The organism is Acetobacter syzygii (genome assembly GCF_000964225.1).
In the GTDB taxonomy this organism is placed as follows: Bacteria; Pseudomonadota; Alphaproteobacteria; order Acetobacterales; family Acetobacteraceae; genus Acetobacter; species Acetobacter syzygii.
On record NZ_BAMZ01000024.1, the window covers coordinates 1 to 56406 of the forward strand.

The following is a 56406-nucleotide window of genomic DNA, read 5'->3' on the forward strand; positions in this document are numbered from 1 at the left end:
GCAGTGTCCTAGGCCTCTAGACGAACGGGACAAGAGGCGTTGTTGAGGTGGTGTTTAGAGGGGAAATTAAGCACCGTCAAGCAGCTAAATCTAAATTATCAATTTTTTTGGTAATCATCTTCTTAGCCTGTGTACCTGCGTAGTTGGTGGCATCTGCCATCAGCCGTTTATAGTCCAAGCAGGGTGAGTTCTTTTTGCAAGGATGGCGGAAGTTGGTCATGTCCCTGGCTTCCGGTCAAATCGGGTGGTGCATCTGCCGGGCGGAGGTAGCGCCAGCCTTGAAAAGGGCGCAGTGCACGCGCTTCCACCCGGATGATTTTGGGGTCAATAAAGAGCAGAGTACCCTGTGTTCCATCGGGCCGGGCTTCAGGTAAAATGTCCACCAACTGCTGGCGGCATAGAATAAGCCCGGCAATCACCCGGTAAAGAGACCCCCCCTGTAACAGCATATCAGCCTGTTTGGGAAAAGCGCGTGTATGCACGATGGGGAGCATTCGGCCACTTTTGGGGTGCAGGCGCAGGGTTGTTGGCAGTTTCTGGCGTTCAGCCAGCTCCTCCAGCGAAGTAACGCCAACAACAAGCTTGATCAGGTTTATCATGTCAGTCACATGGGGGTGGCGGAAAGAAGAGGCAAGTCGCTGCGTTAGAGAACCAGAGCAGCCAGCAGGGCCTCCAGCCTCAGGCGGCCCTCTGCCGTAGCGCGGAGGGTGTCTGTGGTGCGGGTTAGGTAGCCTTCGTCCAGAGCTTGCGCCAGAACGTTCTGGTCCACGGCATTGTCCAGTGGCAGCCCTGTGCGGGTGTAAAAGCGGTGCAGGTTTATGCCTTCCTGCACACGTAGGCCCATTAACAGCATTTCCTGCGCGCGTTCGTGGGGTGCCAGTTCTTCAGCCGATGTTTGGCCTGTTCCGGTTTTTTCCACACGTTCTGCCCATGGTTCAGGGGCACGGTGGCGGCGGGTGGCGGTTAACGTGTTGCCCAAACTCAGGCGTCCATGTGCACCGGGGCCAATGCCCAGATAATCCGCATACCGCCAGTAGGTCAGGTTATGTTGGCTCTCGCTGCCTGGGCGAGCGTAATTGGAAACCTCATAGGCGTTCATGCCATGGGCTTGTGTGAGTTCTGCTGTGGTATCGTACAGAGCCGCCGCTGTATCGTTATCGGGTAAGGTAAAAGATCCCTTGCGATATAAGGCTTCAAACCGTGTTCCCGGCTCAATCGTAAGTTGATAGAGCGAGAGGTGGTCATCTGCGAGTTGCAGGGCGGTGGTGAGTTCTTCCCGCCATGCGGTTATGGTCTGCTCCGGGCGGGCATAGATCAGGTCAAATGTCAGGCGGGGGAACAGGCTTCGGGCTGTTTCCAGCGCTGTGCGGGCCTGTGCGGCAGAATGTTCGCGCCCAAGGAACGAGAGCGCGCGGTCATTGAGGGCCTGAATGCCAAGGGAAACCCGGTTTACGCCAGCCTGCCGGAACTGGTGGAGCCGTTCTGCTTCCACGCTGGTCGGGTTGGCCTCCAGCGTGATCTCCAGATTGGGTGCGGGGTCAAATAGGGTCGTGGCATCTTCTATCAGGGCGGCCACGGTTTCAGGAGCCATAAGCGAGGGTGTACCACCACCAAAAAAGATGGAGGTCAGCTTTCTGCGGCCAAGGCGCGCGGCATCATGTGCCAGTTCGGCCCGGAGTGCCTTTGCAAACCGGGCCTGTGGAATGCTGTCCCGCACGTGTGAATTAAAATCACAGTAGGGGCACTTGGCCAGACAGAATGGCCAGTGGATGTAAAGGGCAAGAGGTTCGTTCTGCACGCGCTCAGATCGCGACCTTCACGCCCAGTTCTACCACGCGGTCAGGCGGAATGCGGAAAAACTCCATGCTTGAGGTCGAGTTGCGGAGCATGAACAGGAAGATGGACATGCGCCACCGCGACATACGCGGCACAGAGGAGCGTGTGACCAGTTCGCGCGATGTGAAATACGAGGCCTGAAGAGCATCAAAATCCACACCATTGGCTTTGAGTTCTTCCAGTGCCCGCGGAATGTTGGGCATTTCCATAAAGCCATAGCGCAGAATAACGCGGTACACATCCGGGGCCAGTTCTTCCACCGTTACGCGGTGCCCGCGTTCGGCTTCCGGCTGGTCAAGGTTCTGCACGGTTACAAACAGAACATGGTCGTGCAGGATCTTGTTGTGGCGCATGTTATGCAACAGGCAGGGCGGCACAAAGTCTGGTGTGCTGGTCATAAATACGGCCATGCCCGGTACGCGCACAATGGTGCGGGACTGGGGCAGGCGTGCAATAAACGACCCCATGGGCAGGCTGTCCTGCCGCTGACGGGCAATAATAAGGCCACGCCCCTTTTTCCATGTTGTCATCATCAGGGTCAGCACGCAGCCAAGCATGACGGGAACCCAGCCCCCATCGGGGATCTTGAGGGCATTGGCGGTAAAGAAGGTGCCGTCCAGTAGCAAAAAGCCACCAAATACCAGCCCCACCTGCCAGGCAGGCCAGTTAAAGTGCTTGCGAAAGACTGCAATGGCCAGCACGGAAGTGCAGATAAACGTGCCTGTAACCGCAATGCCGTAAGCGGAGGCCAGAGCATCCGAACTACGGAAGGCCAGCACCAGCAGCACTGCCCCCACAGCCAGAAAACGGTTGAAGTCAGGCAGGTAGATCTGGCCTTCTTCTTCCGCATTGGTGTGGGTAATGCGCAGCCGTGGCATATAGCCAAGCTGAATAAGCTGGCGGCAGAGCGAAAACCCGCCCGAAATGCCAGCCTGACTGGCAATAACCGTTGCCAGAGTGGAGAGCAGGACCATAGGACCCTGCATCCAGTTCGGGCAAAGCAGGAAGAACGGGTTGGCCAGTGCCTTTGGGTCGGCAATAACCAGTGCGGCCTGCCCAAAGTAGTTGAGCACAAGCATTGGCAGTACAAAAAAGAGCCACGCATAGCGGATGGGTGCGCGGCCAAAGTGCCCCATGTCGGCATACAGGGCCTCGGCCCCGGTTACGCACAGCACAACTGCCCCCAGCGCAAGGAAGGAGAGTTTACCGTGGTAAAAGACGAACTCCAGCGCATAGGTAGGGGATAACGCCAGCATAATGGTGGGGTGGTGCAGAATCTGGAGCAGCCCCAGCACCCCTAGCGTGCCAAACCAGAGCAGCATGATCGGCCCGAATATGGTGCCAACGCGGCCTGTGCCCACCCATTGCACACTAAACAGGCTGATAATGACCAGTATGGCAACTGGAATAACCACCTCGTGCGCTGCGGGGATACTGACTTCCACCCCCTCAATGGCAGATAGAACGGAAATGGCAGGGGTAATAATACCATCCCCAAAAAACAGACAGGTGCCAATAATCCCGACCATACCCAGGACCAGTCGCGTTCGCGCGCTGGTTGTTACGCGCTGGGCGAGGGACATGATCGCCAGAATACCGCCTTCGCCATTATGGTCTGCCCGCATGATGAGCAGTACATATTTAACGGTAACGATCAGAATAAGGGTCCAGAAGATAAGGCTGGCAACGCCCATGATCTCCCATGGTGCAACCTTGTGGTGGTCGGAAATGACTTCCACCGTGGACCGGAACGCATAAAGCGGGCTTGTGCCAATATCACCGTACACAACGCCCAACACACTCAACAGAGCGGCAAAGCCAACAGGAGCCATGGCATGTTGCGGCTGATCCGCGTCGAATTCAGCAATCCGGCGTGGTTCTGGTGCTCCGTTTGTCTGTTGCGGTCCACCCGGAGCTGGGGCGGAGCCGGTAGGCTTTGTACTGTCGGTGTCTGTCATGGCATTTCTGGCTCCGCGTCAGGGGCAGAAGAAGAAAAAAGAAATTCTAGGCTGCCCTGCATAAGGTGGGGAGAGTGCCAGAGGCAAGGGCATACCCGCTACCATTATTAAGAATAGGCAGTTCAGGCTAGTGTTGGGCGGGGTCCAAATATTGCGCTGCCAACCCGTACCAGAGTGGCCCCCTGTGCAATGGCCTGCTCAAAATCGGCTGACATCCCCATGGAGAGCACAGGCAGGCCGTGGGTGTGCGCCATGCTACGCAGGAGCTGGAAATGGGGTACGGGGTCCTGCTGCGCGGGGGGAATGCACATAAGCCCGCGCAGCGATGCACCAAACCGTTGCACGCACAGGCGGATAAACCCATCGGCCTGCTCACGTGGTACGCCAAACTTCTGGGGTTCGTCACCTGTATTGACCTCGACCAGCAGGTCGGGCAGCCGCCCTTCCGCATCGGCTGCTCTGGCAATGGCGTCCACCAGAGCGGGGCGGTCAAGGCTCTCAATCATATCCGCAATACGGACAGCCTCCCGCGCTTTATTGGTTTGCAGGCCACCAATCAGATGCAGCCGCAGGTTGGGGTGAGCTGCCCGCAGGTTGGGGAATTTGGTGGCGGCTTCCTGCACCCGGTTTTCGCCAAATACGCACTGGTGGGCCGCCAGAGCCTCCTGCACACTGTGCAGGGGATGGAATTTGGACACAGCCACAAGTGTGACCGACGCCGGGTCCCGCCCTGCGGCCTGCGCAGCAGCGGTCATACTGTTGCGCACGCTGGCAAGCCTTTGCGCAATGGTCGTGGAGGGGAAAGACGTATCCATATGGCCCCGGAGTTCCTTAAAAGACGGAGGCAGGGGCAAAGCCCTGCTGATGCTCCATACCTTTTAGGCGCTGGAAACGGCTAATACAATTTTGCCAATATGTTGACCGTCTTCCAGCGCCTTGTGCGCCTGTGCAGCCTGATCAAGGGGGAAAACCGCATGGATCAGGGGCCGTATGGCACCCTTATCGAGCAGGGGCCAGACATGTTCGTGCAGCTCACGTGCAATGCGGGCTTTGTTGCCGCTATCTCTGGGGCGCAGGCTGCTGCCTGTTACGATCAGGCGGCGGGTCATAATCCGGGCCAGATCAGCCTGTTCGGCTTTTGCGCCGCCTTGCAGGGCAATAATGATCAGCCTGCCATCCATGGCCAGAGATTTGAGGTTACGGTTAAAGTAAGCTCCGCCAATCATATCCAGAATAATGTTGACCCCCTTGTCGTGTGTCAGTTCCCGGATACGGGTCAAAAAATCTTCCGTGCGATAGTTAATGGCGGTTGCTCCCAGCTCTTCGCACAGGGCACATTTTTCCGGACTGCCAGCCGTGGCAAAAGCCTGTCCGCCAAAAGCCTTGACCAACTGGATGGCGGTTGTGCCAATACCGCTTGTGCCGCCATGAATGAGCACTCGCGCCCCCTGCGCCGGTGGGGTCGGCATGAACAGGTTGGACCAGACGGTAAAATAGGTCTCTGGCAGGGCGGCGGCCTGCTCGGCAGTAAAGCCTGTGGGCCACGGCAGGCATTGGCCTGCGGGTACAAGGCAATATTGGGCATAACCCCCACCATTGGTTAAGGCACAGACACGGCTGCCCTGTGCGGGCATGGGTGTGCCATCCTGTGGCAGACCACAGGCAACAACTTCCCCTGCTATTTCCAGCCCCAAACGGGGGCATGCGCCCGGTGGGGGGGGGTATAACCCCTTGCGTTGCATAAGGTCGGGCCGGTTAACCCCAGCAGCCATGACCCGTACCAGCACTTCCCCTCTGCCGGGTTGGGGAACCTGGAGTGTTTCAAGGTGCAGAACATCAGGCTCACCGGGGTCGGTAAAGCAGACAGCTTGCATGGAGGTAGGAACAACAGGTGTAACAGACATGGGACACCGCCAGTTCAGGCCAAAAACAGGTAGGCTGAATATGGCGTGTGGGACCGCAGGGTAAAAGGGCCAGTACGATCACGTCCGTGCTATGTTGTGCGGGGTGGAACGGTTGTGGTGGCTATTTGCCGTGTTTTTCCCCTGCCAGTTCGCGGCGGGTTCGTTCCAGTTCCTCGGCGTAGCGGCGCAGAACATAACGTTCGCTCAGAATGCCCAGAATACGGCCATCCTTGTCTGTTACAGCCAAGGCAGGGCGCGCTGTGCGTTCAAAGGCGGCTACAGCATGTCCGATCGAATAGTCGGGGGAGAGAACTTCTCCATCATTGTCTACAATGGCCGCAAGGGGCTGATCTGGCGCTATGGCAATGGATTGGATCAGATTACTTTCCAGTAGTCCGGCGTAATGGTTGTATCCATCGTGCAGAACAATGTAGCGGGGCATACGCCCTGCAAAGATTGTGCGGGCGTTGGCGACTGTTGTGCTGGCATCCAGCAGATCCAGCTGGGTACGCATCATACGGCCCACTGTCAGCGTGCGCATCCACCCGACATCCACGCCGGATCGAATGTTTTCTCCCCGCAGGTGGAAGCGCCATGTTGCAAAGGAATAACCAAAAATACGTTTGACCGTAAAGGAGGCCACCAGTGCGGTCAGGGCCACGGCTGCGGTCAGGTTGGCACTATGGGTTGTCTCGAGTGTGAGCAGGATCATGGTCAGTGGGCCACCAATAATGGCAGTCGCCAGTGCACACATGCCTGCAACGGTGCACAGGGTAAGGGAGATGTCCATAATGGGCGTGACCACACTGGCAAAGGCCGCACCTGTGAGAACGCCCAGATAAAGTGATGCAAAAAACAATCCGCCACGGAACCCCGAACCGATGGACAGGGTGGAAGCCGCCGCTTTAAGTAACAAAAGCCCGATTGCCGCCCAGAACAAAGGCGGGTTCACCAGTCCGGCCCGCATGGCAATATGACCAGAGGACAGGACCGTGGGCGATAGAATGGCCAGCCCGCCAACCAGCAGCCCGCCAACCATCGGGCGGAGCCATACGGGTCTGATGCATGTGGCAAAAACCTGTTCCGCGTAGGCTGCGCTCTTCATCAGGGTAACGCCGATCAGAGCAGAGATACCCCCCAGCACGGCCAGAAGAGGATAGGCCAGTGGCGGCACATCCTGCGGAATGGTCATGGTAATGGCGGGCAGGGTTTCCCCGGTCAGGTGGACAACGGCCAAAGCACAGAGGGAAGCGCAGGCTACAGGGGCGAGTAACGGGAAGGCATAAGACCCAATAATCAGCTCAAAGGCGTAAAAAGCCCCGGCCAAGGGGGCGTCAAAGGCGGACCCGATGGCACCTGCCGCGCCACACCCCACCAGCAGGCGTACATCAGCCCGGTGCATACGCAGATTGCGGCCAATGCGCGAACCAAAAGCACTGCCAATCTGGCTGAACCCAGCCTCCAGCCCAAGGGAAATACCACAACCGTTGGACAGAATGGTCTGCCCCGTAACAATCAGGCTATCGCGGAGCGACATGCGGCCACCGTGCAGGGCATTGGCCTCAATCGGGTCAACCGGGCGGTGGCGGTTGTGGCGTTGCAGGGCATAATGCCACAGGCCCAGTAGCAGGCCGCCGGTAGCAGGTACGAGCAAGGCGCGCCATGGGGCTACATGCTCCAGCCCGGAAAGGCGTTTGTATCCCGGTGCCAGCATGTTGTGGGCCAGCAGAGTGGTAAAGGTAATAAGGCTTACGGCCAGCCCTGCCAGAATGCCGGTTATGGCGGCGAGGACAATAAGCCATAGCGAGTCCGTGCGGACCAGAGCGCGCAATGCGGCCAGCCACCGGGACGGTGTTTTGTGAGTGCGCAGATGGTCCAGCAACGCTGTCATGGTTTACGGCATAACAGCATTGGAGGCAGGGCGTCCAATAAGATGCATGACGGTCATGTTTATTCTGTGGAGCCCTGCTGCCGGGCAAGGGCTTAGGGAGCGGGGGGCTGTGCTGCCAGAATACGCGCAATATCATCATCACTCAGATGATGACGGAAGAAGATGTTATAAAAATTGCGCACGGCTATTTGCATATCCAAATCTGCAAACAGGGCCGGATGGAGTTTTTTTGCTGCCCACTGGAGCTGTAGCAGTTCCTCGCAGCCATAGCGGTCCCATGCAAAAACCCCTTTGGGGTTGGTCCACCATTTTTGCTGCTTGAACGCATTCAGGGTGCGTAAGGGGGAAGACTCCGGCAGGTCCCCGGCCGAAGCATCCACAATCACTACATCGGGGTTCCAGACTGCAATCTGTTCAAAGCTGACTGGCCTGTGGTTGCCAGCAACAGTTGCTGCGTTGGTGCCACCCGCGGCCTGAATCCACGCATCGATCAGGGTTTTGCTGCCATCAATCTGGAGGGGGGATAAGCGGGCAATATGGAGCACCCGCGGGCGTTCTGAAGGATGGAGCTGGGCCGTGCGGAACTTGAGCAGCTCCAGAACACGCTCCATTTCCTGCCGGTAGCGTTTGGCCGTGTTGTGGGCTTCCGTTGTGCCAATGGCTTCGGCACTCATGTCCAGCGAGGTCAGCATGTCCGGCATGGTCATGTATTCGGCCGCAAGGGCATTGATGCCTGATCGGCGGAGTTCTTCTGCCTTGCTCGCAGTGGGGACAAACACAAGCCCGATCCTGTTGGCAAGCAGGTATTCGGCACTGGCCGTATCGGGTTTGATACCGATATGAGCCGTGTACAGAATGGGTGCAATTTTAAAAAGCCAAGGATTATCCGCAGGATTTTCTGCTGTAATGCGAATACGGGGGGCCGCCCCCAGCATGACACTTATCTCGTTATGGGCGAACCATAAATCCGCAATGGGGGCTGCCGAATTCTTGATCTCAACAGTGGCACCACTCATATCAGTCACAAGGCGCGCATGGGCTGGCCATGAAGTGCCGAGCACAAGGCTTGCTGCCAGTGCGGCAACACAACGTAACAGGCCAGCATGTTGAGAGCGGGGGAAGGTCATGCGTTTATCCTAATTTTATATACATTAAAATACGGACAGGGGCCTTGCAAGTCGCATTGGCGGGCATGGTCGGGTAACAGGCAGGAGCCTGCTGCCAGTGTGGGGGGGGCAGAACGTGCGTAAACATAGTGTTATGGTTGGGGACAGGGTTTTGTACCATGCTGCGCAGTTATCGCACGCTCAGCGCTTTGCCCAGGCCCGGCAGGCGGAGGGCATAGCCGCTTATGTTGTGCCAGATCAAACACCTGCACCTGCGCGGAAGGTGCGCATGAATCCGTTAACAGGAAAACCGTACAAAAAGCCCCAGACCGGGCAAAAGGCGCGTTAGACCGTAACGGTACGGTTACGTCGCCAGCTATCTTCCAGCGCATCGGCCGGATCGGTGTGTGGGGCGCTCCATGTGCCCTCCTGACCGGGGGCATGGGTGAGTGCGCGCCATGTGGCATCCCCCGCTACCCGCTCTATAACAACATGCCATGATGGAGGAATACGGCCTAGCAGGCGCTCCATTTTTTGGCCGGATGTAAGCGGTTTGGCGTAGTTATGCCCCATGTTGCTGGTCTTTCAGTGATGTTTGGCTTTGAGCAGACCCATGATCTGGGCAACAACTTCCGCAGGCTGATGTTGGGTGGGGAGTGACCATGCTGGTTCATCAGGTTGTGGAGGTTCGAGTGTATCCAGTTGGTTGGGTAGCTGACTGGCAGGCATAAAATGCCCTGTACGTGTGCTTAAGCGGGTTTGGAGTGTTTTTTCGTCTGCATGAAGGTAGATGAACTGCACATTCAGCCCCTGCGCACATAATCTGTTACGATATGCCCGCTTGAGGGCCGAACAGGCCAGAATACCGCCAGTATGTTGTTCCGCGCAGGAGCTGAGCCACGTATGGCACCGCGCCAGCCATGCTGTGCGGTCCTGATCGGTCAGGGGAATGCCTGCCTGCATTTTGGCAATGTTGTCCGCATCATGCAGGCTATCCGCATCCAGCCAGGGCCAACCCAGTTCGTTGTGCAGACCTTCCGCTATTGTGGTTTTGCCAGAACCGCAAACACCCATGACCACAATAAGACGTTTGGCAATGCCGTGCGCAGCAGGCTGGGCAGGCAGCGCATGATCTGGCGGAAAGTCGGAACTGTTAAAAGGCATTTTTAGCGCTCCTGTGGTGTAAGCACACGAATTCCTTCCGGGCCTGCGGTAATGGTCTGGGTTGCCATATGCAGGAACAGGCCATGCTCCACCACACCAACAATGTTGTAGAGCGCATGGCTGAGTTTTTCTGGTTCCATAATGGCTGGAAAAACGCAGTCCATAATCAGATTTTTTTCATCTGTGAGAAAAAACGAACCGTCGCGCACCCGTCGCGGAGTGACCTGCGCACCAAGTTGGCCCAGTTTGCGGGCGGCGTTTTCCCACCCAAAAGGAATAACTTCAACCGGTAGGGGGCAACGCATCCCCAGATGATCCACGTATTTGCTGGCGTCAGCAACAACCACAAACTGGGAGGCGGCAGAGGCCACAATTTTCTCCCACAGGAGCGCGCCTCCAAGACCTTTGATCAGGTTCAGAGTTTTGGGTTCAATTTCATCCGCGCCATCAATGGCAATATCCAGTTCTGGCTGCTCGCCAAAAGTCGTGAGAGGGATACCTTCCTCCCGCGCCTGTTTTTCGGTCACAACGGATGTGGGTATGGCCTTGATGCGTAACCCTTCCTCGCGGATCCGGCGGCCAAGTTCGGCTACAACAAACTTGGCTGTGGAGCCTGTGCCAAGGCCCACGGCCATGCCGGTCTGCACAAGAGCCGCTGCCTGAATGGCACATTGCTGCTTAAAGGCAGCGGCGGGGTCGAGTGGGGTGGCTGTCATCAGTTTGTCTGTTCCTGTTCCTGTTGGTCCGAAGGGGCCGCTGCCCGGTCTGTAAACCATGCCAGATCACCCTGTGCCGTAATGGCACTGGCGGGGCAAGCTGGGTCCTGTGCACGAATGCGCGCCAGAATATCCCGTTTGGCAGCACCTTCCACCAAAAAAACAATATGCTGGCTGGCGTGTAGGGCAGGGTAGGTCAGCGTCAGGCGGGTATGCGGGGCGGTTGGGGGCGTGCAGGTGGCCACCCATGCCTTGCGGTTATTCAGAACAGGCTGGTTGGGAAAAAGAGATGCCGTATGTCCATCCGTGCCAATGCCAAGTAGCTGCACATCAAAAAACGGCCGGTCAGGGAGCAGGTTTGGAGCACCATACAGTTCCTGTAGCGTGCGTTCGTAAGCTTTGGCGGCATCTTCTGCCGTGCCATGGTCAGGCATGGGGAAAATGTTGGATGCAGGAATGGGCGCTTTGGAAAAAAGCAGGCGTTGCATCATGCCAAAATTACTGTCCGCATGGTCATGCGGTACAAACCGGTCATCCCCAATGAAAAACTGCATGTTTGTCCATGGAAAGCGGTCCACATATGGTGCGCTGGCCATCAGAGCATACAGGTGCTGGGGGGAAGAACCACCGCTGAGCGCAACCCTGAATGGTGTGTGTGCAGGCTTGGCAAGGCTGCGCTCCAGTAACCAGTCCGCCAGACCGGTTATAAGAGCATCCTTGGTGGGAAAAACGTGCAGGGTACCAGTGGCGGTGGTCTGTCCGGGCATGGGTGTGTCTTTCATGATCACGGCGAGGGTGGGGGTATTATAAAAACTGGGTGGAACTGGAGCCGGTGCGGGGAAAAATAAAGTCCGTTATGGCTCTGGCCCAGCCTTCCTGCGTGTTGGCACCCGTTACAAAATGTGCGCAGGCCTGCACATCGGGCGTGGATTGCCCCATGGCAATGGACAGGCCCGCAATGGACAGCATGGGCACATCGTTGTTCATGTCCCCAATACAGGCCACTTCCTCCACGCCAATACCGTAATAGGCGGCCAGTTGGTGCACTGCGTACCCTTTGTTGGCATGGAGCGGTGTAATATCCAAAAACCATTTGCTGGAAAGAGCAACACAGGCGCGCCCTGCAAGTTTGTGGCCGATACCGGCTTTCAGGTCATGCAGGGTGGCGTGGTCTGCTGTGGAGCCTGCGACCTTGCCAATATTGTGGATGCGGGCTTTCAGGTCAGTAATTTGTGTGGGGGTGGTCTGCACTGTTCGGCTTTCTGCCTGCACCAGTGGGTCCTGTGTATTGCGTACAAGCCAGTCATGCCCGCTAAACAGCCATGCCTCCACCTGCGAGGCGGCAAGCATATCCAGCGCATCCAAGACGGTTTGCGGGTCGAGCGACAGGCTGGAGCGAACGCTGCGGTCCGGGTTGAAGAGCGTGCCCCCATTGAGTGCGCCGTAGGGGGTGCGGATCTTCAACTGGTCAAAATACATTTCTATGCCGCCGGGTGGGCGGCTGCTGACAAGGCAGAGTGGAATACCCGCAGCTTGCAAAGCCTGAGCGGCAGACAGGCTTTGCGCTGTAATCTGTTTGTCAGGGGTAAGCAGCGTGCCATCCATGTCCGAGACAACAAGACGTATGCGGTTGGCAGGAGGGCGGTCAGGACCGTGCCTGTTTTGTCCGTTTCCTGCCATTGCGCGCTCCCCTGTGCCCCTGCCAGTAACAGGGCAGGGGAATATGGCTTTAACCTTTGTTTTCTACGTGACCACCAAAGCCAAACCGCATGGCGGACAGCACTTTTTCGGCAAATGTATTGTCACTGCGTGAGCGAAAGCGCGTGAACAGGGCGGCCGTCATAACCGGGACGGGTACAGCCTCTTCAATCGCTGCTTCAATCGTCCAGCGTCCTTCGCCTGAATCGCTGACTTCTCCGCTGAATTTGGAAAGCTCGCTGTTATTGGCAAGAGCTTGCGCCGTAAGGTCCAGCAGCCAGGAGGACACCACGCTCCCCCTCCGCCAGACTTCGGCAATATCCGCCATGTTCAGCGAAAACCGTTCATCTTCGGCCAGCAATGGGGAGTCCTTGCGGTACATAACGTCAAACCCTTCCGCAAAGGCCTGCATCATGCCGTATTCAATGCCGTTATGAACCATTTTAACAAAATGGCCTGATCCAGCAGGTCCACAATACAGGTAGCCCTGTTCTGCACGGGGGTCCAGACCTTCGCGGTCACGGTCGGGGGTACGGGGAATATCCCCCATGCCGGGGGCAAGGGCTGCCAGAATGGGGTCAATATAATCGGCGGCATCCTTGGCGCCACCGTACATCATGCAGTAGCCACGTTCCAGGCCCCATACGCCGCCTGATGTGCCAATATCCAGGTAATCAATACCTTTTTCGGCCAGTATTTTGGCGCGGCGGATATCGTCTTTGTAGTAGGTGTTGCCACCGTCAATCACAATATCGCCCTGCGCCATAAGCCCAGCGAGGGACATAACGGTTTCTTCCGTAATGTCGCCTGCAGGGAGCATGGACCATACAATTTTTTTGGGACCATTCAGCCGTGCCACCACATCGGCCAGACTGGTCGCACCTGTGGCGCGGCCAGCTTCCGCACGCGCTACGGTTTTTTCCACCGCAGCGTTGTCCCGGTCGTAAACAACAACGTCGTGTCCGTGGCGTGTCAGGCGGACGGCAATGTTGCCCCCCATCCTGCCCAGCCCAACAATGCCAATCTGCATGAATGTCTCTCTTGGTTCGGATCTCAATGTTACAGGGCGTCATGCAGGGCTGCGGCCAAGGCTGCAAGCCCTTCCTTGAGCTTGCCGCGGATGTGCACGCGCAGTGCGCGGCGTTTGCGCTCGCTTAGCACATCAAAATCCCCCCGTGCCTGTGCGGCTTCAACCACGCCAAATGTATAGCTGGTGTTTGGTACGGGCAGGTCCCGTGCATTGTCGGCTGTTATTTGCAGGAATACCCCCGTGTTCGGTCCACCTTTGTAGGCCTGACCTGTGGAGTGCAAAAAGCGCGGCCCAAAACCTGTGGATGTTGCAATGGTTTTTGCATCCCGCACATGCAGGCGGATATGCTGGAGCCATTCTGCAGTTTCACGGTTACGTTCAATAAAAGCCAGCAGAGCTACGTAATCGTCGGGTTTAACGCGGTCAAAATGGGCTTTGAGAATACCAGCGGCACTCTCTGCCTTAACCGCCTCCGCATTGTCTGGGTCTGCAAAAAAAGCAAGAGGTCCAAATTCCGCAAAAGGTGTTTGGGCTGGCAGAGCTCCGGTTTTTTCGTACGCTTCAGTCAGCTTGCGGGTTTCAACCTTGGTGGATTCCACATCCGGCTGGTCAAATGGGTCAATGCCCATAAATGCACCGGCAACAGCAGTTGCCATCTCCCACCGGAAGAATTCCTGCGCAATCTGGCGCTTGGTATGTAAGTTGATGGTAATAACCGGCTGGCCTGCGTCAATCAGGGTTGCAATGGCTTCGTCCTGCTCATGCCTGTGTTCGGGTTCAAGGCGCAGGTAAACAAACAGCCGGTCCTTGCCGTAGCGGCTAGGGCCACCCAGTGTTTCGTTATCAACTGGAATAATGCCTTTGCCATGTTTGCCGGTGGATTCCGCTACCAGCTGCTCCAGCCATGCACCAAAATCCGCAATCTGGGGGGTGGCGATAATAGTCAGCTTGTCTCGCCCCAGTGCCGTGGCGGCAACCCCCATAAGGGTACCTAGCTGCACGCCGGGATTAACGGCAGGTGGCACGCTGGCATCGCACAGGCGTACTCCGCGCAGGGCATCTTCCAAAAACAGGCGTACGGGCACACCTGCGGCGGCGGCAGGAACAAGCCCGAAGTTGGAGAGAATGGAGTAGCGGCCACCAATTTTGGGATCGCCAGCAAAAATTTTCCAGAACCCTTCCTGCCTGGCTAGAGCTTCGAGTTTGGATCCGGGGTCCGTAATGGCTACAAAGTGCGCGCCTGCTTTTTCCTTCAGGGCGCGTTTTGCCAGATCCTGAAAATAAGCCAGCATAATGTTCGGCTCAAGCGTGCTGCCAGACTTGGAGGCCACAATAAACAGCGTGTTGTAGGGGTCTATCTTGCGTTCAAACGCAGCGACCTGCTGTGGGTCGGTGCTATCGAGCACATACAGATGACCAAAACCTTCATGCTTGCCAAAAGTCATGGCGAGCACTTCTGGCCCCATGCTGGACCCCCCCATGCCCATAAGCAGAACCTGCTGAAAGCCCCGGGCCTTAACTTCAGCCTGGAATGTTTCCAGTTCAGCGATATGGGCCAGCCGTTCGTCCACTACAGTCAGCCAGTTGACCCAGTCAGATTCGGATTGGCCAGTCCATACGGCGGCATCCTTGCGCCAGAGACGGCGAACAGTCCCCCCTTTGCGCCAGTCTTCCAGACCGGCCTGAACCGCTGTCTCAAGGTCTGCGGGCAGGCTGGTTTTCAGGGATGTGAGCTTGTTGCCCATCAGGGCAATCTGCTTGGTGGCAACAGACCCGAGGAGCGCATCAAACGCATCTTCAAAGGCACGTACGCCTTCATCGAGCAATGTTGTGGTGACGCCGTTAAGATCAAGTCCAAAACGCTCGGTGTCATCCATGACCTGACGGGCTTCGGCAATGCCCTGTGTCAGGGTTTCGCTGACCGTGCCATGGTCACGGAACGCATCCATGGTTGCAGGGGGGAGCGTGTTAACCGTGTGTGGGCCGATCAGCGTGTCCACATACAGCACATCGCTGTAGGTTTTGTCCTTGGTGCCCGTGGAGGCCCAGAGCAGACGTTGGGTTTGCGCACCTGCATCCTCCAGCACTTTCCAGCGTGGGGTCTGCATGATTTCCTGCCAGTAAACATAAGCCATCTTGGCGTTGGCAATGGCAACCTTGCCCCGCAGGTTGCGCAGATTCTGGGCGTGCTGGTCCCCTGCTTCGATCCGGCGGTCAATGGTGGCATCAATCTTGCCATCAATCCGGCTGACGAAAAACGAGGCCACAGAAGCCACGTGGGAGAGGTCGCCCCCGCGGGCCTTCAGGTCTTCCAGCCCGGCTAGCCAAGCTTCAACCACATCCCTGTAGGCTGCGAGCGAGAAAATGAGTGTCACGTTAACGTTAATGCCCGCAGCAATAGTTTTGCGTATGGCCGGAATGCTCTGTGGCGTTGCGGGGATTTTGATCATCAGGTTGGGGGCGTTTACGTCCGCCCACAGCCGTTCTGCTTCCTGCGTTGTACCGGCCTCATCACGGGCCAGATAAGGGGAGACTTCAAGGCTTACAAAGCCGTCCCGTCCTTTGGTCTGTTGGTAAACCGGGGCAAGCACGCGGGCGGCTGCCTGAATGTCGGCTACGGCCAGACGTTCGTAGAGTGCACCGGGGGAAAGAATGTCATGCGCCAGAAGTTCGCGCATCTGCTGGTCATATTCCGTGCCTTCTCCCATCGCTTTCTGGAAGATGGCGGGATTGGAGGTCACGCCACGTATGTCTCCGCTCTGCACCAGTTTGGCCAGTGACCCATCCTCCACAAAGGAACGGCGGATAAAGTCCAGCCATGGAGACTGCTGGACCGTGCTCAGGGCCTGTAGTGGGTTGCTGCCTGTTGGTGCAGAGGCGGTCATACGTGCATATCCTTATCCTGCCCGGCTCTTCTCCTGGTCGGGAAAAGCCGGGCCTCATCCTGTAACCGTTACGCCAGACTGGGCGTCTGGTTCAGCCTGCCTGTTTGCGGGCTGCGTCCACAACGGCTTCCACCGTAAAGCCAAAATGCTTGAGCAACTGGCCTGCCGGACCCGATGCACCAAAACCGTTCATGGCGATAATGGTGCCTGTGGGGCCTGCGTAGCGGTCCCATCCAATGGGGGAACCAGCTTCCACCACCACGCGCCCCGTTACTGCGGAGGGTAGGACGCTTTCGCGGTAAGATTGTGGCTGGGCTTCAAACAGTTCCCAGCTTGGCATGGAGACCACACGGGCAGGGATGCCTTGGGCACTCAGGGTTTCGTAAGCATCAACCGCCAGCGAGAGTTCGCTGCCGGTTGCAATCAGAATGACCTTGGGGGTCTGCTCGCTGCTGGCCAGCACATAAGCCCCTTTTGCCAGACCGGAGGCCGGTGCGTAACGCGTCCGGTCCAGTGTGGGCAGGTTCTGGCGGCTGAGTGCCAGCGCAGCAGGGCCGGAGCGGTTGGCAATCAGGTAGCGCCACGCTTCGGTTACTTCGTTTGCATCTGCCGGGCGTAATGTAACCAGTCCGGGGGTTGCCCGCAGTTGCACCAGCTGTTCAATGGGCTGGTGGGTTGGGCCATCTTCCCCCACACCAATGGAATCGTGGGTAAAGATATAGGTCACTGGCAGCCCCATCAGGGCGGACAGGCGGATGGGTGCCTTCATATAGTCCGAGAAGATCAGGAACCCGGCTCCATAGGGGCGCAGGCCATACAGGGCCATGCCGTTAACAATTGCGCCCATGGCATGTTCGCGCACACCAAAGTGGAAGTTACGACCAGCATAGCTGCCACCCCACTTGACTGGCTGAAAACTGGCTTGCCCCTTGAGCAGTGTTTTGGTGGATGGTGCCAGATCGGCAGAACCCCCAAGCAACCACGGCAGACGGCCAGCCACGGCGTTCAGCACTTCCCCCGAACTTGCGCGGGATGCAATGCCTTTGGCATCGGTGGGGTAGAGTGGGAGATCCGCATCCCATCCTTCTGGCAGGTTGCCGCCAAAAATGGCGTCCAGCTCGGCAGCTTCTGCCGGGTAGGCCGTATGGTATTCGGCAAACAGTTTTTCCCATGCCGTACGTGCGGTTGCCCCGCGTGCGCCAAGTCCTGCCTGCATGTGGGGCAGAACCTCGTCTGGTACGGCAAAGTTGCTGTCTTCTGGCCAGTTGAGGAATTTTTTGGTCTCACGCACTTCTTCCGCACCCAGCGGTTCGCCGTGGGCGGATGCCTTGCCAGCCTTGTGCGGCGCGCCCCAGGCAATAACGGAATGTGCGATAATCAGGGTTGGCTTGTTGCGCTCGGCCTTGGAGCGGTCAATCAGCTCAAGGAATGCGGTCGTGTCATTGGCATCCTTGAGTTCGAGTACCTGCCAACCGTAAGCTGCGAACCGTTCTGCCACATTTTCCGTAAAGGCGACTTCGGTCGATCCTTCGATGGAAATGCGATTGGAATCGTAGATCCACGTCAGGTTGCCCAGTTCAAGATGCGCAGCGAGCGAGGCGGACTCGCTGGACACGCCTTCCATCATGTCGCCGTCACCACAAAGTGTATAAATATTGTGGTCAAACAGCGTAAAGCCGGGCTTGTTGTAGCGCGCAGCCAGCCATTTTTCGGCAATGGCCATGCCTACGGAGTTCCCGCAGCCTGCGCCGAGCGGGCCTGTTGTGGTTTCCACCCCTGTGGTGTGGCCATATTCCGGATGACCGGGAGTTTTGGAGCCAAACTGGCGGAACTGCTTGAGGTCTTCCACGCTGAGTGCGGGGTCTGCCGTGACCTTGCCATTTGTAACCTGGCGGATGCCTGCAACATGGATCAGTGCGTAAAGCAGCATGGAGGCATGACCGATGGACAGCACAAAGCGGTCCCGGTTGGGCCACAGTGGGGCTGCGGGGTCGTAGTTCAGGGTGTTCTGCCACAGGGTATAGGCAATGGGGGCCATGGACATGGCCGCGCCCGGATGCCCGGAATTGGCGTTCTGCACGGCATCCATGACCAGTGTGCGAATGGTGTTGATGCACAGTGTGTCCGGGTTGTTTGATCTACCGGCTTCAGCTCCGGCTGGCGCACGAAGGGGGGTAGAAAAAGAAACGCGCATAGCGGGCCTGTCCTCCAACTGGGCTTTATGTGGCAAAGCCCGCAAAATAGGGTCGGGGCCTGCGCACGAGGCCCCAATAAAAGAAGTTTTTGCACAATTCCACGGTTCTGCATTTTTCGGCAAGAGACGAGCTTGCACCGGGCAGAACCCTTGCGGAGTTATCCAGTTCTACCCATTATATCAAAGGAGTTGTTTTTCTACCATGTTCCCCGGCCTGTCTTTGCTAACGGGGAGGACGGGGAAGAGAGGATGTGGCATAACCGAGAGGTCGGTCAGGCCGCATCGATCAGAAGGCAGGCGGTCTGTCTTCTGGGTTTAACCGTTTTTTCCGGAGGTCAGCCATGACAGAAGAGTCTAGCCGGGTACAGTCCGGGCAGGCCCCCGCCAATCCGGCAGCCGGAGAGGGCGGGCAGGCTTTTACGCGTGAGCAGGTGGAAGCCCTGTTCATCAATGCCGCCAGAGAAGGGGATGCAGACCTGCTGGCCCGGTTCCTTGATGCAGGAATGAGCCCGAACCTGCAGGTGGAAAAAGGCTACACCCCTCTTATTCTGGCATCCTACAATGGTCATAAGGACGCCGTGCGCGTGCTTTTGAGCCGTGGAGCTGATGCCAATCTGCAGGATGAAAAAGGGGCAACGGCTCTGGCAGGTATTGCCTTTAAAGGTGATGCCGTTCTGGCCCGTATGCTGCTTGATGCAGGAGCCGAGGTGGATATTCCCAATGCCGTTGGTCGTACGCCCCTTATGTTTGCAGTCATGTTCGGGCGGGATGATGTGGCGCGCATTCTGCTTCAGGCCGGTGCCAATGTGCTGCTGCGTGATGGGGAGGGGCTGAATGCGCTTGATCTGGCGCAAAGGCAGGGTAATGCAACACTCTTGCAGGATTTGAAAAAAGCGGTAGGCGTTTCTGCCTGACCCTGTGCAAAAAGCCTGACCACAAGGTCGCGCATTGATGTTTTTGCTGAGTTTTTTTTGAGCAACGGTCTGCCAGTGCAGGCCGTTTAACTTGTTTTATGGAATGATCAGAATGAGTCGTTTTTGGAGCCCCCTTGTGCACACCCTTACGCCGTATGTGCCGGGTGAACAGCCAAAGATTGCCAATCTGATCAAGCTGAACACCAATGAATCGCCTTATGGTCCGTCCCCACGTGCGCTGGAGGCCATAAAGGCAGCTACGAACGAGAGTATGCGCCTGTACCCGGACCCGGAGGCTCTGGCCCTGCGGACAGCACTGGGGCAGCGTGTCGGGCTGGATGCAGCGCATGTGTTTGTTGGCAATGGTTCGGACGAAGTGCTGGCGCACGCTTTTCAGGCTCTGTTTGCGCATGGGGATCCGTTGCTCTTCCCCGATATCAGTTACAGTTTTTACAAGGTTTATTGCGGTCTGTACAAGCTGCCCTACCGTATGGTGCCCTTAACGGCGGACATGCGTATTGCAGTGGAAGATTACGCAGGCCCATGCAGCGGTGTGGTTATTGCCAACCCCAATGCGCCAACAGGTATTGCCCTTGGGCTGGAAAGCATACGCGCCCTGCTGGAAATGCACCCGGACCGGGTTGTGCTGGTGGATGAGGCCTATGTGGATTTTGGGGCAGAAAGTGCCGTGGCTCTGGTCCGGGATTATCCCAATCTGCTGGTTGTGCAGACATTCTCCAAATCCCGTGCGCTGGCGGGGGCGCGGGTTGGCTTTGCCTTTGGGCAGCCCGAGCTGATCGAAGCTCTGGTGCGGGTCAAGGACAGCTTTAATTCTTACCCGCTGGATCGTCTGGCGCAGGTTGGGGCCACGGCGTCTGTTGAGGATGAGGCATGGTTTACCCAAAGTGTGCAGCGGGTCATACAAAACCGGAGCCTGTTGAGCACTGGACTGGAAGCTCTTGGTTTTGAAGTCTTGCCGTCCATGGCAAACTTTGTTTACACTCGCCATCCCGATCGTGATGCAGGAGAACTCGCAGCGCAGTTGAGATCCCGGGCCATTCTTGTCCGGCACCTGAAGGGTGAACGCACAATGGCGTGGTTGCGCATTACGGTTGGTACGGAAGAGCAGTGTCAGACGTTGCTTGATGTTTTGCGCGATAGTGTTCTTCGCAATTCGTAAAAACCGTCTGGTCATCTATCCGGTCATCCCAATCTGAATTGGGTCATGTCCGCTTTGTGTCCAAAGCGGGTGCAGCCGGATGGTCAGGTATTAAATTTTTAAGACATAAACCGTGCCGCATACCCAGCCGCACGGTCTTGATTTGATGGAGGGTCTGTTCATGCGCGCTTTTCGCGGCCAGATGTCTGATAACCAGCCGATCCGGCGTTCTTTGCCGGAAAAACAGAAACAACTGCGTGACCTGAAGGAAACGCTGGCGGCCATGAAGTCCCACACGTCTCCTGCATTGAAGGAGAGTGTGCGCAAACGCATAGCCCAACTTGAGGCAGAGCTTACAGCCGCACCTGTGCTTAAGTCCAACCGTGCCGGTGGGGCTGCTCGCCCCAAGCAGGAACGCACAGCAACACCGCGCCGGCCAACAATACGCTCCCTTTAAAAACAGGGTAGAAATGAGGGGAGGGGTGGTTGACCGCTCCCCTTTTTGTGTGGCTTGTGCGTGTTGTAGAGCCTTTTAGCCTTCACCATTGCCGCGATCGGGTGTTTGCGGCGTACTGGAAAAAAACCTCCATAACAGATTAGCAGAACAGGGAGATCGGAATTGGCTGGAACCACTTTATCTCCACTGGCAGATTTGCTTTCTGAAGGAGGAACCCTGCTGCGTGATGGTCTGGTCTGGGCCATTTACTGCCGTCCCGGTCAGGAGCCGCAGGAACTGGAGCGCGATGTTGTTGTTCATCGCCTGACAACTGGGAATTTTCCACCAGAATTTGCCGAAGGTGAGGGGTGGGCATGGTTCCACTTCGATATCGTGCATACCATGTCCCGCCATCAGATCGAGACCATTCCCTCTCTGCCGGAGGAAGTGCGGCAGGTGCTGACCAATCTGGAACGCAGTACCCGGCTGGAAAGTGAGGGGGATATTGTTTTTGGCGCGCTTCCCGCGTTTGACGATACCTCGACAGATGATGACCGTAATGTCAGCACCTGGCGTTTTGCTCTGGAGTCGGATTTGCTGCTTACGACCCGGCGGCATCCCATCCCTGCTCTTGGGGTGGTTTTTCATGAGCTCAAGCGTGGTCTGGTGCCCCGTTCCCCCGCCAAGGTGGTGGACCGTGCCTTGCTGGAATTTGCCGATACGCTTCGGCGGGACTTTGCTCGTCTGGATGACCAGTTGGATCGGGCGGAAGATGTGCTGCTGATGCTCGACCGCGATACGGATCTGGGGCGGGTGAGTGGTCTGCTCGGTATGGTGCGTCGTCGTTCCACGGAACTGCGGCGGGTTTTGGCCCCTGTGGACCGTATTTTTCGGGATGAAGAGCTGGAGTTGCCCGAATGGGCGGAAGATGACCTGAAGGACAGGTCTCACCGGCAGGTCCATGCAGCGCTCGATGACCTTATGGCGCTTCAGGATCGTGCCCGCTCGTTGCAGGATGAGCTGACCTCCAATCAGGCGGAAGAAACCAACCGACGGCTGTATATTCTGACCGTTGGCACCATTCTTATGTTGCCTGCAACATTGGTGACGGGCTTTTTTGGTATGAATACCGGTGGCATGTTCCTGACCAATGGAACATGGGGTACTGTGGACGCTGGCGGGCTGTGTTTTTTAATTATGATGGGAACATGGTTCCTGCTTAAGGTTATCCGCTTTTTGTAAGGGGCGGTGGCAGCACTTTTTTGCAGAATGTGTGGATCAGGCCAAAATTGTGGTGCTGGGCCTGCTTTGCCATAAAATAAACCAGATTGAACGCTACAGCCCCGAACTGGAGACGTGTGGGAACTCTTGGTGGTTTCTGGCATGTGGGGTATGCACGTATAAACAGATGGTTGCATTTTTTGGCCCGGTTATGCTGCACCCGGCGTGGATCAGGCTACGCTTCCTGTACCAAGGCAAGGATGGATTAAACAGCATGACAGGCAGACAGGCCCCTTACAGGATGCAAGACTGTTGTGCCGTCAGTCAGTTACGCAATGTTATGAGCAGGTTCAAAAGCGTGCTGGCCTTGGGCCTTCTGGCCCTGCTTGCCGCCTGCGCGGGACAGCCCGGAGGGACTGACACGGACGTGCCAGTTGCGCAGGAAGCCGAGTTTTACCGCGAACATGCCCGTTCCTACTATGCTCCGCCCGGCCCACCAGAGGATCCGTGGGGGCCATATATTCAGGAAGCATCCAAACGGTTTGATGTGCCGGAGGAATGGGTCCGCGCCGTTATTCAGCAGGAATCGGGGGGGCGGTTATTCCATGATGGTCAGCTGGTTACATCTGGCCCCGGCGCCATGGGGTTAATGCAGCTTATGCCCCCAACGTATGACGAAATGCGCGCCGCCTATAACCTTGGGAGCGATGCGTACGAACCGCATGATAATATTATGGCGGGCACGGCCTATTTGCGTCAGCTATACGATGTATATGGTTCTCCGGGCTTTTTGGCGGCCTATAATGCTGGTCCCGGTCGGCTGGAAGATTTTATTACCCGCAATCGCACCCTTCCGCGGGAGACGCGGAATTATGTTGCCTCCATAGGGCGGCGTATTGTTGGCATTTCGCCGCTTAACCGCTCTCAGGCGGATATGCAGGTGGCAAGCCATGATTCGTTTGCACAAAGCGCGGCAGGGGTTTCTGCAGCCCGTACGCAGGGAGGGATCAGTGCGGTCCGGGCAGCGTGGTCTAATCGCCAGCAGGGTACCATGCAGCCGGTACAGGTGGCAGACGCCATTGGTGGGGATGATACATCGGCGGACAGTGCGGCTGTACAGGCTGGTTCTTACGGGCAGGGCTGGCACCCTGTTTCACGTAAAACGCGGGTTGATGGGTTAACGGAAAGTCCGGCGGATGTGCGGGCAATCTGGGCCAAGCGGCTGGGAGCCTCTGCCCAGACAGCGGAGCAGACAACCCCGGTACAGGTTGCCCAGACAACAGATGATACGGCGGAAGCATCCCCCCCGGTAATAGAAAGCGGGGTGGAAAGTGCAGAACCAGCCCGTGTCGCGCTGGCGCAGGGGCATACAGAAGGGAATTTACGCCTGTTCTCAAGCGCCCATGCAGAGCCAGCCCCCCTGCTCAGCAGGAAGGTGCGGGGGCAGGAGGCTAAAAACTGGGCTATTCAGGTTGGGGCATTCAGTTCCGCTGCTTTGGCCCAGCAGGCATCAGGGCGTGCCCAGCATCAGGAAAGTCTTTTGTCTGGCGCGCATGTTCAGATTGCTGCGGTGCAGGCAGCAAAAGGGCGGCTATATCGCGCCCGTTTGACCAATCTTTCCCACACGGATGCACTGGGCGCATGCCGCAAAATGAGCGGCTGCGTTGTGATTTCCCCCGAATCGCGGCCCTGAGTGGGTGGTATTATCCGGCCGGGGCTGCAGGTTTGGCAGCCGAAGGTGGTTTGCCTCCGGGGGACGTAAGTGGTGCGTTATCGCGGCCTGAATAACGATCAATAATCTGTTTGGTGGCGGCCGCAGCCTCCTGCGCGGCAGCTACGGCCACATCGCCCCAATACTGGTCGAGCGAGTGGGCGTCTATGTCGTGGAGTTGTGTTGCAGCACCGGCTTCCTTGCCATTGCTGTCCACCACCCGCCAGACAATTTCAATATGTTCCTGAGGATGGCCGGTTGTGCCCGCCGGACCGGGGGTAAGCCGGACTGTGGAGGTCACGGTAAAGTCAGCATTTTTGGCGGTGTTCTGAATAGTATCGGCACTATCGCGGAAGGAGGCAATAAATGCCTGTGCCAGCGCAGTATTGCCGTCCCCCGGTGCGCCGCTGACACCTGCAAAATAGACCTTTGCCGCGCGGTGTTTGAGACTGTGCGGGTCTTTATCCATATCATCCGCCTGAATGCCTGTAAGAACCGAGGCAATGCGTACGGCGGCATCCTGCGCAACGGCGGTAAAGAGCGCATCGCTGCCTGTGGACCATTGCTCCACAGGAACGGGCTGGCCTTCCTGAGTGGCTCTGACCGTGTTTTTGGGGGTCATGACCGTATAGATCGGTACAACCTGCCCGTTACGGAGTTCCGCCTGCATATTGAGCCACCAGTCCCCCTTGCGGGTAGGCTGGGCTATGGCAGGAATGGTCTGCTGGAGCAGTTCTGCGGCAACATCCTTTGCCCACAGGCTGGCGTTGGCATCAGACAGAAGGGCGTTAGCGGGGGTGGGCACATCCAGCCTGGATGGTGGAGCACTACCTGCCAGTCCGGGGCCATTTTGGCCAGAATGGGCAAATGGGTGTGGCACATCCAGACACCCACTTAACAGCAGAAGGGCAGAGCAGGGTAAGGCCAAACGTAAAGATTTTTGGCGACGTATCATCCGTTGCGGGTTCCCGTAGCGATAACAGAAATCTGGTGTCCTATGGGGCCACCGCCAGCGAGTGTCCGCCGCCTGTGGCTAAAAAAGCGTGTTTCATCACCCAGCGTATCCACACCCAGAGCGGCAGCATGGTGAATGCCAGCGCGCTGGAGGCGAAAAACGCACCATCCAGCCAGATCAAACTGGTAATGACCAGCCCGCTTGCCGGGGGAAAAAAACTGTGCAGCCTGCCGGTCTGTGCTGGTAATGGCTGAGTGCATGTCCTCAGCCGTTTCATAGCTTTCCTGCGCAATGCAGGGGCCAACAACAGCACTCAGGCTGTCTCGCTGGGCACCAAGGGCCAGCATGGCATCTATTGTGGCTTCCAGTACGCCGCTTAATGCTCCCCGCCATCCTGCGTGTGCAGCACCCACAATTGTGCCCTGAGCATTGCTGAACAGAACAGGTGCGCAATCGGCGGTAATAACGCTTATGGCCAGTTCAGGGTGGTTGGTAACCAGCGCATCGGCTGCGGCACCACTGCCCGCAGGCCACGCGTTTGTTGCCGTGATAACGGTTGGTCCATGCACCTGTGTAACGCCAAGCAGGCAGTCGGGTTGTACGCCCATATGTTGGGCAACACGAGCCCGGTTTTCTGCCAGATTTTCAGCTGTATCGCCGGATTTTGTGGAGCAGTTCAGGCTTGCATATGGCCCGGTGGACACGCCGCCTTCTCTGGTAAAAAAACCATGCCGGGTCTGCTCCAGCAATGGGCTGGTCAGGGGGGCAAGTCTGGACGGTACCGTGGGGGAATGGGTCATGCAACCGGACCTTTCGTAAAGCCGGGGGGAGTGGGCAAGGTCGGTGTTGCCAAAGCCATGACCTTGAACAGATGGCCCATTTTTTCTGGTGCGACCAGCCGGTCAGCGGCCGAGCGCAGTATGGCTGCATCCTGTGGGGTTGCGCGGCTTGCCAGCTGCTCCGTGCGCTCCATGATGCCAAGATGACGTAAAAAATCACCCTGATCTTCTGTGCCATACGTGGCAGCTTCTGCTTTGCGGCCAACGGCAAGGAGTGCTGTAAAATCCACATGGGTGGTCAGGTCTGCTTCCCCCTCTTCCGCCTGAAGCGGGTGCGCAGGTCGGGCGTGGCGTAAGGCCTGAAGGGAGTCACCTGTAGAATTTGTGTTGTGCCCATAATCAATAAACAGGGCAACACCGGGGGAATGGGCAAACCTGCGTGCCAGATCGCGCACAATGTGCTGGGCCTGTTCGCATATCTCTACCACTGTATTGGGTTCCAGTACGCGGCTATCCGGCAGCGATGGCGCCGGGCAGGAAATAAGTTCCAGCGTTTTGTTGGCAACGTAATGTTCGTGCCAGCCGGTTTTGGTCTGGATAAACTGGCGGACAGGCAAAGCATCTAAAAATTCATTGGCCAGCAGGATCATGGGGCCTGCTGGTATGTCGCCAACATGTTTATGCCAGACTGGCTGCGCATAAGGTTTGAGAATTTCTGCCTGAACCTGCCGCAACCGGGGCGATGTTTCGACCAGATGCACACTGAGTGCCTGCGCCATATCGGGTGCCTGACGGGTAATCACCCGCAGTGCATCGGCCATAAGCGTACCCCGACCGGGCCCGGCTTCGGCGAGGATAAGCTTGGCGGGGCTGCCCATGCCCTGCCAGACGGTAATGGCCCACGCACCCAGCAGCTCGCCAAAAACCTGAGAAATTTCAGGCGCGGTAATAAAGTCCGACAGGAACGGAGTTTCCGCATAATACTGGGCATTTACCCGCGCCATAAAGTGGTCAAGTCGCTCTGCGTTGTAGATGTGTGCTGCCATAGTTCCGTTCAGTTTTTTTCGCCGGGTTGATTTTGCGGGTCGGGCAGACCTGTGTAAATGGGCTGCCGGCGGGCGTTGACCATAAGAGCAATACCTGCAAGCAGCATGGGTATGCACAGGAGTTGCCCCATTGTAATGCCGCCGGGCAGATAGCCAAGAAAAGAGTCTGGCTCGCGGAAAAATTCGCAAAACGACCGCGCACACGCATACCCCGCCAAGAACATGCCCGCCAGAAAGCCAGGATGCTCGCGTACGGATTGGCGGCGGGAGGTTATGTACAGGACCAGAAACAGCAAAAGCCCTTCGGTCAGGGATTCGTAGAGCTGGGAAGGATGCCGGGGGATAGGTCCGCCAGTCGGGAAAATCATGGCCCATGGCAAGCTGGCCGGTGCTTCGCGGCCCCATAGCTCCCCGTTAATAAAGTTGGCCAGCCGCCCCAGCCCCAGCCCAATGGGCACTGCCACGGTTACGCGGTCCGCAAAGGCCAGAAAGTTGAGTTTGTACCGCCATGTAAACAGCACCATGGCGGTAATGACCCCCAGCGCTCCACCATGGAAGGACATGCCACCATGCCACACCTGAAGGATGGAGAGCGGATGGCTGAGGTAATAGCCAGGCTGGTAGAACAGAACATAACCAAGCCGCCCGCCTACAAGCACCCCAATAGTAACCCATGTTAAAAAGTCATCTGCCAGAACTGCCGTGCCAGCACGTGGGGGCAGGGCAACCAGTTTGCGAAGCAGCATAATGCCCAGCACAATGCCCAGAATATAGGACAGGGCATACCAGCGAACGGCTAATGGACCGAAATGCACCAGCACCGGGTCGAACTGTGGAAACATCAGAACAGGAAGCATGGAGGCGTTAATCCGGTGCGTAAGAGGGGTCAGGGTAAACGCGGTATGCTGTCAGATGGGCTGGCCCAAAAAACCGCATCACCACTGGGTTAAGGTCATGCGTGACTATAAAGGGGGTGCCTGTTCACTCCAAGCCAGCAAATGCGCGGTATGCAGGCAAAGGGCGCAAAAACAGGCGATGGGCTGGTAGTCACAGAGGGTTCAGTTTTCTATTATGCCCGGTATTACCTCTTTTCTGTATGATAGTAAGGTCTTACTCATGAGTGATGAAATTACAGTCGTGGCCATTCTCAAAACCAAACCGGGCTGCGAGCAGGAGGTGGCAAAAGCCATGGCTGCCTGTGCGGCTCCCTCCCGCGCGGAGGCAACAAACCGCCAGTATGTGCCCAACCGTGATCTGGATGACCCGCAGACGCTGATTTTTATTGAACGCTGGGCCAGCCGTCAGGCTTTGGCGGACCATATGGAAACACCCCATTTTAAAAAGCTGGCTTCTGATCTGGAAGGGCAGCTTGATGCACCATTGCAGGTGCATATTCTACAGCCTGTTCCCGGGGTTTGATGCGTTGCCGCCCTCCCCCCTGCATTATGTATGCAGGGGGGAGGGGTGGTTTTTAATGCAGCACAAATTGCTGGATAACGACCAGCACACCCATGCAGAAGGTCAGGAAAAGGCTGTGCTTGAACGTGCGGGCAAGCACAACGCCCTCCTGCCCTTTGAGTGAGGTCACGGATACACCGGTGGTAATGTTCTGTGGGGAGATCATTTTCCCCATGACCCCACCCGAAGAGTTGGCCGATGCAAACAGAACCGGGTCGAGCGAGAGCTGGTGGGCTGCGGCCACCTGCAAATTGCCAAAAAGCGCATTGCCCGATGTATCGCTTCCGGTCAGGAAGACAGCAATCCAGCCCAGAAAGACCGAAACCAGCGGGAAGAGCATTCCGGTGGAAGATACGGCATAGCCCAGTGTGTAGGTCATGCCCGAATAGTTCATCAAAAATGCCAGACCAATGGTCAGGGCCACGGTTACAACGGCCAGCCATGCCTGCCGGATGGTTGTGGCAATGGCGGCTCCAAACTGGCCGAGTGTTGTCCGGGTAAACAGGGCGCTCAGAATGGCGGCAACCAGAATGGCAGTGCCGGTACCAAGAGGTTCAAACTTCCAGACTGCGGCATAAACGGTTTTATACAGCGATATGAAAACAGCATTGTCCAACCCCGGCCAGTGGACGGGGAGTGCGCCAATGCGGGCAACATGCAGTGCGTCCCATGCAATAACAACGGCAATAACCGTTACCCACGGTATCCAGCCCTGCCAGAGTGGAACAGTGGTTTTTTCTGTTGGAGTTTTTGCGTCGATCTGGCTCAGGTCTATGGCGTAATCCGGATCTGGCTGTGGCCGCCACACGCGCAGGAACAGAATGCTCGCCACGAGTGATACGCTGGAGGAAAGCACATTGCTCAGGCTGTAAAGACCTGCGCCGGAAATAACCAGCAGGGTCAGGGCAAAGCTTCCGCCTGCAACCAGCAGAATGGGCCACATCTGGCGCACGGAGCGCCATCCGCCATAAAGCGCCATAACGTAAAAAGGAATAAGGCAGGCAAAGGGAGTAAGCTGCCGGCCAATGGTTGCCCCCAGTACATCTGGCGGCAGGCCGGTAATGGACCCCAGTACGGTGACGGGAATACCCAGCCCGCCAAATGCGACCGGTGCGGAATTGAAGATCAGCACGTAGGTCAGCGCATCAAGCGCGGGAAAACCAAGAAGGATCAGCAACGCACTGGTAATGGCAACAGGTGTGCCAAACCCGGCCACACCTTCCAGTGCCGCACTAAAGCAGAAGCCCAGAACAATAAGAATAATGCGGCGGTCGTTGGGGACGTGCTGAATAATCCAGCCCCGAAAAGCATCAAACCGGCCGTTGTGCACGGCAACATTAAACAGCAGCAGGGCGCAAAGCGCGATCCACATGACAGGTAGGAGCGAAAACACAATGCCATTGCTAATGCTGGCAAGTGCCAGTGTAGGCGGAATACCCCACAGGCCAATGGCAATAACCAGCCCGACCAGCAGCCCCCCCAGGGAGGATTGCCAGGCCGGACGGCGCAAAATACCCATCATGAACAGGGTAACAAGAATGGGGCAGGCCGCTACAACAAAGGAGAGCAGAAGGCTATGACCCACAGGAGCAAGAGGCTGTATGAACATGATTGTTCTCAAATAAGGCGTTGCCTCTCTCGTGATGTAGAGAGTGCTGGAAGTAACGCGTGCTTGTGGGCAGGGATGCAATAAAACTTCGTGTTATATCATCCTGATGTTCCCGCAGGGGCTGGCCATGCAGCCATTGTGCACCATGGAGGTCTTGCGAACTTGCGGTTGTCTGCCACGTTCTGGATAGATGTTTTTTTGGTCTTGGTATGGCAGGGGTGGGGTTATGAACAAGCGATCCATGTGGCTGGCAGGGAGTATGCTGTTAGCTTTTATTGTTGCTGGGGGTGGGGTGGTTCAATACTCCCGGAGTGAGCGGGCACGCCTTACTGTGGAACAGGGTACGGGACCAGATCCGCTTTTACCGGCTCCATCGGGGCGGCCCCTGCCAACAGTCAATATAGCCAGTCCAAATGGCGAGCACCCAACGCCCGCACCGGGGCTTGCTGTTGCCGCATTCGCGCGCCACCTGGACCATCCACGCTGGCTCTATACCTTACCGAATGGGGATGTTCTGGTCGCACAGAGTAATTCTCCGGATACGGATATTCAAACTCTTAAAAACCGTATTGCCAGTTGGGTTATGGGGGCAGTCGGGGCGGGTGTGCCCAGCCCCAACAGAATTGTTCTGCTACGTGATGAAAACGGGCAGGGTGTAGCCACCATGCGGACTGTTCTGCTTGATCATCTCTATTCTCCTTTTGGCATGGCACTGGTCGGGAATGATCTTTATGTGGCGGATGCCAATGCCATTCTCAAATTCCCGTACCATGAGGGTGATACGCACATTACCGCGCCACCTGTAAAAGTGGTCGATCTGCCCGCTGGGTATAACCACCACTGGACCAAAAATATTCTGGCCAGCCCAGATGGACGCTTTTTGTATGTGACCGTAGGGTCCAACAGTAACGTGGCCGAACACGGTATGGAGGTGGAAGAAGGGCGTGCCCGGATTGACCGGGTGGATTTGCAAACAGGAAAATTAACCCCTTACGCAACAGGTTTGCGTAACCCCAATGGTATGGGCTGGGAGCCGCAAACAGGCGCTTTATGGGTTGCGGTCAATGAGCGCGATGAAATCGGTAGTGATCTGGTGCCTGATTACATGACGGCGGTTAAGGAGGGGGGATTTTACGGTTGGCCATACAGCTATTATGGCCAGCATGAGGATGTACGTGTGCGTCCTTCACGCCCGGATCTGGTGGCTTCCGCCCTTGTGCCAGACTATGCGCTTGGCCCGCATACGGCATCGTTGGGGCTGGCTTTTACAAATACGGCCCAACTCCTGCCAGAAACATTGTGGCATGGCGTGGTTGTGGGGCAGCATGGGTCCTGGAACCGGCGGCCTAAAAGTGGTTACAGGGTAATTTATATTCCCTTTGCTCAAGGCAAACCGGCTGGGATGCCTCAGTCTGTTTTAACGGGTTTTTTGACCCCGGATGAAGAGCATGTGCATGGCCGCCCGGTTGGTGTTGCTCTGGATCAGACCGGCGCCCTGCTGGTTGCGGATGATGTGGGGAACACCGTATGGCGTGTAACCAAAGCTCCCTAGGTCTTGTGCAAGGGTATGTTTGGTTTTTTGTGTCCTTGCATCCATGGCGCGATGGTGGAACTCTTGGTGCCTAAACTTGATGGAATGCACTCATTCAGTCCGGTTTTTTGCAATGTGGGGCGGATTGCCCCGTAAAAAGGGGTTTTCCATGAAGTCTGTATCGCGCCTTGTTGCGGCTGTGTCTTTGCTTGCATTGGCTGCCTGTCAGGTTGCACCGCCGCCAGCGCCGGTCCCGCCTGCTCAGGTTTCTGGCGCATTAATGCAGCATAGTCCGCTGGGTTCTGGTCTGGGTGTGGAGGGAAGCGGTCCCTCATTGAGTATTCAGTATCTTTCGACCAACGGGGTTACGGGTAATGGGCTTGTGCCAGTTACTGGTGTGGTTATTTACCCTTCAGGCCCTGCACCTGCGGGGGGGTGGCCTGTTGTGGCATGGGCGCATGGTACGGTTGGTATTGCAGACAGTTGCGCGCCATCCCGTAATCCCCGTTCTGCCAGAGATCAGACATATCTGAGCGAATGGCTGCATCGGGGTTTTGCTATTGTTGCAACGGATTATCAGGGATTGGGGAGCGATGGCACGCATCCGTACCTGAATGCCCGAACCGAGGCCTACAGCGTGCTTGATAGCGTACGCGCAGCGTTGGCAGGTCTGCCAGACCTGAGCAATAATGTGCTGATTGTCGGGCAGTCGCAGGGCGCGGGAGCTGCGTTTGCCTCCGCTGCATATGCCCCGGCTTATGCTCCGGCACTGCATGTGCGCGGCGTTGTGGCTACAGGCATACCCTATATGTCGCCCGAAGTTATTAAAACCGTTCTACGTGCCAAACCACAGAATGGTGCGCATGGAATGGACCCGGTAGTGGCCTATGCTCTGTTAATTGGTGCATCCGAGGCCGGGCTGGACCCGGCATTCAAACCCGAGCAGGCTTTTACGCCGCGTGCTATGCCCACATTCCACGCGGCTTCGGAAATATGTGCACGCCCGCTTATGGAGCGTATTAAAAATGAGGGGTTAACACGGGCCAATACGTTTGAACCCACCTTGCCGCAGGCGCTTGCCCCTGCGTTTAAATCCATGTTGTTCCCAACTCTTAAGCTGGATGTGCCGCTGTTTGTCGGCATTGGTGCGGCAGACAGGGATGTGGCACCCCAAGGTCAGTTGATGCTGGTCAGGGACGCCTGTAAGGCGGGGACCGTTGTGCAGGCCCATTTGTACAAAGGGCAGGATCATTCGGAAGCCGTTCTGGCATCCATGAAGGATTCAGCAGCATTTACCACGGCCGTCATGCATGGCGAGCCAGTGCAGGCTGTGTGTAAGCCGGTCGCCCAATAATATTTTATTTTTTGGTCAGTAAGCCAGTAACCCGTGATTGCCTGAAGGTATGGGTTACTGGTTGCGATGGTAGCAGAAGGAGAGCTGCCAAGCAGAATGCTCCAGCAGGATCGGGCTTATGGGTGGGCCATGATCCATGGCGGTAAATCCATGCCAAGATGAATTATCTTGCGTTGGAAAAATTTTTAAATTTATGATAGGAGAAGAATGGTGCACCCGAGAGGACTCGAACCTCTAACCCCCAGATTCGTAGTCTGGTGCTCTATCCAGTTGAGCTACGGGTGCGCCGTGAGAGGGTGTTTAGCCGAGCATCCTGTGCTCGGCAACCCCTAAATTTCATTTTTTTGAAAATTTTTCAGTTTCGTCCCAAAAAGTTATCCAACGGATGGTTGTTGGGGCGGCGCAGGGTAATGTGTGCACGGCAGGTTGGCGTGCCATAGACACCTTCAAACGTATCTCCCACCGGGTGGGCCTCAAACACCATTGGCAGGGTCTGCTTTCGGGCATCCTGCAAAATGAGCTGGGCGTGGTAGTGCTGCCGTTCCTTGTCGGGAACGCCATGCAGGATCAGATTGCCGGTTTCAGGCACAAAGATCATCTTTTTGGGTTTGATTTCCATATAGGAGAGGCCCTCGGTCGGGCAGTCCTGCCCTTTGTCCGTAACAAGCACGCCGGTCCAGTCTCCATAGGGGTCCTCGGCAGCGGAAGATGCTGCCTGTGCAGGCATGGTTTGCCAGCCAGCCAGCCCCATACCCAGCAGGGCGCAAAATCGCCAGAACCGTAAGGGCTTGTCTTTCATAGGTAAGCATCTCCTGTGCCGTTCTTTTCGAATCTGGGGTCATAAACTGTTTGTGGCAAGTCTGTATGGAAAACAGATTCAGGCGTTATTCTGGTTTTATAGGGTGACGAGGGCGCTGCATGGCTTTATATCCGCATGTCATACTTACTTAGTGGTAGGTCTTGAGTGTGTTGTCGCCACTGCACAAGAAAGCCGACCCTGACGCAGACCAGAAAGAACCATTACCCATGTCCGATGCCGCTCAGCCCGCTTCACTTGTTGTGTTGGATGAAGCCTTGCACCATGACCGTATTCTGATTCTGGATTTTGGTAGTCAGGTCACGCAGCTGATTGCCCGCCGCGTGCGCGAAAGCGGCGTTTATTGCGAAATCTGGCCCTTTACCACTGACGCTGAAAAAATTCGTTCTTTTGCACCGCGTGGCATTATTTTGTCCGGTGGTCCTGCCAGCGTTAATGGTCCCGATGCTCCCAAAATTCCGGATGTGGTCTTTGAGATGGCCGTGCCTGTTCTGGGCATTTGTTACGGCCAGCAGGCCATGTGCAAACAATTGGGAGGTGAGGTCGAAAGTGGTGAACACCGCGAATTTGGCCGTGCTTTTGTAGATATTGTGGAAGATTGCGCCCTGTTCCGTGGTGCATGGGCCCGTGGTGGCCGCGAACAGGTGTGGATGAGCCATGGTGACCGCGTGGTGGCCTTGCCGCCGGGGTTCAGAACTGTTGCCGTCAGTCAGGGCGCACCTTTTGCGGTTATCGCGGATGAGGGACGTCGCCTTTACGGTGTACAGTTCCACCCCGAAGTCGTGCATACGCCCCATGGCGCCGCCCTGCTGGAAAACTTTACACATAACGTGGCCGGTTGTTCCGGGTCGTGGACCATGGCTGGTTTCCGCGAGATGGAAATTGCCCGTATCCGCGCACAGGTTGGTTCTGGCAGGGTTATCTGCGGTTTGTCAGGCGGGGTAGATTCTTCTGTTGCTGCCGTGCTGATCCACGAGGCCATTGGCGAACAGCTCACCTGCATTTTTGTTGATCACGGCATGTTGCGTGCCGGGGAAGCTGAAGATGTGATCAAGACCTTCCGTGGTCAGTTCAACATTCAGCTTATCCACCGGGATGCGTCCGATCTCTTCCTGACAGCGCTGGACGGGGTGACTGACCCCGAAATCAAGCGCAAGACCATTGGCCGCTTGTTTGTTGAGGTGTTCGAGGAAGAAGCGACAAAATTGGGTGGAGCGCAGTTCCTTGCCCAGGGCACCCTTTACCCCGATGTGATCGAGAGCGTCAGCTTTACGGGTGGGCCGTCTGTAACCATTAAATCCCACCATAATGTGGGTGGTTTGCCCGAGCGTATGAACATGCAGCTGGTGGAACCGCTGCGCGAACTGTTCAAGGACGAAGTGCGTGATCTTGGGCGTGAACTGGGGATTCCCGAAGTTATTGTCGGGCGTCATCCCTTCCCCGGTCCGGGTCTTGCTATTCGTATTCCGGGTAACATCACGCGTGAAAAGCTGGACCTGTTACGGAAGGTGGATACCGTTTTTCTGGAAGAAATCCGTGCGGCAGGCCTGTACGATGCTATCTGGCAGGCATTTGCTGTGCTGCTGCCGGTCCGCACTGTGGGTGTTATGGGCGATGGCCGTACATACGATCAGGCCTGTGCCCTGCGTGCGGTAACCAGTACGGATGGGATGACGGCGGACGTCTATCCGTTTGACATGAGCTTCCTTACCAAGGTTGCCGGGCGTATTGTGAATGAAGTCCGGGGTATTAACCGCGTAACGTACGACATTACTTCCAAGCCACCCGGTACGATTGAGTGGGAATAACACCGACTCCCGTAACCCCTAGGGTTACGGCGGGTATTGGTTCAGGCTGCCGAGTGTAAGTTGCAAAATACGGGGTGCATCATTTTTGATGCGCCCCGTTTTTATAGGTGAAAATAGCTTGATATATCTGCGCTTGAGGGGCGCAAAAAGTTCAGTTTTTTCCGGGTTGAGGGCGGTTATGCCAGTCTATGCATACATCGGACAGCCAGAGTGTCAGTGCGGAAATACCGAGCCATAAAATGCCGGGAAAAATGTTAAAATCCTGAATAACAACAATACCAATACAGAAGGCAGCAATAGAGATGGTCAAATTGACCACACAGCAGAAGACTGCCACAGGCCAGCTTTTGGGAAGACCAAGTTTGGACATGTGTGTTTCGCGCTTAAAAGTTGGAGCGCGCTCCCTTTGTGTGAACAATACAGCCCAATAACCGGCGTAAATCCCCATAATGTAGCAGTGTTGCCGGGGCGCTGCTCATGCCCAAAGAGGGAGGTAAGCTCCCTCTTTGGGCTGGTCTTTAAGTCTTACTGGTCAAGCCATGGAGCGACTGGCAGATTTTTCTCCCGCAGGAAGGTGGGGTTGAATAGCTTGGATTCATACCGCGCACCACCATCAGCCAGAATGGTCACAATTCTATGGCCCGGACCAAGCTTGCGCGCGGTACGGATGGCAGCAGCCACGTTAATGCCAGATGACCCACCAACAGAAAGACCTTCCTCGCCGAGCAGACTGTAAATGACGTCCAGTGCCTCGGGGTCCGGGATACGCTCTGCATCATCTATGGGGGCGCCCTCAAGGTTGCCTGTCACGCGGGATTGGCCAATGCCCTCGGTAATGGAGGAGCCCGCTACGGAAAGGTCATTGTTCTTCACCCAGCCGTACAGACCAGAACCTTCGGGGTCTGCCAGTACAATATGCGGAGCTTTTGCGTTGTCACGTTGAGCTGCATCGTGCAGGCCAAGAGCAATGCCAGCCAACGTACCCCCGGTGCCACATGCGCAGGTAAAGGCATCCACCTGCCCGCCCATCTGTTGCCAGATTTCCTGCGCAGTGGTGGCGCGGTGGCCTTCCCGGTTTGCAGTATTGTCAAACTGGTTGGCCCAGACCCACCCGTTTTCTTCTGCCAGACGGCGCGAGACATGGACATAATTGCCGGGGTCACGGTACGGTTTGGCAGGCACAAGGCGCAGATCTGCACCGATCATGCGCAGGAAACCGATTTTTTCCCGGCTTTGCGTTTCGGGCATGACAATAACGCACTTATAACCGCGTGCATTGGCGACCAATGTTAAGCCAATGCCCGTGTTGCCCGCCGTGCCTTCGACCAATGTTCCGCCGGGTTTCAGCACGCCACGGCGTTCGGCATCATCAATAATGGCAAGGGCTGCACGGTCTTTTACGGAGCCGCCGGGGTTCATGAACTCGGCTTTGCCATAAATCTGGCAGCCGGTTGCCTCAGACGCCTTGCGCAGAAGAATAAGGGGGGTGCCACCAACAGCACCCGGCATATCGGGGGAGAGCGAGGCCCAGCCGGGATGGGTGGAGGGCGTTGCGCGTTCGGTCATCTCTATACCCTGCTAGCTATGATCAGGTCGGACGCATGAGGCTGGTATGTGCGCCATGAGGATTCACTATCTGCCTGCGTCCGGTTCTTCTTGGGCATCATATAGCACTTCCAAAACAGCACACCAAGGATAGCGTGGGTCATAGCTCTGCCCCGTGGGGCTTGCCAGCCGCCCCTGCTCGTCCGTGGGGACGTGTGTCAGGGCTACGGCATCGTCTATGTTACCGCCAATAATGCTGATCTGGTGGCCAAAGGGTGGTCCATTCTGCCCCGTGGCAACCACATAGCCGCAATGTGCGGGAAACCCGTAGGATGTGGGCAGGCTGGAAAATCGGATGCTCTGTTTGCTACGCCCACGGGCAACGCAGATCAGATCACCCGATTTTGGGGTGTAGGATGCAGGGTCATGCGCACGCAGAATGGGTGACTGCCCGGATGCGGCGGCATTGATGTATGTTGAATGGTTGGGAGAGTAGGGGAAACGCTCATTAGCCCCCGCGATCCGCATAACGTAGGAAATAAATGCCGCAGACCATGCAAAAAAACCGTCGTGCACAAAGTCGGTCAGTTGCCCATCCGCGTTATGTTTGCCGCTCCAGGATGCCTCGGTCATACTGGGGTCCATACCAATCCACCAGTATTCCCCTACACGTTGCCACAACCCCGGAGCGCGCTCGGGTTTAACGGCGGCTACCTGTGGCTCTGGCCGTTGCTCCGGGTCATCATCATTGACCGGGCTGCCAAACAGCCGCCATTCGCGCATGGCAATGGCTACCACATCCTGCTGGTTGAATGGTTCATAATTGCGCGTGGCAAAATCAGGCACATGGCTGTTCAGACCATAGGTGCCGGATGGGCTCCCCCCAGCCTGGGAGGAGGTTCGCCCACCCGTGTGAGAGGGCTGGGAGGTGCAGGCCGCCAGACACAAAGGTGCCAGAAGGGCCACAGTCAGCTTGCGTGGCATCTTGTCTCCATACCAGAACAGGGCTTTTGGCCCGGTGGACAGATGTGCCGACCACCATGAATAAAAAAGCCCTGAGGTAAGGAATAGGCGTCCTTTATGGAGGGTGGAAGAGGTTTTATGCCCTTGCTACCCCGCACCTCAATCTTTTTGGTGGTTTTGTTTTACGCAGCATCCACGGTAATGCTTGCCGTTTGGGCCTGAACGCAGCGTATGGCATCGGTCGGAGCCAGTTCCACAACAAGCCCTCTACCCCCACCGTTAATATAGAGCTTATCCAGTTCCAGAATACTTTGGTCAAACACGACAGGTACAACCGTGCGTGCACCAAAAGGGCTGATCCCCCCAACCTGAAAACCCGTAAGGGCTTCTGCTTTTTCTGCTCCCAGCATTCGGGCATTGCGGCCACCAAATAGGGCGGCCACCTTTTTAAGGTCCATCTTCAGATGTACGGGGATGGCGGTACAGACAATCTGCTTTTTGTCGATCTCCACCATCAGGGTTTTAAAAACCTTTTCCTGTTCAATACCGATCCCCGCTGCTGCGTGGAGGCCAATTTTTCCGGGGTCGGATACATAATCATAATCATGCATCGTATAGGTGACCCCGTGGGCGGCCAGGAAGTGGGTTGTTGGTGTTTCAAGATTATCTGACATAACAAAAATCTTTTTCAAAAAAAGGATAATTTTATTTCTGTTCGGGAAAAAGGGAGAGTAACCCTTCGGGGGTTGCCGGGCAGCAGCCTTTTTCCGTTATCAATCCGGTTACAAGACGTGCAGGTGTTACATCGAATGCCGGATTGGCGGCTTTGCTGCCATCGGGTGTGATTTGCACCCGGTTGATCTGGCCGCTGTCATCCCGCCCGGTGATATGGGTAATTTCGACTCCAGAGCGTTCTTCAATGGGAATTTCCCGGATCCCATCAGCTACGCGCCAGTCAATGGTGGTGGAAGGGAGGGCTACCCAGAATGGCACATTGTTGTCCTGCGCTGCCAACGCCTTGAGGTAGGTGCCAATTTTATTGGCAACATCGGCGTTGCGCGTAACGCGATCGGTGCCGACAATGACAATATCCACCAGTCCATGTTGCATCAGGTGGCCACCGGCATTGTCTGCAATAACGGTATGGGGCACGCCGTGGCTACCAAGTTCCCATGCAGTCAAAGCCGCTCCCTGGTTGCGCGGCCGTGTTTCGTCCACCCACACGTGTACGTTCAGCCCTTCATCATGCGCCATGTAAATGGGGGCAAGGGCTGTGCCCCAGTCCACTGTGGCAATCCACCCTGCATTGCAGTGGGTCAGGATGTTGATTTTGTCATTCTTGCCGCGTTGTGCAGCCAGTGTGCGCAGGAGCTCCAGCCCGTGCAGACCAATGGCCTCGTTCTGGGCTGCGTCTTCATCACAAATCAGCCCGGCTTCCGCGTAAGCTGCGGCTACGCGCTCCGCTGGAGGAAGTGGGCGCAGGTGGTTGAGCATTCTTTCAATCGCCCAACGCAGGTTTATGGCTGTGGGGCGGGTTGCTGCCAGCATGGCAGCCTGCTGTTCCAGTGCGCTATCGGCACTGTCCGTGCGCAGGGCAAGAGCCAGCCCATAGGCCGCAACGGCACCAATCAGAGGTGCGCCACGGACCTGCATGGTTTTAATGGCATGAGCAACCTGCTCCGGGGTGGTGAGCTGAAGGACATCCAGCGCAAAAGGGAGGCGTGTCTGGTCAAAAATATGCACGGACCAGCCGTCTTTTTCATCAACCCATACGCTGCGGTACGGAGTGCCATTAATTTTCATGATCGGGGTCCTGAATGACGGAAGGTAAAAAGCTCTCCCTGATCATAGGGTTTCTTTGACCATGGGGGCAATATCTTCATGGTATGACAGTTTTGCGAACATGAGTAGAACAAGTGGCGGGTAATGGGTGGAACTGTTGTATCTATTCTTGAAAAGACAAGAGTATTTTTTTGCATTTTCGTTGATTTTTGTTATGTAAAGAGAGAAATAAGCATGAAGTCTGATATCGCAGGTCATGCTAGGGACTGGTTCGGTTTATTGGTTTTAAAAATATTGTTTTATCTTCTTGAATTTTTGGAAGGAGATAAAAAGGGATGCAGGAATGAGTGAGACAAAAAAAGGCCGCAAGGCTGTTGCAGGCAAACGTACCCCAGCACGTGCGGCTGTTGTTTCCACCCCCAAAAAGCGCGCGCCGCGCGTAAAACAGGAAGTGGTGGAAGAAATTTTTGAGGTGGAAGTGCCTGCTCCCACAACGCGCAAAACCCGCCAGCCCGCAGCCGCCCGTAAAGTGACGAAGGCGGAAAAAGTGGCAAAGCCAGCAACAGCCAGAAAAACCAGTAAAGTTGTTGCAACACCGGTGGAAGAGCCCGCCAAGCCAGCGCGCCGTGCAAAAAGCAAGGCTGTTGTGGTGGAAGCCCCTGCCAAGCCAACCCGCGCCGCCGCTAAGCCCGCAAAAACAGCAACACGCACAACTCGTGCCAAAGCTGTTGCCGCTGAGCCGGAAGTTGTGCAGGCAGTACCTGCTCGTGGTCGCAAGTCAACGCGCAAGGCAGCAGTAGAAGTTGTGGCGGCAGTCAAACCCGCAACAAAAGCTCCTCGCAAACGTGCCGCCAAGGTGGAAGAGGTGGAAAGCACCAAACACCTGTCCGCCGTTGAAAAACTGCGTATTGTGCAGGAACGTCGCCGTCGCAAGCGTTATGAACGGCTGGCAGCAGAAGCCGTTGCCGATGCAGAAAAAGCAGCACCGGCCCGTAAGCGTAAAGCGGCCGCTCCACGTCGCCCCCGCACGCCCAAAGCATAAGGCTTAAAACCGTCGTCTACTGTTTGCTTATTTGAGCAGATTGAAACTGGTTTGATCGCCAATAGCTGGTGGTGGAGCAGGTAACTGCTCTAAAACTTCCAGAATACAAAACCCCGGATAGCTGGTCAGGCTATCCGGGGTTTTTGTTGTTATGCGTTATCCGTTACGCTGAATGGTAAAAAGTTCTGGGCAAGTAATGAGGATGCCCGGAGTTCGCCAACCAGTTGCCCGTTCCAGTTTTTGAGGGGGCGGCGCATAAAATGGCTTAAAATCGGAGAATGGTCGATTTGGGCAAAGCGGGCAATCAGGGCTGCGGCCGCTGTTTCTGCTGCGCGCACACCACCGTCCCGGCATTTAATTGCCATACCTAGCCCCTGCTCAGGGAGGGCGACAATCATCACGCCTTCCGCTCCCATTTTGGTCAGCACTTTTGGGGCGAGTTCTTCCATCACCAGTGTGTCAAACTGGCCCGTGCCTGCAACCATAAAAGGATTGCTGGCAATGGCATGGCGCAAACGCAAAGCAGCGGCTGCGCGTTCGGGGGATAAGCCCGTGCCAGATGCAAAACGCGCATACGCCAGTGCCAGAGCAGACAGGGGAATGGCCCATGTAGGAATGGCGCAACCATCGATCGCCATATTGGCCGAGGTGTGTGGGGTGCCAGTTACATCTTCAAGTGTATGGGCAATGGTTTGCATAATAGGATGTTCGGGGCGGACATAGTTTGCCACATCCTGCCCGGTTGCACAGGCCAGACAGATAAAGCCGGAATGTTTGCCCGAGCAGCAGTTATGCAAAGCACATGGTGTTTGACCAGATGCCGCCAGTGCGCGGGCACTGGTTGTATCTAGCGGCCAGTGTGTGCCGCATTCAAGCACGCCGTAATCAAACCCGGTACGGGCCAGCATGTCGGATGCAACGGCAATATGTGCAGGTTCACCTTGGTGGGAGGCACAGGCCAGCGCCAATGCCGTATCCAGCAGGGCAAATTTGTCCGCGGCTCCTTCGGTCAGCAAAGGTAGGGCCTGTAACGCCTTGACCGTGGAGCGGGGGAAAATGGGTGTTGCGCAATCTCCTGCGGAAAAAACGGTTTTGCCTTGGGCATCCATAACAATGGCAGCACCATAATGGCAGGATTCAACAATGCCATTCCGGGTTGTTTGTGCGAGAAGAACGTCGTCTGTCATAAAACCGGGCCTGATTATCAAGAATGTTTAGTTGCCACTGAGCAGATAGCATGGGGTAGAAAATTCTGCCGTATGGTCTGGGTCCTGCTCCAGTGCCTGTGCAACAAGGGAACGTTTGAAGCGGAGCACAACTGGACTTGTATCGGAATCGCCTGCTGTTGTGTCGGCTATTTTTGCAAGCCAGAACATAATTCCTGATCGTTCTGTGACCATCAGGGGGGAGCGCCGGTTAATGGGCAAACCTGTTGCCATCAGATGGCCTGCCCTGTCTTGAGAAACCACAAGATACAAAAAAGCGTCTTCGCCTTCTGGTTGTATTTTTTCTGGTGCGGGCACAACGCTTAAGCGAATTTCGTCCGGTAAAAAGTGGGAGCGGGGTAGAGGAGGGAGTGGCAGAGCAAACAGGTCGGGCTGCTGTTGTGTGCTGTGCTTGGATGATGCTGTTTTGAATGTTTTTTTGCCAGATCGAATTGGTTTGCAGCCCTTGCCAAATGGCAGGGCAGGCAGGTCTGGCTGAACAGGGCCGGGTTTGGGGAGCCGTTCCATCAGTTAGGGGTGGGGGTATGCCCCTTCTGGCCAGTGGTGGAGTGTGTGCAGTCCTCGCACAATCCTTCCACTTCGACCGATGCACTTTGCATGGTAAAGTTTTTTTTGCCGCAAATATTTTTGAGCACGTCCAGCACACGTGGTGCATCTGCAATTTCGGTCACGCCACCGCAGTTCCGGCAGATCAGGAACTGGGCGCTGTGCAGGCAGGCATCCGTGTGGTCGTGGGAGTGGTCGTGCGCATGGTCATGTAGCAGGTGTGTGCAGGGCACAAAAGCAGACAGGCGCTCAATACGGTGGATCAGGCCATGCTCAAGCAAAAAGTCGAGTGCGCGGTAAATGGTGGGAGGGGCTGGTTTGCGCCCGGAGGTTTTGAGCTGTTCCAGCAGGTCGTATGCGCCCACCGGCGTGGTAGCACTCAGCACAAGACCCAGAACATCCCGCCGCTGGGCGGTCATACGTCCACCCTGCAAGGCGCAGAGCCGGCCAGCATGGTCGAGTTGCTGCTGAATACGGTCGGAGAATCCGTAGCTGTTGTCCGGCAGGGAAGAAGGGGGCGTTCTGGTCTGCATGTTCATCATCCGTTCTCTCTTGTTTCTAGCGTAAACGAGCCAGAAGAGGAAGGCCAGATATGTTGAGAGAGGTGACGGAGAGAGAGAAGTAATGTAATATTATTACATATCATTGATTGAGGCATTGGCATCATGGGTTTCCCGGTGAAAAAAAGACAGGGTTGGGCGCTAAAAACTGCCCTTTGTGCGTTGGCTGTTGTGGGAACGCTCGGGTTGGGTGGGGGAACGGCAAAGGCCGCTAACCTGCCATTGGTTGTAGCTGCGGAAAACACATGGGGGGATATTGCTGCCCAGATTGCCGCGCCGGATATGCGGGTCGTGGCTATTCTGTCCTCCCCCACAGTTGACCCGCATGAGTATCAGGCAACCCCGACCGATGCACGTATGATTGCTGCGGCAGAACTGGTTGTGGCCAATGGTGCCGGGTACGATACATGGGCCGACAAGCTGGTAGCCGCTTCTGGCCTGTTGCCTGCCCGGTATGTCAAAGCCGATTCGTGGTCCCCCTGGCAGGAGGGAGGCAATCCGCACCTGTGGTTTAATGTGGAGGCCGTGAGTGCCTTTGTTAAGCATTTTGCCGAAGCCTGCGCGCATATCGACCCCGAACATGCGGATGGATACGCAGGTCGGGCGGAAAAAATGCAACTGGCCATTCAGGCCATTCAGGCCCATGCCAACTTGTTGAAAGCCCATGTTGCAGGAATGCACATTGCTGCAACCGAACCATTGTTTACACCGCTGTCAGATCTATTGGGATTGCAGATGGATGAGCAGGCATACCAGCTTGCAATTATGAATGATGTGGAGCCTGCGCCTTCTACGGTTGCAACGTTCGAAAGTGATCTGAAGGACCGCCGCCTGAAGCTGCTGGTCTATAACCAGCAGGTGGAAGAACCATCGGTCCGTCATCTGCTGGAACTGGCCAAACAGTCCAACGTTCCCATGATGCCCTTGTCGGAAATGCTGCCCCCACGTCAGCACTGGCAGGTCTGGGTGCATGGTATTTTAACACAGACTGGTCAGCTGCTGGGAGTGCAGCAGTGATCACTCCAGCCATTGAGGCTGGGCAACTCACTGTTTCATACGGTGGGCGGCGTGTGCTGGACCATGTCAGTTTTGCCATTCCTCCGGGGAGCTTTGTGGCTGTTCTGGGGGGGAATGGCGCTGGCAAAACATCTCTGTTCCGCACCATTCTGGGTTTGAACACACCAGAACAGGGCCATGTTCTGGTGGAAGGGCAGCGCTTTGGCAAGGGGCGTATGCCTGTGGGGTATATGCCCCAGATGCGGCGCATGGTGGCCGGGCAATTAAGTGGGTGGCACATGGTGGCTGCCGCCTTGCGTGGCCGGGTGTGGGGCGTGCCGTGGTATTCGGCTGCCGAACGGGCGGAAGTTAACGCGGCGCTGAACGCGGTCGATGCGTGGGAACTGGCCGCACGTCCCGTTATGTCCTTATCTGGCGGGGAGCGGCAGCGCCTTCTGCTGGCGCAGGCCTTGCTGGATCATCCTCGCATTCTGTTGCTTGATGAGCCTCTGGCCAGTCTGGACCCTGCACGGATGCGGGAGACAACGCGCCGTATCCACGATCTGGCGCGTGAGCGTGGGTTAACGGTTCTGTTCTCTACGCACGACATTAATCCACTTATGGGTTTTATGGACCATGTTCTTTATCTGGCACACGGCAAAGCGCTGTTGGGGAACGTGGATGAGGTTATGACGACTCCGGCGCTAACGGCTTTGTATGGTGCTCCGGTCGAGGTCGTGCGGGCGGATGGCCGCCTGTTTGTGGTGGCCGATGGCGGGGCGGATACCCTGCATTGTTGTGACTGTGCGGAGCACACGCGTTAATGTTCGCTTACGAGTTTATGTGCACGGCGTTTGTTGCGGCTTTTCTGGCTGCTCTGGTTTGCGGCCCGGTAGGGTGGTTTTTGGTGCTGCGTGGGCAAAGTTTTGCCAGCCATGCCCTATCTCATGTTGGGTTTGCCGGGGCTGCGGCTGCTTTGCTGTGGGGCGAGCCTGCTTTTTTAGGGTTTGGGCTGAGCGCTGTTCTTAGCGGCATGGGCATGGGAGTTGCCAGTGACCGCTTTGTCGGGCGCGATGTCATGATCGGGCTTGTTCTCTCCCTCGCCATGGGGACAGGCGCACTCTGCCTGCATTTTTTAACCCATTCTGCCGGGGCAGCCACGGCCTTGCTGTTTGGCGATATTCTGGGCATTGCCCCTTCCAGCCTTTACTGGTTGGGAGCATTGGCTATTGGCTGTGTTATGGGTCTTGCAGTTATGAGCAGACCTCTGTTGTTTGCTTCTCTTCAGCCAGAGGTGGCGGAGGCAAAAGGCGTTAACCTGCGCTTGTTGGATGTGCTGTTTTTGGCGCTGGTGGGTATTGCCTCGGCAATGTGTTCACAAATTACCGGTGTGCTGCTGGTTTTTACTCTTATGGTGGCCCCCGCCGCCGCCAGCCTGCGGCTGGGATTTGGCCCCATGCAGGGCATGGCGGCAGCCTTTGCCCTCGCTTTGTTTGAAGCATGGGGGGGGCTGTGCCTTTCCTGGCTAACGGATTGCCCCGCGTCCTTCTGGATTGCGCTGTTGGGGAGTGTCGTATTTGCCGCAGCGAATGGCATAGCCCATCTGCGTGGGCGTTAATGCTGGCGCAGATGGGCGGAGCAGGGGTGTTGGCCGGTCAGGTCAGGAGCCAGTTAAGGCCAGAGCCAAGAACAACAGCCCCGACCAATGCGGCATACAGGGCGATCATCATCTGATTTTGTGTGGCCGGAATGGCAAGTGCACGCTTGGAGACGGGTTTACGGACCATCAGTCATGCTCCTTTTTGGCAGGGGGCCACCATAGCGGTAGCCGTTAACCCTGATGACAGGGAAGAGCGTGGTACTTTCGGTTAAAATAAACAAGCCCTTCGGCTGTATTGTGGCACACAATACCTTGTACGGCACCAAAAATAACACTGTGGGTGCCGACCTCCACAATCTGGTTGATCAGGCAGTCAAAGGTTGCCACAGCCTCCTGCAATACGGGCGCACCAGTGGCCAATGTGTGCCAGTGCCCGATTGCAAAGCGCTCTTCCATGCTGTTCGGACTGGCAAAATGGTTGGAGAGATTCTGCTGGCTGGATGCGAGAACATTGACGCATAACGCTCCCCCCTCATAAAAGGCGGTGCGCGCACGGCTGCTGCGATTCAGGCAGACCAGCAATGTGGGTGGCGTATCGGTAACAGAACAAACGGCAGAGGCAGTGAATCCAACCGGGTTATCCAGTGTTCCTGTTGTTACAATATTAACGGCCGCACCCAATCTGGCCATGGCTTCACGATAGGCACTGGTCTCCGGAGCCAACATCTGCTGTCCTCATCATAACGGTTGATGGCTACGTGTTTGTGCATGAAACAAAGAGGAAAGCAATGATCGAGGACGCTCTTTCCGGCACGACGTGCGTGCGAACGGCCCGGCGGGGGCGTCTGGGATGCATTATGCTCGATAAGCCCAAACGGCTGAATGCTGTGGATCTGGAAATGGCAATCGGCATTGAGCGTGTTCTTAATGCCTGGCGGCATGACCCTTTTGTGCACACCGTATTGCTGCAAAGCAGTTCCTCTCGTGCGTTCTGTGCTGGAGGAGACCTTAAAGCCATACGCGATATGCTGGTTATGTTTGGCCCCGATGCTGCCTTTGTGCTGATGAACCGCGTTTACCAGACCATGCAGTTGATCGCGGATTATTCCAAACCCGTTGTGTCGTTCATGGATGGCATAGCCATGGGGGGTGGTGTTGGGCTGGGCGGACATGCGCGCTACCGCGTTGTAACCGAGCGGTCCGTTATTGCCATGCCAGAAACCGCCATAGGGCTGGTGCCCGATGCCGGTGGGTCATGGCTTTTATCCCGTGCACCCGGTGGAGCAGGGCTGCGTCTGGCACTTACCGGAGGCCGCATGAATGGGGCAGAGGCCCAGAGCATGGGATTTGCGGACTATGTTATTCCATCCGAAAGTCTGGATGATCTGCGCGGTTTGCTGGCGCTTAAACCGGCAGAAGAGGTGTTTGAGCTGATCCGGCCCTTATCTGCACCAGCAGAAGTCCCTGCTATGGCTGAATACGATCCATCGGCCAGTCTGGAGCAGATTGTGCGGGGTGTGGAACGTGGTAAGCACCCTACGGCTAGATCGGATTTAAAAAGTATAGCGCGTGGGTGTCCAACATCCATTTTTGCCGCGTGGTATGGTTGGCACGCAGCACGGAGGGCGTCTTCCTTGCAGGAGGCATTTGCTATTGAAGGGCGTCTGGTGCGGTACATGCTCGGACGCCCGGATTTTATTGAAGGGGTGAGAGCCCGCCTGATTGACCGGGATAATATGCCCATCTGGCATCCACGCGTACTGGCGGCGGTGGATGTGCGACCTCTGGAGGCAGCTTTGGCAGAATAAGCGCAAAGCTGCCTGTAACAGCAGGTTGGGTGTTTAACCTGCTGTTGGGGAGTAGGGACCAACGGGCAAAACGCTGCGTTTGAACTGGATTTCCAGAATTTCTGCCGCGGCCAGATAAACAGCGGACAGGCCGCAAACCAGCCCTTCATATCCAGCCAGTACAGTCAGGCCGGGTTGGGCCAGCAGGTCTGCAAGTCCAAGCAGGACAAACAGAATGACCAGCGTGCCAAAAATAACCTGATGAGCGCGTGTGGCGCGCAGCGTGCCCAAAAACAGGACAAAGGTGAATAATCCCCAAAGGAGCAGATAGCTCCCCACCAGTTCGGGTGAGCTGGCAGCAACAATGCCAGTGTGTGGCATGGCAATAAGCGCAACCAGAGTAAGCCAGAATGCACCGTAGGAGATAAAAGCGGTCATACCGAAGGTATTGCCAGCACCGTACTCCAATATACCCGCAATAATCTGGGCTATTCCGCCAAAAAGCAGGCCCATGGCCAAAATGGCCGATCCCATGGGCACAAACCCCGCATTGTGCAGGTTGAGTAAAATGGTGGTCATGCCAAACCCCATAAGACCAAGAGGTGCAGGGTTGGCACGCAGTGGGATATGTGACGAAAGGTCAGTTTGAGCCATGGTGGTTCTTCTTGTGTTAATTCATGTAATGGCTCGTTTATAAGAGGTGTTTTTGGTTTAAGTTCCCATAAAAAATAAATTAATGCCGTAAAAACTAATTTATTAAATGGTTTTATAAAGTTCATCGCTCTCAAAAATTTGTTTTTTACAGTATTCGAGGGCGGGGCGCTGCCCCTACCTCGTAAAAGTGGAGGCCGGTGCAGGATGCACAGAAACGGTTGTGGCCGCCAGTGGACTATCTTCCGTTAGCTGGATGGGGCCATGGTCATGGAAAAAACCGGGGATTGAAAGAATAATGCTCGCCGCCTGCTCCAGGCAGGACAAGGTTCTGTCCCGCGTTAGGGAAAGCCCGGCTTCTTCCGTTGGAATGGTGCGGATGGCAAGAGCTGCCTGCCGGAGCGCACCGGCTGTTTCTGCCGGATTATGGCGTAGCAGGGAAAAAGCTTTAAAAGCTTTGTCCAGTGCGGCATGGGCCTGTGGGTCCAGCGTTGCATGGGCGGCGTTCCATTTAAGCCGGACAATCAACCGCCCGAGCGAGAGCGATGCAAACGCGGCATCCGTATAGCCTTGGCGGTCTATGTTGGTGGACATAAAGGAAAGGCGCATCATCAAACGCGAGATTTTCTGGAGTTGCAGCCCCTCCCATGCGACCCATGGTTCCGTACGGTCGGAGGGTGTGCGGGCCAGTTTTTGAATACTACGGGTGAGCGATGTGACCAGTCGGGCGGCATCCAGCCTGTGGTCAGCAGGTAGAATAACCCTAAACACCACTGCCAGTAGCGCGCAGGCAACCAGAATACTCATCCAGTTGTTGGTCAGGGTCAGGTCATTATAAACAATCGGGTTATCGACCGAGAGCATCATGGTAAAAAAGACGGCATAGCCAAATGCACCAATGCTGTAGCGTGGGTGGAATTGCAACCACACACCGGGCAGCAGGAACAGGCACAGGCTGAGCCAGAGCAATGGATAGCCATCTATGCGTGGCAGGGCCAGCGTATGGCATAAAAACCCCATGGGAATAGCCAGCATGGTGCCAGTTGCCATCATGGGGCTGGCCTTGGCGGCAGAAGGGGTGGTGGACAAAAGGCTGGATGCGGCAACGGTGTATATGATCAGCAGTGGGCCAGAACTCCAGTGCAGAATATACCATAACATACCGGCCAGCAGGGCAATAAAGCTGCCTCGCACACCGTTACGCAATGCTGTTGGCCATTCCAGATAGGGCTGAATGTTGGCCTGTGTGCGGTCCGGCCGCAGGCTGGTCAGGTCATGCAGGGCCAGATCCATCTGTACCAGTGCATCCCGCGTGTTATCCAGCGCGGCCAGTGTGGCGGGGTTGGATGTCTGGCGGGCAAGCTGTTCCAGAGTTTTCAGCGCATCGTGCAGGCAGGTGGAAAGAGGGGTTGGGTTTTTCAGCCAGTCCGGCTGTTCGCTTAACTCCAGCACGCGGCCCAGAGTTTGCGCAACCAGCAGGTGAACACTTCGTGTTTCCTCTACCCCGGCAGAAAAAGTTAGCCAGTACGGGTGGTAGCTCACAATCAGTCCGGTCAGGCGGCTCAGGCACAGGCGCAGGTTGCGCACACGGTTTTGCATATCCGGGTCGTCGGCTGCGGCAAATTCTATGGCGGGAGTCAGGCCCGCCATGTTGGCCAGTAATTTGCTGCGGCTGTCGTAGATTGGCTGGCCGAACCCGCGGAAAGCCGTGTTGGCTGCAGCTGCTTTTTGTTCCTGTTTTTCCAGTGTGTTGATCACGGTTGTTTCTAGCGCTTCGGGCGTAACCCGTTCGCTCTCAGCTTTATGGAAAGTTCTGGCGTGGAGAACCGTTTCCCGGAAAGCCTGCCCCAGTTTGTAAAGCACTGTGCTGGGTTTGCGGGGAGATGTAACCATGAACACGCAGGCCGTTACCACAATGCCGGTTGCCACAACGGAAAGGCGGCTCATGGCAGATAGAAAAATGCCATCTGGGTTGGCGAAGGCGGGTGCCGCAATAATTACAATTGTATAGCCGGTAAGTACGGCCGCATACGCCCGGAAAAAACGCAGGAACGTGGCTACCATACAGGCAAGGCCAACAAAAACGGACAGAACAGCAAAATACAAAACCGGGGATTGCACAAAAATGGCCATAACCCCAACGCTAATGGTCGCCCCGATCAGGGTGCCGATAAGACGCCACACACTTTTGGAAACCATGGCCCCCACGGTGGGGTTTGCCACAATCAGCACGGTCGTGGCCGCGCTCAGCGGGGACTGGAGCTGGAAAACGAATGCCAGAAAAAGGGCAATCCCAACGGACAGAAACACCCGTGCCGTATAGCCAGCAGTCGCCACAAAACCGTTCCATCTGGCATCGTTGGTAAACAGTGCCGGGGCAACGCGACTGCTGATCCATTGCAGGAACGATGGAGCAGCGGCTGGCAGGTCAGATTGTGTTGGCATGGTGTGCTTCAAGCAGGGTGGACAAGGAATGTATCAGGGCATCGGTCTGGGTAGGCGGAAGGGCCTGTTTTATGTCCTGCTCCAGATCGGCGGCAATCTGGTGGAACAGGCGGCACTGTTCCTGCCCGGCCTCTGTCAGGAACAGGCGTTTGGCGCGGCGGTCCTGCGCATCGGGCTTGCGGGTAATAAGCCCCTGTTTTTCCAGCAGGTCCAGAACGCGGACCAATGCTGAGCAATCTATGTTCATGGTGTGGGCAAGGTCACGCTGGGTTGCGCCCTTGGGGAGCATCCGCAGGTAGGCCATGGGGCGCATGACAGCCAGTGTCATACCGTGTGGGCGTAACGCACGGTCTAAGCCTGTACGCCATAGCGTTGCCAGCCGCATAACCCGGAAGGTTAGTGCCATGCCGGGAAAAAACGTCTCATCCAGTGTGGACACATCGTGTCTGTCAGTCATGTCGGGTCATAAATTAGCGTCATTATAGTTGATATAAAAACTATATGCGCAAATTAGAACAGGGTTGCGTATGGGTCAATCACGTTTCTTGAATGAATCAATCTGTAATCGGCGCGCTCCATGCCCTGTGGGTATGGGCGCTATCCATGGTGCCAAACCTTGAAAGGGAGCGGTTTTTGTGTGCATCATACGCTCACTTGATGGTGCCCCCTATCGGGGGTGAAAAGGGAAGATCGGTGCAAGGCCGTCGCTGCCCCCGCAACTGTAAGTGTCCATCGCGTTCCGCTGGAGCCTCTGCTTCAGGGTCAGTCACTGGTTCCTCTCGGGAATCGGGAAGGCTCGGAACGGTGCCTGAGCATCGGCCAATGGTCGGTGCAGGGCTTGGGTGCAAGCCAGGAGACCTGCCATCGCAAGGAGATTAAGGCCATTCCCCCACGGAATGGTTGTGTTCTGGCGTTGTATGCTGGCGGGGTGCCCGGCATATGCGAATGTGCCTTCAAGGTGCGTTTTCTTTGCCGCGCGTGTGGCAAGGAGCTGGTTGCTGTTGCCCTATGCCTGCCGCTGTGCCTCCACAAATGGTGCCTCGGTATATTGGAAAGATGCATGACCGCAGAACAACCCCAGCTTTCTTCAGGTAATCACCCGGTCAGCGTAAGCCAGCCAGTGCTGCATGTGTGTGTGACGTGCAGGCGTGGTGGGCCAGCTATGGCACATCCACCGGGAGCACAACTGCTGGAGCGTTTGCAAACCCTGCTGGATGCGGAGCAGCAGGCGGGCGCAACGTCTGCTGTTCAGTTGCGTTCGGTTGCCTGTCTGGCTGCGTGCGATCAGGGGTGTACTGCAGCCATAGCCATGGAGGGCAGGTGGACATGGCTGCTCGGCCACCTGGGGCCGGAAAAAGCGGACGATCTTTTGGCCTATGCACGTTTGTATGCGGCATCTTCCAAAGGGACTGTCATGCCGTCCCGCCGTCCTGCATCCCTTGCCAACATGGTGCTGGGGCGTGTGCCTGCACTGCTTTATAATGAACAGGAAAAACCATGACTGCTGCCAAAACACGGGTCCCCGTGACCATTATCACCGGGTTTTTGGGGGCTGGTAAAACCACTTTGCTCCGGAATCTGCTCCATCGCGCACAAGGGCACCGTATTGCCGTAGTGGTCAACGAGTTTGGCTCCCTTGGTATTGATGGCGAAATCCTGCGTGGATGCGGGGTGGAAGGCTGCCGTGAGGAAGATATTGTAGAGCTGACCAATGGGTGTTTATGCTGCACGGTGGCGGATGATTTTTTGCCAACCATGGAGGCTTTGCTGGATCGGGCCGATCCGCCCGAACATGTTGTGATAGAGACATCTGGTCTGGCCCTGCCAAAACCGTTGCTCAAGGCATTTGGCTGGCCCACGGTGCGTAACCGTATGACTGTGGATGGGGTTGTCGCTGTGGTGGATGCACCTGCTGTGGCAGCGGGTCGCTTTGCGGATGATCCACAGGCTGTGGAAGCACAGCGGGCGGAAGATCCATCCCTTGATCACGATAACCCTTTAGCGGAAGTGTTTGAAGACCAGATCAATGCAGCCGACCTTGTTGTGTTGAACAAAACGGACCTGCTGGATGCCGCACAGCTGGATGCGGTAGAGCAGGATATTCGTAACCTGGCTCCCCGGCCTGTACAGATTATCCGGGCAGCGGAAGGTAAGGTGGACCCTGCCGTATTATTGGGGATTGGCGCAGCAGCCGAGAGCGATCTGGCTGCCCGTCCCTCCCACCATGATGCGGAAGATGGCGAGCATGAGCACGATGATTTTGAAAGTTTTGTTGTTGCCGTGCCAGAACAGCAGACGGTCGATCAGTTTTTGACCAGTTTACAAAATACCGCACGCAGGTTTGATGTTCTTCGGATGAAAGGGTTTGCTGCGGTTTGCAACAAACCCATGCGGCTGGCGGTACAGGGAGTAGGCAGCCGCTTCCGGCATGAGTTTGATCGCCCCTTGGGTGCCGCGGAAGAGCGCACGGGCCGTATTGTGGTTATTGGCCAGAAAGGGCTGGATGCTGTAGCCATTGCCACGGCATTGGCAGGCAGACTGGTCGCGTAAGGGCAGGCCGCCATGCACCTTCTGGTCCGCGAAAGCCGGACGCTGGATGAACAGGACATGGCAGAAGATCTCGCTCTCCCCGGAGCCGAGATAGTTGTCCTGTCATTTACCGAGAGTGATCTGCTGGGTCTGCGCCATGCGGAGCAGCAGATGCGGGCTCAGGCTGGGGGCACCGTTCCCTCCGTGCAGGTTACAAGCCTTGCGCGGTTGCGGCACCCCATGTCCATTGATCTGTATGTGGAAACCACGTTGCAGAAGGCCCGGTGCGTGGTGGTGCGCCTGCTGGGTGGGGTAGATTACTGGCGCTATGGGGCGGAAGAGCTGGCAGCATGGGCTCGTGTGCAAAGCGTGCCGGTGGTCTTTTTGCCCGGTCATACTGGGTGTGGTGGCACAGGGCAGGCGGAAGGCGCACAGATAGATGATGCCCGGCTGGCGGAATTGTCATGTGGTGTTAGAGCGGACCAGCGCCAGCGCCTGAGCGGTTTTTTTGCACAGGGCGGACCTGGTAATATGCAGGCGGCCTTGCGGTTGATGGCCTCTCTCGCCGGGTATGGGACGGATGATGGCACCCAGCCAGAGCGTTTGCCTGCATGGGGCCTTTACCGCTCGTATCCTGCCCGGCAGGGGGAGCACCGTGCTGTAGCGTACTCGGCTGTGGTTGTGTTCTACCGTGCGCATCTTCTGGCAGCAGATATGGCGGGGCTGGAGCGCCTTGCGGAGGTTCTGGCCCAGCAGGGCTGCTCCGTGGATCTGTTGTTTGTCACTTCCCTCAAGGATACCGAGGTTGCTCAAGGGGTGGCGGAGCACCTGATGCGTGCAAAGCCGGATGTGGTGTTGAATGCCACCTGTTTTTCGGCTCGCGGTGGGCAGGGTATTTCTCCGCTGGATGGAGCGGGGGCACCAGTTTTGCAGGTGCTGCAACCGGGCAGTACACAAGTTTTGTGGGCTGAAAGTTCGCGTGGTTTAGGGCGGTCAGACCTTGCCATGCAGGTTGTTCTGCCCGAATTGGATGGCTCTATTGCGACATTTCCTGTTTCCTTCCGGCAGGAGGCGGCTCCAGGGCTGCCTGCCCAGCGCGTGGCGTATGAGGCGGGTATCCGTATGGTGGTGGCGCGGGCCATGGCGTGGGCCCGTTTGCGGCATACAACCGTTGAGCAAAAACAGGTTGGTATTGTGCTCTCGGATTATCCGGGTGCAGGGCTGGAGCACGCAGGTGCCCACGTAGCGCACGCAGTTGGGCTGGATGGGTTTGCCAGCCTGCATAACATTCTATTGCACATGCACCAGCAGGGTTATGCCACGGGGGAACTGCCCGTGCCAGATACGCAGGAACTGGCTTTGTGTATGACGCGTAACCCTGCGCAGGCGGTTTTGTCCCTTGCTGCGTATCAGACTTTGGCAGAGGAACTGGATGCGGGTTTTATGGCATCTGTTACCAAGGCATGGGGGCATCCACAGCAGGATGCCGCAGTAAGGGATGGCGCATTTTACCTGCGTTATATGACTGTGGGTCATATTACCCTCGCCGTGCAGCCCGATCGGGGAAAAGCCGCAGACCGTAAAGCGCTTTACCATGACCCGGATACACCACCATGTCATGCGTATGTTGCGTTTTACCTTTGGTTGCGGAATGTAAAAAAGCTGGATGCACTGGTGCATCTGGGAACACATGGAACGCTGGAGTGGCTGCCGGGCAAGGCTGTTGCGCTCTCTCCAACCTGTGCGCCAGCGGTGCTGACGGGTGACCTGCCTGTTATTTATCCTTTTATTGTTAATAACCCGGGAGAGGCCGCTGCCGCCCGCCGCCGGCTGGGAGCCGTAACGATTGGGCATATGACGCCACCAGTCATGCAGGCCACACTTTCGGGCGAGATGCACGAACTTGAGCGTCTGATTGATGAATATGCAGAGGCAGATGGGCTGGATCCACGCAGGAGCAGCCTGCTGCGAGCCGATATTCTGGAACGTGCAACGCGTACAGGTGTTCTGGCCGAGAGTGGTGTACGCCCCGGTGAACTGGACGAAACTGAAGCACTGGCCCGGCTGGATGCCTATTTGTGCGATGTCAAAGATTTGCAAATCCGTGATGGTTTGCATGTTTTTGGAAAAATGGCACCCCGCGCAACCATGTTGGTGCAAACCATTACGCAGGCCTGTGGCAAACCGGATGATCCGGATTTTGTAGCAGATGTTACGCAGCGCATAAATCTGTGTGGCCGTGCAGAAATGCAGGCACTGCTGGGGGCATTGGCCGGGCGGCCTGTAGCGGCGGGACCAGCAGGCGCGCCCACACGTGGGCGTATTGATGTGCTGCCAACAGGACGTAACCTTTTTACGGTAGACCCACGTGCCTTACCCACACCATCGGCTGTGGTACTGGCTGCACGCATGGAGCGGCTTTTGCTGACCCGGCATTTGCAGGAGCATGGCGAACCGCTGACCCATATTGTTATGGATCTGTGGGGTTCAGCCAGTCTGCGTACAGGGGGGGAGGATCTGGCTCTGGCTCTGCGGCTCATGGGGGTGGAGGTTCTCCGAGCGGAGGGTACGGGCCATGTGCGTGGGTTTGAGGTTATTCCCTTACCTGTGCTTGATCGCCCCAGAGTGGATGTAACTTTGCGTATTTCCGGTCTGTTCCGCGATGCTTTTGCGGACCAGATCGCCCTGTTCGATCAGGCGGTCAATGCCGTTGCCAACCGGCGGGAACCAGCGGACTGGAACCCCTTGGCTGCACAGGTCAAAGGGCTGGAAGGGGAGGCCCGTAAACGGGCTACCGCACGTATTTTTGGGGCTGCTGCCGGGGCTTATGGCACAGGCATAGAAGACCATCTGCTACATGGCACATGGGCAGACCGGGCAGAACTGGGTGCGGCATGGCTTGAGGGATCGTCCTGGATGTATGGCGGCGGGCGGGATGGCACACAGGATGAGGCGGCCCTTGCAGCCCTGCTAGGCCGGGCAGAAACCGTTTTGCATGTGCAGGATAATGCAGAGACGGATTTGCTGGAAAGCCCTGATATTGCAGCACACGAAGGCGGGCTTGCGGCAGCCACCACCTTGGCTGGTGGCGCACCATCCGTGCTGCATGGCGATACGTCGCGCCCACAGGCGCCACGCCTGCGGGCAACAGAAGATGAGGTGGCACGTATTGTGCGCGGGCGGCTTGCCAACCCGCAATGGATAGAGGGAATGCAGCGCCACGGTTATGCTGGTGCCGCGGAACTGGCCCGTGGGCTGGATGCACTGCATGGATTTGCCGCAACCATGCCCCAACGCTTTGACCGGCAGTTCGATCTGGTGTTTGCCGCAACATTGGGGAACACACAGTGCGACCATTTTTTACAACAGGCTAACCCCGCCGCGCGGGAGGCCATGCGCCAGCGCTTTGCTGAGGCCATGTGGCGCGGTCTGTGGCACCCACGCGGGAACAGTGTGGTCCATGTGCTGGATGGGGATGAATGAGCATGACAACGCGGGCCATTATGGTTGCGGCACCCCGTTCGGGCGGTGGCAAAACAACCTTGACCCTAGCC

The 56406-nt window shown here is 56.5% G+C and carries 53 protein-coding genes, 1 tRNA gene and 1 riboswitch (1 of these 55 only partly in view); of the genes, 19 read left to right on the forward strand and 35 right to left on the reverse strand.

Translation table 11 applies throughout. From position 1 onward, the window contains the following. Window positions 1-167 precede the first annotated feature (167 nt). The 7 genes from Absy_RS09300 to Absy_RS09330 form a co-directional block, all read right to left on the reverse strand. A complete protein-coding gene (locus Absy_RS09300) occupies window positions 168-599 on the reverse strand; it encodes a DUF1489 family protein (protein ID WP_048854484.1) in 432 nt (143 codons plus the stop codon). Window positions 600-643: 44 nt separating this feature from the next. Continuing rightward, a complete protein-coding gene (hemW, locus tag Absy_RS09305; protein ID WP_048854485.1) occupies window positions 644-1798 on the reverse strand; it encodes a radical SAM family heme chaperone HemW in 1155 nt (384 codons plus the stop codon). A gap of 4 nt (window positions 1799-1802) precedes the next feature. Next, window positions 1803-3794, reverse strand: a complete 1992-nt coding sequence (locus Absy_RS09310; protein WP_048854486.1) for a potassium transporter Kup — start codon at window positions 3792-3794, stop codon at window positions 1803-1805. Between the two features lie 122 nt (window positions 3795-3916). Next, a complete protein-coding gene (locus Absy_RS09315) occupies window positions 3917-4609 on the reverse strand; it encodes a YggS family pyridoxal phosphate-dependent enzyme (protein WP_048854487.1) in 693 nt (230 codons plus the stop codon). A 63-nt stretch (window positions 4610-4672) separates the two neighbouring features. After that, window positions 4673-5698 (reverse strand): NAD(P)H-quinone oxidoreductase, encoded by a 1026-nt coding sequence (locus tag Absy_RS09320; protein ID WP_048854488.1) that lies wholly within the window; start codon window positions 5696-5698, stop codon window positions 4673-4675. Between the two features lie 121 nt (window positions 5699-5819). Beyond that, window positions 5820-7589, reverse strand: coding sequence for a chloride channel protein (locus Absy_RS09325; protein ID WP_048854489.1), 1770 nt, complete (start codon window positions 7587-7589; stop codon window positions 5820-5822). A 92-nt stretch (window positions 7590-7681) separates the two neighbouring features. After that, window positions 7682-8716: a TroA family protein gene (locus Absy_RS09330; protein ID WP_052945739.1), complete on the reverse strand. Its 1035-nt coding sequence runs from the start codon at window positions 8714-8716 to the stop codon at window positions 7682-7684. Between the two features lie 115 nt (window positions 8717-8831). On the opposite strand from Absy_RS09330, the gene Absy_RS09335 reads away from it, so the two are divergent. Beyond that, the gene (locus Absy_RS09335) at window positions 8832-9044 is read left to right on the forward strand and encodes a hypothetical protein (protein ID WP_173957014.1); all 213 of its coding nucleotides are present in this window, start codon (window positions 8832-8834) and stop codon (window positions 9042-9044) included. On the opposite strand, the gene Absy_RS09340 is transcribed toward Absy_RS09335, so the two are convergent. The 8 genes from Absy_RS09340 to tkt form a co-directional block, all read right to left on the reverse strand. Beyond that, complete coding sequence (locus tag Absy_RS09340; protein ID WP_048854490.1) at window positions 9041-9268, reverse strand: hypothetical protein; 228 nt, start codon at window positions 9266-9268, stop codon at window positions 9041-9043. The genes Absy_RS09335 and Absy_RS09340 overlap by 4 nt on opposite strands. Before the next feature lie 12 nt (window positions 9269-9280). Then, on the reverse strand, window positions 9281-9859 hold the full coding sequence (locus Absy_RS09345) for a gluconokinase (protein ID WP_048854491.1): 579 nt from the start codon (window positions 9857-9859) through the stop codon (window positions 9281-9283). A gap of 2 nt (window positions 9860-9861) precedes the next feature. Beyond that, on the reverse strand, window positions 9862-10575 hold the full coding sequence (gene rpiA, locus Absy_RS09350; protein ID WP_048854492.1) for a ribose-5-phosphate isomerase RpiA: 714 nt from the start codon (window positions 10573-10575) through the stop codon (window positions 9862-9864). Beyond that, entirely contained in the window at window positions 10575-11342 is a 768-nt protein-coding gene (pgl, locus tag Absy_RS09355; RefSeq protein ID WP_048854493.1) for a 6-phosphogluconolactonase, read from the reverse strand. Before pgl ends, rpiA begins: the two co-directional genes overlap by 1 nt. Before the next feature lie 37 nt (window positions 11343-11379). Beyond that, window positions 11380-12255: a Cof-type HAD-IIB family hydrolase gene (locus Absy_RS09360; protein WP_048854494.1), complete on the reverse strand. Its 876-nt coding sequence runs from the start codon at window positions 12253-12255 to the stop codon at window positions 11380-11382. 49 nt (window positions 12256-12304) lie between these two features. Further along, on the reverse strand, window positions 12305-13303 hold the full coding sequence (gene gnd, locus Absy_RS09365; protein ID WP_048854495.1) for a phosphogluconate dehydrogenase (NAD(+)-dependent, decarboxylating): 999 nt from the start codon (window positions 13301-13303) through the stop codon (window positions 12305-12307). Between the two features lie 29 nt (window positions 13304-13332). Beyond that, entirely contained in the window at window positions 13333-16188 is a 2856-nt protein-coding gene (locus tag Absy_RS09370) for a bifunctional transaldolase/phosoglucose isomerase (RefSeq protein ID WP_048854496.1), read from the reverse strand. Window positions 16189-16279: 91 nt separating this feature from the next. Beyond that, a complete protein-coding gene (gene tkt / locus Absy_RS09375) occupies window positions 16280-18382 on the reverse strand; it encodes a transketolase (RefSeq protein WP_048854497.1) in 2103 nt (700 codons plus the stop codon). Window positions 18383-18723: 341 nt separating this feature from the next. On the opposite strand from tkt, the gene Absy_RS09380 reads away from it, so the two are divergent. From Absy_RS09380 to Absy_RS09400, 5 genes are all read left to right on the forward strand, one after another. Beyond that, window positions 18724-19296, forward strand: a complete 573-nt coding sequence (locus Absy_RS09380) for an ankyrin repeat domain-containing protein (RefSeq protein ID WP_048854498.1) — start codon at window positions 18724-18726, stop codon at window positions 19294-19296. Between the two features lie 112 nt (window positions 19297-19408). Beyond that, entirely contained in the window at window positions 19409-20476 is a 1068-nt protein-coding gene (hisC, locus tag Absy_RS09385; protein ID WP_048854499.1) for a histidinol-phosphate transaminase, read from the forward strand. A 160-nt stretch (window positions 20477-20636) separates the two neighbouring features. Continuing rightward, on the forward strand, window positions 20637-20912 hold the full coding sequence (locus Absy_RS09390) for a hypothetical protein (protein WP_048854537.1): 276 nt from the start codon (window positions 20637-20639) through the stop codon (window positions 20910-20912). Between the two features lie 162 nt (window positions 20913-21074). After that, entirely contained in the window at window positions 21075-22133 is a 1059-nt protein-coding gene (locus tag Absy_RS09395; protein ID WP_245614790.1) for a transporter, read from the forward strand. 253 nt (window positions 22134-22386) lie between these two features. After that, window positions 22387-23805: a lytic transglycosylase domain-containing protein gene (locus Absy_RS09400; protein ID WP_048854539.1), complete on the forward strand. Its 1419-nt coding sequence runs from the start codon at window positions 22387-22389 to the stop codon at window positions 23803-23805. 10 nt (window positions 23806-23815) lie between these two features. Here Absy_RS09400 and Absy_RS09405 read toward each other — a convergent pair whose 3' ends face one another. The 4 genes from Absy_RS09405 to lgt are packed head-to-tail and all read right to left on the reverse strand — an operon-like array spanning window position 23816 to window position 27460. Then, complete coding sequence (locus Absy_RS09405) at window positions 23816-24778, reverse strand: hypothetical protein (protein WP_048854500.1); 963 nt, start codon at window positions 24776-24778, stop codon at window positions 23816-23818. Beyond that, entirely contained in the window at window positions 24775-25578 is an 804-nt protein-coding gene (gene pgeF, locus Absy_RS09410; RefSeq protein WP_048854501.1) for a peptidoglycan editing factor PgeF, read from the reverse strand. The genes Absy_RS09405 and pgeF overlap by 4 nt, the downstream gene beginning before the upstream one ends. After that, window positions 25575-26603, reverse strand: a complete 1029-nt coding sequence (locus Absy_RS09415; protein ID WP_048854502.1) for a class I SAM-dependent methyltransferase — start codon at window positions 26601-26603, stop codon at window positions 25575-25577. Before Absy_RS09415 ends, pgeF begins: the two co-directional genes overlap by 4 nt. Window positions 26604-26611: 8 nt before the next feature. Then, window positions 26612-27460: a prolipoprotein diacylglyceryl transferase gene (lgt, locus tag Absy_RS09420; protein WP_048854503.1), complete on the reverse strand. Its 849-nt coding sequence runs from the start codon at window positions 27458-27460 to the stop codon at window positions 26612-26614. Window positions 27461-27719: 259 nt separating this feature from the next. Here lgt and Absy_RS09425 point away from each other — a divergent pair, with 259 nt between their 5' ends. Then, window positions 27720-28022 carry a putative quinol monooxygenase gene (locus tag Absy_RS09425; protein ID WP_048854540.1) on the forward strand — a complete coding sequence of 101 codons (303 nt, stop codon included), beginning with the start codon at window positions 27720-27722 and terminating at the stop codon, window positions 28020-28022. Between the two features lie 52 nt (window positions 28023-28074). Here Absy_RS09425 and Absy_RS09430 read toward each other — a convergent pair whose 3' ends face one another. Next, complete coding sequence (locus Absy_RS09430) at window positions 28075-29670, reverse strand: L-lactate permease (protein WP_048854504.1); 1596 nt, start codon at window positions 29668-29670, stop codon at window positions 28075-28077. A 190-nt stretch (window positions 29671-29860) separates the two neighbouring features. Between Absy_RS09430 and Absy_RS09435 the strand changes: the two genes are divergently transcribed. Continuing rightward, window positions 29861-31222: a PQQ-dependent sugar dehydrogenase gene (locus Absy_RS09435; RefSeq protein ID WP_052945740.1), complete on the forward strand. Its 1362-nt coding sequence runs from the start codon at window positions 29861-29863 to the stop codon at window positions 31220-31222. Window positions 31223-31370: 148 nt separating this feature from the next. After that, window positions 31371-32555 (forward strand): lipase family protein, encoded by a 1185-nt coding sequence (locus tag Absy_RS09440; protein ID WP_084597069.1) that lies wholly within the window; start codon window positions 31371-31373, stop codon window positions 32553-32555. Between the two features lie 208 nt (window positions 32556-32763). Here the strand turns inward: Absy_RS09440 and Absy_RS09445 are convergent. Beyond that, window positions 32764-32840: transfer RNA gene (locus Absy_RS09445), tRNA-Arg, on the reverse strand. Window positions 32841-32910: 70 nt separating this feature from the next. Continuing rightward, window positions 32911-33354: a hypothetical protein gene (locus tag Absy_RS09450; RefSeq protein WP_048854507.1), complete on the reverse strand. Its 444-nt coding sequence runs from the start codon at window positions 33352-33354 to the stop codon at window positions 32911-32913. A gap of 227 nt (window positions 33355-33581) precedes the next feature. On the opposite strand from Absy_RS09450, the gene guaA reads away from it, so the two are divergent. After that, window positions 33582-35180, forward strand: coding sequence for a glutamine-hydrolyzing GMP synthase (gene guaA / locus Absy_RS09455; RefSeq protein WP_048854508.1), 1599 nt, complete (start codon window positions 33582-33584; stop codon window positions 35178-35180). A 151-nt stretch (window positions 35181-35331) separates the two neighbouring features. Here guaA and Absy_RS09460 read toward each other — a convergent pair whose 3' ends face one another. The 5 genes from Absy_RS09460 to mtnA all read right to left on the reverse strand — a co-directional run bounded on the left by Absy_RS09460 (window position 35332) and on the right by mtnA (window position 39491). Next, window positions 35332-35550 (reverse strand): hypothetical protein, encoded by a 219-nt coding sequence (locus tag Absy_RS09460; RefSeq protein ID WP_048854541.1) that lies wholly within the window; start codon window positions 35548-35550, stop codon window positions 35332-35334. 155 nt (window positions 35551-35705) lie between these two features. Further along, window positions 35706-36746: a cysteine synthase A gene (locus Absy_RS09465; protein WP_048854509.1), complete on the reverse strand. Its 1041-nt coding sequence runs from the start codon at window positions 36744-36746 to the stop codon at window positions 35706-35708. A 66-nt stretch (window positions 36747-36812) separates the two neighbouring features. Continuing rightward, window positions 36813-37709 (reverse strand): DUF2272 domain-containing protein, encoded by an 897-nt coding sequence (locus tag Absy_RS09470; protein WP_048854510.1) that lies wholly within the window; start codon window positions 37707-37709, stop codon window positions 36813-36815. Between the two features lie 161 nt (window positions 37710-37870). Further along, window positions 37871-38362, reverse strand: coding sequence for an aminoacyl-tRNA deacylase (locus Absy_RS09475; protein ID WP_048854542.1), 492 nt, complete (start codon window positions 38360-38362; stop codon window positions 37871-37873). A gap of 31 nt (window positions 38363-38393) precedes the next feature. Next, window positions 38394-39491, reverse strand: coding sequence for an S-methyl-5-thioribose-1-phosphate isomerase (gene mtnA / locus Absy_RS09480; protein WP_048854511.1), 1098 nt, complete (start codon window positions 39489-39491; stop codon window positions 38394-38396). Between the two features lie 322 nt (window positions 39492-39813). Here mtnA and Absy_RS09485 point away from each other — a divergent pair, with 322 nt between their 5' ends. After that, window positions 39814-40512 carry a hypothetical protein gene (locus tag Absy_RS09485; protein WP_048854512.1) on the forward strand — a complete coding sequence of 233 codons (699 nt, stop codon included), beginning with the start codon at window positions 39814-39816 and terminating at the stop codon, window positions 40510-40512. A gap of 149 nt (window positions 40513-40661) precedes the next feature. Here Absy_RS09485 and Absy_RS09490 read toward each other — a convergent pair whose 3' ends face one another. From Absy_RS09490 to Absy_RS09500, 3 genes are read right to left on the reverse strand one after another with little or no spacing between them, the layout of a single operon-like run. Then, the gene (locus Absy_RS09490) at window positions 40662-41699 is read right to left on the reverse strand and encodes an asparaginase (RefSeq protein WP_048854513.1); all 1038 of its coding nucleotides are present in this window, start codon (window positions 41697-41699) and stop codon (window positions 40662-40664) included. Window positions 41700-41726: 27 nt separating this feature from the next. Continuing rightward, on the reverse strand, window positions 41727-42245 hold the full coding sequence (locus Absy_RS09495) for a hypothetical protein (RefSeq protein ID WP_245614791.1): 519 nt from the start codon (window positions 42243-42245) through the stop codon (window positions 41727-41729). Beyond that, entirely contained in the window at window positions 42245-42826 is a 582-nt protein-coding gene (locus Absy_RS09500) for a Fur family transcriptional regulator (RefSeq protein WP_084597071.1), read from the reverse strand. The genes Absy_RS09495 and Absy_RS09500 overlap by 1 nt, the downstream gene beginning before the upstream one ends. A 135-nt stretch (window positions 42827-42961) precedes the next feature. Between Absy_RS09500 and Absy_RS09505 the strand changes: the two genes are divergently transcribed. Genes Absy_RS09505 through Absy_RS09515 form a run of 3 tightly spaced genes read left to right on the forward strand, consistent with a single transcriptional unit; the run spans window position 42962 to window position 45458 of the window. Continuing rightward, window positions 42962-43861, forward strand: coding sequence for a metal ABC transporter solute-binding protein, Zn/Mn family (locus Absy_RS09505; protein WP_245614792.1), 900 nt, complete (start codon window positions 42962-42964; stop codon window positions 43859-43861). Further along, on the forward strand, window positions 43858-44664 hold the full coding sequence (locus Absy_RS09510; protein ID WP_048854515.1) for a metal ABC transporter ATP-binding protein: 807 nt from the start codon (window positions 43858-43860) through the stop codon (window positions 44662-44664). The genes Absy_RS09505 and Absy_RS09510 overlap by 4 nt, the downstream gene beginning before the upstream one ends. Next, window positions 44664-45458: a metal ABC transporter permease gene (locus Absy_RS09515; RefSeq protein WP_048854516.1), complete on the forward strand. Its 795-nt coding sequence runs from the start codon at window positions 44664-44666 to the stop codon at window positions 45456-45458. Before Absy_RS09510 ends, Absy_RS09515 begins: the two co-directional genes overlap by 1 nt. Before the next feature lie 37 nt (window positions 45459-45495). Here Absy_RS09515 and Absy_RS12890 read toward each other — a convergent pair whose 3' ends face one another. Continuing rightward, entirely contained in the window at window positions 45496-45627 is a 132-nt protein-coding gene (locus Absy_RS12890) for a hypothetical protein (RefSeq protein ID WP_257006234.1), read from the reverse strand. A 44-nt stretch (window positions 45628-45671) separates the two neighbouring features. After that, a complete protein-coding gene (locus Absy_RS09520) occupies window positions 45672-46166 on the reverse strand; it encodes a flavin reductase (RefSeq protein ID WP_048854517.1) in 495 nt (164 codons plus the stop codon). A 62-nt stretch (window positions 46167-46228) separates the two neighbouring features. Here Absy_RS09520 and Absy_RS09525 point away from each other — a divergent pair, with 62 nt between their 5' ends. After that, window positions 46229-47248 carry an enoyl-CoA hydratase/isomerase family protein gene (locus Absy_RS09525; RefSeq protein WP_048854518.1) on the forward strand — a complete coding sequence of 340 codons (1020 nt, stop codon included), beginning with the start codon at window positions 46229-46231 and terminating at the stop codon, window positions 47246-47248. A 33-nt stretch (window positions 47249-47281) separates the two neighbouring features. Here Absy_RS09525 and Absy_RS09530 read toward each other — a convergent pair whose 3' ends face one another. The 3 genes from Absy_RS09530 to Absy_RS09540 all read right to left on the reverse strand — a co-directional run bounded on the left by Absy_RS09530 (window position 47282) and on the right by Absy_RS09540 (window position 50780). Further along, entirely contained in the window at window positions 47282-47881 is a 600-nt protein-coding gene (locus Absy_RS09530) for an acetate uptake transporter (RefSeq protein ID WP_048854519.1), read from the reverse strand. A gap of 174 nt (window positions 47882-48055) precedes the next feature. Then, a complete protein-coding gene (locus Absy_RS09535) occupies window positions 48056-50323 on the reverse strand; it encodes an FUSC family protein (protein ID WP_048854520.1) in 2268 nt (755 codons plus the stop codon). Next, window positions 50307-50780 (reverse strand): MarR family winged helix-turn-helix transcriptional regulator, encoded by a 474-nt coding sequence (locus Absy_RS09540; RefSeq protein ID WP_048854521.1) that lies wholly within the window; start codon window positions 50778-50780, stop codon window positions 50307-50309. Before Absy_RS09540 ends, Absy_RS09535 begins: the two co-directional genes overlap by 17 nt. Window positions 50781-50964: 184 nt before the next feature. Further along, a riboswitch (cobalamin riboswitch) is annotated at window positions 50965-51203 on the forward strand. 180 nt (window positions 51204-51383) lie between these two features. On the opposite strand from Absy_RS09540, the gene Absy_RS09545 reads away from it, so the two are divergent. The 4 genes in view from Absy_RS09545 to Absy_RS09560 are tightly spaced (at most 12 nt apart) and all read left to right on the forward strand, a layout consistent with a single transcriptional unit that may run on beyond the window. Next, window positions 51384-51824 (forward strand): DUF1636 family protein, encoded by a 441-nt coding sequence (locus Absy_RS09545; protein ID WP_048854545.1) that lies wholly within the window; start codon window positions 51384-51386, stop codon window positions 51822-51824. Then, window positions 51821-52873 carry a cobalamin biosynthesis protein CobW gene (cobW, locus tag Absy_RS09550; RefSeq protein WP_048854522.1) on the forward strand — a complete coding sequence of 351 codons (1053 nt, stop codon included), beginning with the start codon at window positions 51821-51823 and terminating at the stop codon, window positions 52871-52873. Before Absy_RS09545 ends, cobW begins: the two co-directional genes overlap by 4 nt. 12 nt (window positions 52874-52885) lie before the next feature. Beyond that, window positions 52886-56335: a cobaltochelatase subunit CobN gene (gene cobN, locus Absy_RS09555; protein ID WP_048854523.1), complete on the forward strand. Its 3450-nt coding sequence runs from the start codon at window positions 52886-52888 to the stop codon at window positions 56333-56335. Window positions 56336-56337: 2 nt separating this feature from the next. Beyond that, window positions 56338-56406 carry the 5' end (the start) of a cobyrinate a,c-diamide synthase gene (locus Absy_RS09560; protein WP_084597076.1) on the forward strand. The gene runs 1278 nt beyond the window's last position, so the window shows 69 of its 1347 coding nt (coding positions 1-69); its start codon is at window positions 56338-56340; the stop codon falls past the right edge of the window.

What these genes read in the sequence shown, in the direction of transcription:
- Absy_RS09520 (WP_048854517.1), bottom strand. Translation starts at nt 46,166, where the DNA reads ATGTTGGCTCCGGAGACCAGTGCCTATCGTGAAGCCATGGCCAGATTG.
- Absy_RS09380 (WP_048854498.1), top strand. Translation starts at nt 18,724, where the DNA reads ATGACAGAAGAGTCTAGCCGGGTACAGTCCGGGCAGGCCCCCGCCAAT.
- pgeF (WP_048854501.1), bottom strand. Translation starts at nt 25,578, where the DNA reads ATGACCCATTCCCCCACGGTACCGTCCAGACTTGCCCCCCTGACCAGC.
- Absy_RS09345 (WP_048854491.1), bottom strand. Translation starts at nt 9,859, where the DNA reads ATGCCTTTTAACAGTTCCGACTTTCCGCCAGATCATGCGCTGCCTGCC.
- Absy_RS09330 (WP_052945739.1), bottom strand. Translation starts at nt 8,716, where the DNA reads ATGACCTTCCCCCGCTCTCAACATGCTGGCCTGTTACGTTGTGTTGCC.
- Absy_RS09460 (WP_048854541.1), bottom strand. Translation starts at nt 35,550, where the DNA reads ATGTCCAAACTTGGTCTTCCCAAAAGCTGGCCTGTGGCAGTCTTCTGC.
- Absy_RS09400 (WP_048854539.1), top strand. Translation starts at nt 22,387, where the DNA reads ATGACAGGCAGACAGGCCCCTTACAGGATGCAAGACTGTTGTGCCGTC.
- Absy_RS09430 (WP_048854504.1), bottom strand. Translation starts at nt 29,670, where the DNA reads ATGTTCATACAGCCTCTTGCTCCTGTGGGTCATAGCCTTCTGCTCTCC.
- Absy_RS09465 (WP_048854509.1), bottom strand. Translation starts at nt 36,746, where the DNA reads ATGACCGAACGCGCAACGCCCTCCACCCATCCCGGCTGGGCCTCGCTC.
- mtnA (WP_048854511.1), bottom strand. Translation starts at nt 39,491, where the DNA reads ATGAAAATTAATGGCACTCCGTACCGCAGCGTATGGGTTGATGAAAAA.
- Absy_RS09450 (WP_048854507.1), bottom strand. Translation starts at nt 33,354, where the DNA reads ATGAAAGACAAGCCCTTACGGTTCTGGCGATTTTGCGCCCTGCTGGGT.
- hisC (WP_048854499.1), top strand. Translation starts at nt 19,409, where the DNA reads ATGAGTCGTTTTTGGAGCCCCCTTGTGCACACCCTTACGCCGTATGTG.
- Absy_RS09325 (WP_048854489.1), bottom strand. Translation starts at nt 7,589, where the DNA reads ATGACAGCGTTGCTGGACCATCTGCGCACTCACAAAACACCGTCCCGG.
- Absy_RS09530 (WP_048854519.1), bottom strand. Translation starts at nt 47,881, where the DNA reads ATGGCTCAAACTGACCTTTCGTCACATATCCCACTGCGTGCCAACCCT.
- gnd (WP_048854495.1), bottom strand. Translation starts at nt 13,303, where the DNA reads ATGCAGATTGGCATTGTTGGGCTGGGCAGGATGGGGGGCAACATTGCC.
- Absy_RS09440 (WP_084597069.1), top strand. Translation starts at nt 31,371, where the DNA reads ATGAAGTCTGTATCGCGCCTTGTTGCGGCTGTGTCTTTGCTTGCATTG.
- Absy_RS09390 (WP_048854537.1), top strand. Translation starts at nt 20,637, where the DNA reads ATGCGCGCTTTTCGCGGCCAGATGTCTGATAACCAGCCGATCCGGCGT.
- Absy_RS09540 (WP_048854521.1), bottom strand. Translation starts at nt 50,780, where the DNA reads ATGACTGACAGACACGATGTGTCCACACTGGATGAGACGTTTTTTCCC.
- Absy_RS09340 (WP_048854490.1), bottom strand. Translation starts at nt 9,268, where the DNA reads ATGGGGCATAACTACGCCAAACCGCTTACATCCGGCCAAAAAATGGAG.
- tkt (WP_048854497.1), bottom strand. Translation starts at nt 18,382, where the DNA reads ATGCGCGTTTCTTTTTCTACCCCCCTTCGTGCGCCAGCCGGAGCTGAA.
- Absy_RS09490 (WP_048854513.1), bottom strand. Translation starts at nt 41,699, where the DNA reads ATGACAGACGACGTTCTTCTCGCACAAACAACCCGGAATGGCATTGTT.
- Absy_RS09315 (WP_048854487.1), bottom strand. Translation starts at nt 4,609, where the DNA reads ATGGATACGTCTTTCCCCTCCACGACCATTGCGCAAAGGCTTGCCAGC.
- Absy_RS09475 (WP_048854542.1), bottom strand. Translation starts at nt 38,362, where the DNA reads ATGTCAGATAATCTTGAAACACCAACAACCCACTTCCTGGCCGCCCAC.
- Absy_RS09470 (WP_048854510.1), bottom strand. Translation starts at nt 37,709, where the DNA reads ATGCCACGCAAGCTGACTGTGGCCCTTCTGGCACCTTTGTGTCTGGCG.
- rpiA (WP_048854492.1), bottom strand. Translation starts at nt 10,575, where the DNA reads ATGACAGCCACCCCACTCGACCCCGCCGCTGCCTTTAAGCAGCAATGT.
- pgl (WP_048854493.1), bottom strand. Translation starts at nt 11,342, where the DNA reads ATGCCCGGACAGACCACCGCCACTGGTACCCTGCACGTTTTTCCCACC.
- Absy_RS09485 (WP_048854512.1), top strand. Translation starts at nt 39,814, where the DNA reads ATGAGTGAGACAAAAAAAGGCCGCAAGGCTGTTGCAGGCAAACGTACC.
- Absy_RS09495 (WP_245614791.1), bottom strand. Translation starts at nt 42,245, where the DNA reads ATGGAACGGCTCCCCAAACCCGGCCCTGTTCAGCCAGACCTGCCTGCC.
- Absy_RS09415 (WP_048854502.1), bottom strand. Translation starts at nt 26,603, where the DNA reads ATGGCAGCACACATCTACAACGCAGAGCGACTTGACCACTTTATGGCG.
- Absy_RS09435 (WP_052945740.1), top strand. Translation starts at nt 29,861, where the DNA reads ATGTTTTTTTGGTCTTGGTATGGCAGGGGTGGGGTTATGAACAAGCGA.
- Absy_RS09500 (WP_084597071.1), bottom strand. Translation starts at nt 42,826, where the DNA reads ATGATGAACATGCAGACCAGAACGCCCCCTTCTTCCCTGCCGGACAAC.
- guaA (WP_048854508.1), top strand. Translation starts at nt 33,582, where the DNA reads ATGTCCGATGCCGCTCAGCCCGCTTCACTTGTTGTGTTGGATGAAGCC.
- cobW (WP_048854522.1), top strand. Translation starts at nt 51,821, where the DNA reads ATGACTGCTGCCAAAACACGGGTCCCCGTGACCATTATCACCGGGTTT.
- Absy_RS09545 (WP_048854545.1), top strand. Translation starts at nt 51,384, where the DNA reads ATGACCGCAGAACAACCCCAGCTTTCTTCAGGTAATCACCCGGTCAGC.
- Absy_RS12890 (WP_257006234.1), bottom strand. Translation starts at nt 45,627, where the DNA reads ATGGTCCGTAAACCCGTCTCCAAGCGTGCACTTGCCATTCCGGCCACA.
- Absy_RS09525 (WP_048854518.1), top strand. Translation starts at nt 46,229, where the DNA reads ATGATCGAGGACGCTCTTTCCGGCACGACGTGCGTGCGAACGGCCCGG.
- lgt (WP_048854503.1), bottom strand. Translation starts at nt 27,460, where the DNA reads ATGCTTCCTGTTCTGATGTTTCCACAGTTCGACCCGGTGCTGGTGCAT.
- Absy_RS09425 (WP_048854540.1), top strand. Translation starts at nt 27,720, where the DNA reads ATGAGTGATGAAATTACAGTCGTGGCCATTCTCAAAACCAAACCGGGC.
- Absy_RS09360 (WP_048854494.1), bottom strand. Translation starts at nt 12,255, where the DNA reads ATGGCAGGAAACGGACAAAACAGGCACGGTCCTGACCGCCCTCCTGCC.
- Absy_RS09310 (WP_048854486.1), bottom strand. Translation starts at nt 3,794, where the DNA reads ATGACAGACACCGACAGTACAAAGCCTACCGGCTCCGCCCCAGCTCCG.
- Absy_RS09320 (WP_048854488.1), bottom strand. Translation starts at nt 5,698, where the DNA reads ATGTCTGTTACACCTGTTGTTCCTACCTCCATGCAAGCTGTCTGCTTT.
- Absy_RS09300 (WP_048854484.1), bottom strand. Translation starts at nt 599, where the DNA reads ATGATAAACCTGATCAAGCTTGTTGTTGGCGTTACTTCGCTGGAGGAG.
- cobN (WP_048854523.1), top strand. Translation starts at nt 52,886, where the DNA reads ATGCACCTTCTGGTCCGCGAAAGCCGGACGCTGGATGAACAGGACATG.
- Absy_RS09515 (WP_048854516.1), top strand. Translation starts at nt 44,664, where the DNA reads ATGTTCGCTTACGAGTTTATGTGCACGGCGTTTGTTGCGGCTTTTCTG.
- Absy_RS09405 (WP_048854500.1), bottom strand. Translation starts at nt 24,778, where the DNA reads ATGATACGTCGCCAAAAATCTTTACGTTTGGCCTTACCCTGCTCTGCC.
- Absy_RS09535 (WP_048854520.1), bottom strand. Translation starts at nt 50,323, where the DNA reads ATGCCAACACAATCTGACCTGCCAGCCGCTGCTCCATCGTTCCTGCAA.
- Absy_RS09370 (WP_048854496.1), bottom strand. Translation starts at nt 16,188, where the DNA reads ATGACCGCCTCTGCACCAACAGGCAGCAACCCACTACAGGCCCTGAGC.